This window comes from Xanthomonas chitinilytica, from assembly GCF_026107455.2.
GTDB lineage: Bacteria > Pseudomonadota > Gammaproteobacteria > Xanthomonadales > Xanthomonadaceae > Stenotrophomonas > Stenotrophomonas chitinilytica.
This window is the reverse complement of sequence record NZ_JAPCHY010000009.1, coordinates 1-57,671: the sequence shown is the minus strand read 5'-3', so window position 1 is coordinate 57,671 and position 57,671 is coordinate 1. Positions and strand designations below refer to the sequence as shown.

Annotated in this window: 39 protein-coding genes (1 of these 39 running past the window's edge); 20 read left to right on the top strand and 19 right to left on the bottom strand. The window is 70.3% G+C overall.

The genetic code is table 11. The features are described from left to right. Both OK345_RS11225 and OK345_RS11220 read right to left on the bottom strand, forming a co-directional pair. Positions 1-217, bottom strand: the 5' end (the start) of a protein-coding gene (locus tag OK345_RS11225) for a TetR/AcrR family transcriptional regulator (protein WP_265128066.1). The gene continues 485 nt to the left of window position 1, outside the view; the window shows 217 of its 702 coding nt (coding positions 1-217); its start codon is at positions 215-217; the stop codon falls past the left edge of the window. A gap of 170 nt (positions 218-387) precedes the next feature. After that, the gene (locus OK345_RS11220; protein WP_265155034.1) at positions 388-1,233 is read right to left on the bottom strand and encodes an acid phosphatase; all 846 of its coding nucleotides are present in this window, start codon (positions 1,231-1,233) and stop codon (positions 388-390) included. A gap of 312 nt (positions 1,234-1,545) precedes the next feature. On the opposite strand from OK345_RS11220, the gene OK345_RS11215 reads away from it, so the two are divergent. Continuing rightward, positions 1,546-2,427 (top strand): hypothetical protein, encoded by an 882-nt coding sequence (locus tag OK345_RS11215; RefSeq protein ID WP_265128065.1) that lies wholly within the window; start codon positions 1,546-1,548, stop codon positions 2,425-2,427. Positions 2,428-2,438: 11 nt separating this feature from the next. Then, positions 2,439-3,641, top strand: coding sequence for a DUF4785 domain-containing protein (locus OK345_RS11210; protein WP_265128064.1), 1,203 nt, complete (start codon positions 2,439-2,441; stop codon positions 3,639-3,641). 57 nt (positions 3,642-3,698) lie between these two features. Here OK345_RS11210 and OK345_RS11205 read toward each other — a convergent pair whose 3' ends face one another. Continuing rightward, the gene (locus OK345_RS11205; protein ID WP_265128063.1) at positions 3,699-4,535 is read right to left on the bottom strand and encodes an ABC transporter ATP-binding protein; all 837 of its coding nucleotides are present in this window, start codon (positions 4,533-4,535) and stop codon (positions 3,699-3,701) included. Positions 4,536-4,679: 144 nt separating this feature from the next. Between OK345_RS11205 and OK345_RS11200 the strand changes: the two genes are divergently transcribed. The 6 genes from OK345_RS11200 (at position 4,680) to OK345_RS11175 (ending at position 12,451) form a co-directional block, all read left to right on the top strand. Further along, positions 4,680-5,882 carry a DesA family fatty acid desaturase gene (locus tag OK345_RS11200; RefSeq protein ID WP_265128062.1) on the top strand — a complete coding sequence of 401 codons (1,203 nt, stop codon included), beginning with the start codon at positions 4,680-4,682 and terminating at the stop codon, positions 5,880-5,882. Next, complete coding sequence (locus tag OK345_RS17755; protein WP_265128061.1) at positions 5,879-6,256, top strand: EF-hand domain-containing protein; 378 nt, start codon at positions 5,879-5,881, stop codon at positions 6,254-6,256. The genes OK345_RS11200 and OK345_RS17755 overlap by 4 nt, the downstream gene beginning before the upstream one ends. Positions 6,257-6,480: 224 nt before the next feature. Then, positions 6,481-7,293: a bifunctional DNA-formamidopyrimidine glycosylase/DNA-(apurinic or apyrimidinic site) lyase gene (gene mutM, locus OK345_RS11190; RefSeq protein ID WP_265128060.1), complete on the top strand. Its 813-nt coding sequence runs from the start codon at positions 6,481-6,483 to the stop codon at positions 7,291-7,293. 69 nt (positions 7,294-7,362) lie between these two features. Then, positions 7,363-7,929, top strand: a complete 567-nt coding sequence (locus OK345_RS11185) for an ECF-type sigma factor (RefSeq protein WP_265128059.1) — start codon at positions 7,363-7,365, stop codon at positions 7,927-7,929. Between the two features lie 48 nt (positions 7,930-7,977). Next, the gene (locus OK345_RS11180; RefSeq protein WP_265128058.1) at positions 7,978-10,809 is read left to right on the top strand and encodes a serine/threonine-protein kinase; all 2,832 of its coding nucleotides are present in this window, start codon (positions 7,978-7,980) and stop codon (positions 10,807-10,809) included. A gap of 46 nt (positions 10,810-10,855) precedes the next feature. After that, positions 10,856-12,451 (top strand): OpgD/OpgG family glucan biosynthesis protein, encoded by a 1,596-nt coding sequence (locus OK345_RS11175; protein WP_265128057.1) that lies wholly within the window; start codon positions 10,856-10,858, stop codon positions 12,449-12,451. A 330-nt stretch (positions 12,452-12,781) separates the two neighbouring features. Here OK345_RS11175 and OK345_RS11170 read toward each other — a convergent pair whose 3' ends face one another. The 3 genes from OK345_RS11170 to OK345_RS11160 form a co-directional block, all read right to left on the bottom strand. After that, positions 12,782-14,221, bottom strand: coding sequence for a glycoside hydrolase family 30 protein (locus OK345_RS11170; protein ID WP_265155032.1), 1,440 nt, complete (start codon positions 14,219-14,221; stop codon positions 12,782-12,784). 133 nt (positions 14,222-14,354) lie between these two features. Next, a complete protein-coding gene (locus OK345_RS11165) occupies positions 14,355-17,048 on the bottom strand; it encodes a TonB-dependent receptor (protein ID WP_265128056.1) in 2,694 nt (897 codons plus the stop codon). Between the two features lie 374 nt (positions 17,049-17,422). Further along, positions 17,423-18,490: a LacI family DNA-binding transcriptional regulator gene (locus tag OK345_RS11160; protein WP_265128055.1), complete on the bottom strand. Its 1,068-nt coding sequence runs from the start codon at positions 18,488-18,490 to the stop codon at positions 17,423-17,425. Positions 18,491-18,685: 195 nt separating this feature from the next. Here OK345_RS11160 and OK345_RS11155 point away from each other — a divergent pair, with 195 nt between their 5' ends. Then, positions 18,686-21,256, top strand: coding sequence for a glycoside hydrolase family 3 protein (locus OK345_RS11155; RefSeq protein ID WP_265128054.1), 2,571 nt, complete (start codon positions 18,686-18,688; stop codon positions 21,254-21,256). 402 nt (positions 21,257-21,658) lie between these two features. Here the strand turns inward: OK345_RS11155 and OK345_RS11150 are convergent, their stop codons facing one another. Next, positions 21,659-22,279, bottom strand: a complete 621-nt coding sequence (locus OK345_RS11150; protein WP_265128053.1) for a thymidine kinase — start codon at positions 22,277-22,279, stop codon at positions 21,659-21,661. 217 nt (positions 22,280-22,496) lie between these two features. Between OK345_RS11150 and OK345_RS11145 the strand changes: the two genes are divergently transcribed. Then, the gene (locus OK345_RS11145) at positions 22,497-24,473 is read left to right on the top strand and encodes a UvrD-helicase domain-containing protein (RefSeq protein WP_265128187.1); all 1,977 of its coding nucleotides are present in this window, start codon (positions 22,497-22,499) and stop codon (positions 24,471-24,473) included. 364 nt (positions 24,474-24,837) lie between these two features. Beyond that, the gene (locus OK345_RS11140) at positions 24,838-25,353 is read left to right on the top strand and encodes a GNAT family N-acetyltransferase (RefSeq protein ID WP_265128052.1); all 516 of its coding nucleotides are present in this window, start codon (positions 24,838-24,840) and stop codon (positions 25,351-25,353) included. A gap of 88 nt (positions 25,354-25,441) precedes the next feature. Here the strand turns inward: OK345_RS11140 and OK345_RS11135 are convergent, their stop codons facing one another. Further along, the gene (locus OK345_RS11135) at positions 25,442-26,104 is read right to left on the bottom strand and encodes a YceH family protein (protein WP_265128051.1); all 663 of its coding nucleotides are present in this window, start codon (positions 26,102-26,104) and stop codon (positions 25,442-25,444) included. Positions 26,105-26,214: 110 nt separating this feature from the next. Here OK345_RS11135 and OK345_RS11130 point away from each other — a divergent pair, with 110 nt between their 5' ends. From OK345_RS11130 to plsB, 4 genes are all read left to right on the top strand, one after another. After that, positions 26,215-27,108, top strand: coding sequence for an HAD family acid phosphatase (locus OK345_RS11130; protein WP_265128050.1), 894 nt, complete (start codon positions 26,215-26,217; stop codon positions 27,106-27,108). After that, entirely contained in the window at positions 27,105-27,827 is a 723-nt protein-coding gene (pyrF, locus tag OK345_RS11125) for an orotidine-5'-phosphate decarboxylase (protein ID WP_265128049.1), read from the top strand. Before OK345_RS11130 ends, pyrF begins: the two co-directional genes overlap by 4 nt. 448 nt (positions 27,828-28,275) lie before the next feature. Next, complete coding sequence (locus OK345_RS11120; RefSeq protein WP_265128048.1) at positions 28,276-29,226, top strand: hypothetical protein; 951 nt, start codon at positions 28,276-28,278, stop codon at positions 29,224-29,226. Next, entirely contained in the window at positions 29,226-31,859 is a 2,634-nt protein-coding gene (gene plsB / locus OK345_RS11115; RefSeq protein ID WP_265128047.1) for a glycerol-3-phosphate 1-O-acyltransferase PlsB, read from the top strand. The genes OK345_RS11120 and plsB overlap by 1 nt, the downstream gene beginning before the upstream one ends. Positions 31,860-31,979: 120 nt before the next feature. Here plsB and OK345_RS11110 read toward each other — a convergent pair whose 3' ends face one another. The 5 genes from OK345_RS11110 to OK345_RS11090 form a co-directional block, all read right to left on the bottom strand. Then, a complete protein-coding gene (locus OK345_RS11110; protein ID WP_265155029.1) occupies positions 31,980-32,174 on the bottom strand; it encodes a YdcH family protein in 195 nt (64 codons plus the stop codon). Between the two features lie 244 nt (positions 32,175-32,418). After that, positions 32,419-33,252 carry an aldose 1-epimerase gene (locus tag OK345_RS11105; protein WP_265128045.1) on the bottom strand — a complete coding sequence of 278 codons (834 nt, stop codon included), beginning with the start codon at positions 33,250-33,252 and terminating at the stop codon, positions 32,419-32,421. Then, positions 33,242-34,258, bottom strand: a complete 1,017-nt coding sequence (locus tag OK345_RS11100; protein WP_265128044.1) for a glycoside hydrolase family 43 protein — start codon at positions 34,256-34,258, stop codon at positions 33,242-33,244. The genes OK345_RS11105 and OK345_RS11100 overlap by 11 nt, the downstream gene beginning before the upstream one ends. A gap of 29 nt (positions 34,259-34,287) precedes the next feature. Then, on the bottom strand, positions 34,288-35,772 hold the full coding sequence (locus OK345_RS11095) for an MFS transporter (protein WP_265128043.1): 1,485 nt from the start codon (positions 35,770-35,772) through the stop codon (positions 34,288-34,290). Between the two features lie 125 nt (positions 35,773-35,897). Beyond that, a complete protein-coding gene (locus OK345_RS11090; RefSeq protein WP_265128042.1) occupies positions 35,898-38,801 on the bottom strand; it encodes a TonB-dependent receptor in 2,904 nt (967 codons plus the stop codon). Positions 38,802-39,289: 488 nt separating this feature from the next. Here OK345_RS11090 and OK345_RS11085 point away from each other — a divergent pair, with 488 nt between their 5' ends. The 4 genes from OK345_RS11085 to OK345_RS11070 all read left to right on the top strand — a co-directional run bounded on the left by OK345_RS11085 (position 39,290) and on the right by OK345_RS11070 (position 44,961). After that, positions 39,290-40,591, top strand: coding sequence for an MFS transporter (locus OK345_RS11085; protein WP_265128041.1), 1,302 nt, complete (start codon positions 39,290-39,292; stop codon positions 40,589-40,591). Between the two features lie 157 nt (positions 40,592-40,748). Next, the gene (locus OK345_RS11080) at positions 40,749-41,741 is read left to right on the top strand and encodes an endo-1,4-beta-xylanase (RefSeq protein WP_265128040.1); all 993 of its coding nucleotides are present in this window, start codon (positions 40,749-40,751) and stop codon (positions 41,739-41,741) included. Between the two features lie 85 nt (positions 41,742-41,826). Continuing rightward, complete coding sequence (uxaC, locus tag OK345_RS11075) at positions 41,827-43,266, top strand: glucuronate isomerase (protein WP_265128039.1); 1,440 nt, start codon at positions 41,827-41,829, stop codon at positions 43,264-43,266. A 654-nt stretch (positions 43,267-43,920) separates the two neighbouring features. After that, the gene (locus OK345_RS11070; protein ID WP_265128038.1) at positions 43,921-44,961 is read left to right on the top strand and encodes an SMP-30/gluconolactonase/LRE family protein; all 1,041 of its coding nucleotides are present in this window, start codon (positions 43,921-43,923) and stop codon (positions 44,959-44,961) included. Positions 44,962-45,232: 271 nt separating this feature from the next. Here OK345_RS11070 and OK345_RS11065 read toward each other — a convergent pair whose 3' ends face one another. The 5 genes from OK345_RS11065 to OK345_RS11045 form a co-directional block, all read right to left on the bottom strand. Continuing rightward, positions 45,233-46,702 (bottom strand): mannitol dehydrogenase family protein, encoded by a 1,470-nt coding sequence (locus OK345_RS11065; RefSeq protein WP_265128037.1) that lies wholly within the window; start codon positions 46,700-46,702, stop codon positions 45,233-45,235. Between the two features lie 66 nt (positions 46,703-46,768). Next, entirely contained in the window at positions 46,769-49,552 is a 2,784-nt protein-coding gene (locus tag OK345_RS11060) for a glycoside hydrolase family 3 protein (RefSeq protein WP_265128036.1), read from the bottom strand. A 955-nt stretch (positions 49,553-50,507) separates the two neighbouring features. Continuing rightward, positions 50,508-51,767, bottom strand: coding sequence for a D-mannonate dehydratase ManD (gene manD, locus OK345_RS11055; protein WP_265128035.1), 1,260 nt, complete (start codon positions 51,765-51,767; stop codon positions 50,508-50,510). Between the two features lie 30 nt (positions 51,768-51,797). Beyond that, positions 51,798-53,735, bottom strand: coding sequence for a sialate O-acetylesterase (locus OK345_RS11050; protein ID WP_265128034.1), 1,938 nt, complete (start codon positions 53,733-53,735; stop codon positions 51,798-51,800). 172 nt (positions 53,736-53,907) lie between these two features. Then, positions 53,908-56,097, bottom strand: coding sequence for an alpha-glucuronidase family glycosyl hydrolase (locus tag OK345_RS11045; protein ID WP_265128033.1), 2,190 nt, complete (start codon positions 56,095-56,097; stop codon positions 53,908-53,910). A 212-nt stretch (positions 56,098-56,309) separates the two neighbouring features. Here OK345_RS11045 and OK345_RS11040 point away from each other — a divergent pair, with 212 nt between their 5' ends. Beyond that, complete coding sequence (locus OK345_RS11040) at positions 56,310-57,380, top strand: LacI family DNA-binding transcriptional regulator (protein WP_265128032.1); 1,071 nt, start codon at positions 56,310-56,312, stop codon at positions 57,378-57,380. Between the two features lie 12 nt (positions 57,381-57,392). Here the strand turns inward: OK345_RS11040 and OK345_RS11035 are convergent. After that, on the bottom strand, positions 57,393-57,671 hold a 279-nt coding region (locus OK345_RS11035; protein WP_265128031.1), incomplete at its 5' end, for an MFS transporter.

Here is a 57,671-nt window from a genome sequence, read left to right as displayed (position 1 = left end):
TCGCCTGGTCGAAGCAGGCCTTGAGCATGGCCTGCTTGTTGGGGAAGTAGTAGTACAGCGCCGGCTTGGTGACCTCCAGCCGCTGGGCGATGTCGTCCAACGAGGTGCCGTGGTAGCCATGCTTGTTGAACGAGGCCGAGGCCTCGCGCAGCACGGCGTTGCGCTTGGCGTCGCGGAGCTGGTCGCGGCTGGGGACGTTGTTCTTCCAATCCGCCAAGGAAAGCCGCTCCGCTGTGGTCCGCTGGCACGTTACCCGACAGGTCCGACCCGGGCAACCGGAGCCATGGCGCGTCGGGACAGGTCATCGTGGCCTGCCGAAGCGGCGCGTTGCAAGCCGCTCACCGACGCGACCGAAGCCGTCGCCGCAACCGCGAGGCCGCCGGTTGCCTACAGCGCGCTTTCCGGCCGCACCTTCAGCACCGCTTCCTCGGCCGCGCAGTCGCGGCTGGACTGCTCGCCACGCGCGCGTGCCGCCGCTATTTCCTCGCGCGCCGCGGCGAGGTCGCGGCGGAAACCGGGGTTGTCGTGCAGGCGCGCCACCGCGGCGGCGCCCATGAAGCGGCCGGCGAGGATGTCGCTCTGCCAGTGCACGTTGCACACCAGCCGGCTCTCGCCGTAGTTGCGGCCGCGCGCCTGGAGGGCGTCGGCGCGCTCGGGCGCGATCTCCGACAGGATCAGCGCCCAGGCCCAGCCGATCGCGGTATGTCCGGAGGGATAGGAGCCGTTTCCGCGCAGGCCGTCCTCGTCTTCCGGGGTGCAGGTCGGCTCGCCGTTGGCCATGAACGGCCGCGGTCGCTGGTAATGCTTCTTGGCGGCGCGGGTGGCGGCGCTGGCGTCGATGCGGCTGCGTTCGAGCAGGCGGTACAGCGCCGGGGTGCGCTGCGCGTCCACGGCCAGGCCGAGCGCGCAGGTGAACTGGTCGGCGCCTTCCGGGAATCCCAGCTCGGCGTCGCGGTGCGCCTGCTGGAAGCGCGCGCTGCCGCGCAGCGCACGGGCCTCGCGGCTGACCTGTTCGTCCAGCGCGAAGCCGGCCGAGCCGGCCGCCGGCGGTGCCGGCACCAGCGCCAGGCTGTCGGGAACCGCCGCTTCGTGCAGGTAACCGCTGGCACGGACGGCGACCGGCGCGTCGGCTGCGGCGGTCCTGGCACCGGGTGCGGCGCAGCCGGCCAGCAATGCCAGCAGCGGGCCGGCCAGCAGCATGCGGGTGGGGAAGGCAAAGGCGGGAGCGGGCATCGGTCGGCGGTCCTGGAACGCGGGAGCGCATGATGTCACCGTCGCCGGCCACGCGGCAGCCGTGGGGCCGATCCGGACACACGGCGCAAAGCGGACGCATTGCCGGCGCAGCGTACGGTGGAGTTGTGACCGGGCCGGCAATGTGACGGTCATGGCTGGGAGAGAATCCGCCCGTTGCGGGGCAGGCCGCTTGCGGCGCGCAGCGGGGGCGCATCTTCCAGGTACGTGCCGCCTCCCGGAGGAATCCCGGCCATCGCGCCCATGCGCAATCTCTTGAAATCAGGGGGAAACACTGAGCAAGGGAGATGTTTCATGGTGAAGAAAGGGAAGACGGCCTGGGCGGGACTCGGGCTGGCCACGCTGCTGGCGACCGGCCATGCCGGCGCGGCCGACGTGGTGGGAGTGGCGTTCGTCCATGGCACCGGCAAGCAGACCAATGCGCTGAACGACTACTGGCAGCCGGAGATCGTCAACAGCGTGCGCGCGGGCCTGCCCGACAGCGCCAACTACACAGTCGTCAACTGCGATTTCGAGCAATACATGTGGACCAGCGACGCGGCCGGTTGCCTGGCCACCCAGCTGACCGGCTTCATCAACAGCCGCGGCATCACCCGGCTGGTGGTCATCACCCATTCCAACGGCGGCAACGTGATGCGCTGGATCCTGTCCAACCCGACCTGGGACAGCCGCTATCCGAACATCATCTCCAGGGTGCACAAGGTCAACGCACTGGCGCCGTCCTCGGCGGGCACGCCGCTGGCCGACGCGGTGATGAACGGCAACGCGTTCGAGCAGTCGCTGGGCTGGCTGCTGGGCTACAAGAGCGATGCGGTGCGCATGCAGCAGGTCAGCTGGATGGCCACCTACAACGCCAACAACCTGTACGGCACCGCCGGACGCCCGGCGCTGCCCAGGCCGTTCCGCGCGGTGGTCGGCAGCGACGTGGAGTCCTCGCCGTTCGATTCGGACAGCTACTGCGGCGGCTATGCCCAGAACGTGGGGCTGGAGGCGACCCAGAACTGGCTGGCCAGCTGCTCGGACGGCTTCCTCAACTGCACCAGCCAGCAGGCCGCCGGCACCCTGTGGTTCCGCGACATCACCCGCACCCGCGACGCCGAACCGCTCAGCCATGCGCAGAGCCGGCGCAACTGTTTCAACCTGGACACGATCCTGCGTGCCGACGTGAACCTGTGAGGAGCCAAGCGATGAAGATGAAGAACCGTCTGATGATCGCCCTTGCCCTGGCAGGGACCTGCGCCGCCGCGCATGCCGCACCGGCCTCGCTGGCCGCGCCGGTGGAGACCAGCGACCGCATCGCCAGCGGCGTGGTGGACGCCGCGCTGCCGCCCGGCGACTTCGAGCGCGCCCCGGTGCAGTTCGCCTGGGCGCTGGACCCGGCCGAGACCGTCGCCGCGTTGCCGCCGGAAGCGATGGACAGCCGCAGCTTCTGGCGCACGGTGGAGGCCGCCGAACTGCAGCAGGGGCTGGCGTTGACCCTGTCCGCGCCCGGTGCGGTGATCCAGCTCAGCCCGGTCGAGGGCGCCCGTCCGCTCGCCGGCGACGCGCTGCAGGTGCGCGATCGCGGCCAGCCCGTGCCTGCGCGCGCGTTCGAGAGCGCCGCGTTGAAGGACGCCGGCATGGCGGTGGCGCCGGGCACGGCCATGATCAAGCTGCAGGATGGCGGCGTGGGCAGCTACCGCCTGCAGGTCGCCGGGGCCAGCGGCCGCTACGTGCTGCAGGTGCTCGAACCCGACAGCCCGGTGGTGCTGCGCGCGCGCACCGATCGCAGCGTCGCCCTGGCCGGCGACGCGGTGAACGCGCAGGTGCACATGGACGGCGTGCAGGCGGCGGCGACCGATCTTGCCGCCAGGTTGACGCGCGCGCCGCTGGTCGCCGAAGGCCTGCTGGTGGCGCCGGACGGACGCAGCTGGCCGGTGCCGCTGCGCGCCGACCGCAGCGGCGGCCTGGCCGCGCGCGTGGCGATCCCGGCCGAGGGCAGCGATGCACCGGGACTGTGGGAACTGCAGGTGTTCGCCGAGCAGGCCGGGATCGCCCGCGACACCCGGCTGGCGTTCGCGGTGGCGCGCCCGACCGCGCGTCTGGCCGCCCAGGTCGCCGGCGCCGACCCGGGCGACCTGCGCTTCCCGCTGCAGGTCGGCGCGCCGGGCCGCTACGAGGTCCGCGCGACCCTGTTCGCCACCGGCACCGACGGCCAGCTGCGGGCGGTGGCCCAGGGCCACAGCGCGGCCTGGTTCGCGCGCGCCGGCCGCGGCGAGCTGGCGCTGTCCTTCGCCGGCGTGGCGTTGCCGGCCGGCTATGGTGCGCCGTACGAACTGCGCGAGGTCGAGCTGCACGACCAGACCCGCCTGGCGCCGATCGAGCGGCGCGCCCGCGCGCTGCGCTTCTGAGTCGGCCCCCCGGGGCCAACGGCAGGGCCGGGTGTTCCCGGCCCTGCCGTTTCCGGCTCAGGCCGGCAGCACCCGCAGCTGCAGCCGCCCGTCCGTTTCTTCCACCTCGATGGCGCCGCCGAACACCTCCGACAGCGGCCCGGCACGCAGCAGCGCCGCGCGCGGGCCGTCGGCGTGGATGCGCCCGCCGCGCAGCAGCACCACCCGCTCGATCTCGGGAATCACTTCCTCGATGTGGTGGGTGACCAGCACCAGGGTGATGCCCTGGCGCGCCAGGTGGCGCAGGCTGTCGACCAGGTGCTGGCGGGCGATCAGGTCCAGCCCGGTGGAGGGTTCGTCCAGCAGCAGCGCCCGCGGCCGGTTCACCAGCGCCCGCGCGATCAGCACCCGTCGGGTCTCGCCGGCCGACAGTTCGGCGTAGCCGCGCCCCAGCAGCGGCAGCGCGCGCGCCAGCGCCAGCGCTTCGCGGGCACGTTCGCGCATGGCCTCGGTCACCTCGCGGTGGGCCGGCACCACATAGCTGGCGAAGAACCCGGACAGCACCGCCTGTTCCACCGTCAGCCCGGGCATGCCGGCCAGGTTGCCGCTGAGGTCGCCGGTGACGATGCCCAGCTGCGAGCGCAGCCGGTCCACCTGCCAGCGGGTCTGGCCCAGCACCTTCACCGGGAAGCGGCCGTCGCCCTGCGCCAGCGGGTACAGCTCGCGGGTGATCAGCTTGATGAAGGAGGACTTGCCGCAGCCGTTGGGGCCGAGGATGGCGGTGTGCTGGCCCTGGTCGATGCGCAGGCTCAGTTCGTGCAGCACCCGGACCTGGCCGCGGACCACGCAGGCCTGGTCCAGTTCGATCAATGGGGCTTCGGCGGGAACGAGGGCCGGAGAAGAGGCATGGGACATGAATGGGGTGTGCCAGGCGACGGAGAAGGCGCCGGCTGAACGACATACGCCGGCGATGGGTGAAGTTTGCCGGCTCAGGCCCCATGATGTCTCCATCCGCAACCCGTTTTCGACTGTAAGCCGCACGCCGGCCTGGAGCTTCCGATGTCTGACACCCTCCTCGACTTCCTCACCGGAGGACTGGCCGGCCTGGGCTGGTGGGGCATGCTGGCGGTGCTGCTGGTGTTCACCCAGCTCACCATCTTCGCCGTCACCCTGTACCTGCACCGCAGCCAGGCCCATCGCGGCGTCGATTTCCACCCGGTCATCGCCCACTTCTTCCGTTTCTGGACGTGGCTGACCACTTCGATGATCACCAAGGAATGGGTGGCCATCCACCGCAAGCACCACGCCAAGGTGGAAACCGACGAAGACCCGCACAGCCCGGTCACCAAGGGCATCGGCCGCGTGTTCTGGCGCGGCGTGGAGCTGTACCGCGAGGCCCGCGCGATGCGCGCGGACATCGAGCAGTACGGCCGCGGCGCGCCGGAGGACTGGATCGAGCGCCATCTCTACACCCCGCACGCCAACCTCGGCCCGGTCGCGCTGCTGGCCGTCAACGCGCTGCTGTTCGGCCTGCCCGGCGTGGCCCTGTGGGCGATCCAGATGGCATGGATCCCGTTCTGGGCCGCCGGCGTGGTCAATGGCTTGGGCCACTGGTGGGGCTACCGCAACTTCGAATCGGCCGACACCTCCACCAACCTGACCCCGTGGGCGTTCTGGATCGGCGGCGAAGAGCTGCACAACAACCACCACGCCTTCCCCAGCTCGGCCCGCTTCTCGATGCGGCGCTGGGAGTTCGACATCGGCTGGGTGGCGATCCGCGGCCTGCAGAAGCTGGGCCTGGCCAAGGTGCTGCGGGTGGCGCCGACCATGGACGTGCGTCCGAACATCGCCGTGCCCGACGCCGACACCCTCAAGGCGCTGCTCTCGCACCGCTTCCAGGCGATGACCGACTACCAGCGCAACGTGTTCACCCCGGCGCTGAAGGAAGAGGCCGCCGCCGCCGGCGCCAAGCTGCGCAAGCTGCTGCCGCGACGCATGCGCCGCGGCCTGGTCAACGACGGCCGCTGGCTCAAGCCCGACTGCCGCGTGCAGCTGCAGCAATGGGTGGAACAGCGCCCGCGCATCCGTACCCTGGTCGAGCACCGCGCGCGGCTGTCGGCCCTGCTGGAGGCACGCAGCCACGATGCCGCCGAGCGGCTGAAGCAGCTGCAGGCCTGGTGCCAGGAAGCCGAGGCCAGCGGCATCCGCGCGCTGCAGGACTATGCCGCGCGGCTCAAGGGTTATGCGCTGACCACCGCATGAGCGGGACCCACGGCCACCGGCAATGCCTGCAGGGACGCCGCTTCGCGCGGCGTTTCCTGTTTGCGGCGCTGGCCGTCGCCGGTGCCGCCGCGCAGGCCCAGGTGGAGGACACCACGCAATACCTGCAGCGCATGGACCTGGACGGCGACGGCCGCATCAGTGTCGACGAGTACGTGCAGTGGATGCTCTATGCGTTCGACCGCATGGACCGCGATGGCGACGGCGTGCTGAGCGCCGACGAACAGCCCGGCGGCCGCGGCAAGCCGATCACCCGCGAGCAGCAGCGGCAGATCCTGGTCGAACGCTTCCACAAGCAGGACGCCGACGGCGACGGTTTCCTCAGCGCGAAGGAACTGATGGCGCCGCCGCGCTAGGGCATTTCCGACTCAACTGTTTACAGACCTGATGGGGTCCGTCGTCCCCGCCTTCGCGGGGGCAGGCTCTGCGCGGGAGCGACGAGGAGATAATCACTCGAGGCAAAGTGCTCCAGCTACTGTTGTAGGAGCGAGGTGAGTCGCGACCTGAGCTTTCCCGGCAAAGCCCCATCGCGACTCACGTCGCTCCTACAGGAATGCAAGGTCGCGACTACAATCGCGCCATGCCCGAGCTGCCCGAAGTCGAAACCACCCGTCGCGGCCTGGCGCCGCATCTGCTGGAGCGCCGCATCCACGGCGTGATCCTGCGCCGCCCCGACCTGCGCTGGCCGATCCCGGCCGAGGTGGAGCGCGAGCTGCCGGGCCAGCGCATCGACGGCGTGCGCCGCCGCGCCAAGTACCTGCTGCTGGACACCGCCGCCGGCAGCGCGCTGCTGCACCTGGGCATGTCCGGCAGCCTGCGGGTGCTGCCCGGCGACACCCCGCTGCGCGCGCACGACCATGTCGACATCAGCCTGGACAACGGCCGCCTGCTGCGCTTCAACGACCCGCGCCGCTTCGGCTGCCTGCTGTGGCAGCCGGTCGGGGAAACCCATGAACTGCTGCGCGAACTCGGCCCCGAGCCGCTGGACGAGGCCTTCGACGGCGACTACCTGTTCGCCCGCAGCCGCGGCCGCAGCGCGCCGGTGAAGACCTTCCTGATGGACCAGCGCATCGTCGTCGGGGTGGGCAACATCTACGCCGCCGAGAGCCTGTTCATGGCCGGGATCAGCCCGCTGCGCGAGGCCGGCAAGGTCTCGCGCGAGCGCTACCGGCGCCTGGCCGGGGCGGTGAAGACGATCCTCGGCCAGGCCATCGCCCGCGGCGGCACCACCCTGCGCGACTTCATCAGCCCCGACGGCGCGCCCGGCTACTTCGAGCAGGAACTGTCGGTATACGGCCGCGAGGGCGGGCACTGCCCGCGCTGCGGGCGGCCGCTGCGCCACGCCAGCATCGGCCAGCGCGCCACGGTCTGGTGCGGCTACTGCCAGCGCTGATCCCCTTCACGATCGGGGCGTGCCGCGCGCTATAGTCCACCGCACCAACCGCGGGCGGTGGAGTGCGTGATGGACGATGCACCCGATATCACTCTGTGGCTCGATTCGGCGCGCAACGGCGACCGCCAGGCGCTGGACCGGGTCCTGAGCACGCTGTACCAGGAACTGCATGCGATGGCGCGCCGGCAACTGGCCGGGCAGCAGGGGCGCACCCTGGACGCCACCTCGCTGGTGCACGAGTCCTACCTCAAGCTGCTCGGCGCGCGCGGCGCGGCGCGCTTCGAGGACCGCGCGCATTTCTTCGCCTATGCCGCCTCGGCCATGCGCAGCGTGGTGGTGGACTACGCCCGCAACCGGCTGGCGCGCAAGCGCGGCGGCGACCTCAAGCGGGTGGTGGAGATTCCCGAGGACAGCAAGAGCGGAGTGCGCCTGGACGAGGATCTGCTGGCGCTGGACGTGGCGCTCAAGCGCCTGCACGCGGTGGACCCCCACCTGTCGCGGGTGGTGGAGCTGCGCTACTTCGCCGGGTTGTCGGAACTGGAGATCGCCGAGCTGTGCGGGCGCTCGGAACGCAGCATCCGCCGCGACTGGCAGAAGGCGCGGATGTTCCTGCTGGCGGCGGTGCGCGAGGACTGAACGGCGGCACCGCGCGGGCGCGGGGCGGAGGGCACGGGGAGTCGGCAGATGGACGTGGCACGCTGGAAAATCCTGTCGCCGCTGCTGGACCAGCTGCTGGAGATGGACGCATCGCAGCGCCGCCGCCGGCTCGACCACCTGCGCGACGGCGACCCGTCGCTGGCGGCGGACCTGGAGCGGCTGCTGGCGCAGGAGCGCGACAGCCACGATTTCATGGCCGAGCCGCTGTGGTCGCAGCCGGCCGAGGATTCGCGCACCGGCACCTTGGTCGGCCCGTACCGGCTGCTGCGGCTGCTGGGCGAGGGCGGCATGGGCCAGGTGTGGCTGGCCGAGCGCGCCGATGGCGTGTACCGGCGGCCGGTGGCGCTGAAGCTGCTGCGCGCCGGTTATGCCGACCCCAACCTGCGGCTGCGCTTCAGCCACGAGCGCGAGATCCTGGCGCGGCTGGAACACCCGCACCTGGCGCAGCTGCTCGATGCCGGCGTCGGCGAACAGGGCCAGCCGTACCTGGCGCTGGCCTACGTCGAGGGCGAGCCGATCACCGACTACTGCCAGCGCCTGCAGCTGCCGGTGGAGGCGCGGCTGCAGCTGGTCCTGCAGGTCTGCGACGCGGTCAGCCACGCCCACGCCAACCTGGTGGTGCACCGCGACCTCAAGCCCTCCAACATCATGGTCACCGCGCAGGGCCAGGTGCGGCTGCTGGATTTCGGCATCGCCAAGCTGCTCGACGGCGAAGCGCCGCCCGGCAGCCACCCGTCCACCGAGGCGCGCGCCTTCACCCTGCACTACGCCGCGCCGGAGCAGGTCCGCGGCGAGGCCATCACCACCCTGACCGACGTCTACTCGCTGGGGGTGGTGCTGTACGAGGTGCTCACCGACCAGAAGCCCTACCGCCTGCGCCGCCACAGCGATGCCGAGTGGGAGAACGCGATCCTCGGCGTGGAGCCGGTCAAGCCGTCGCTGGCGGTACTGCGCGCGGCCGAGCAGAGCCAGCGCGATGCCGCCGGCGCGCGGCGGCTGGCACGGCGGCTGCGCGGCGACCTCGACAACATCCTGCTCAAGGCGCTGCAGAAGCCGCTGGCGCAGCGCTACGCCTCGGCCGAGGCGCTGGCGCTGGACCTGCAGCGCCACCTGCAGGGGCGGCCGGTGCGGGCGCGCCCGCAGCATGTCGGCTACCGGCTGCAGAAATACGCCCAGCGCCATCGCTGGATGCTGGTCCTGGGCGGCGGCGCGGCGATCGCGCTGCTGGCGGTATCGGCCACCGCGCTGTGGCAGAAGCGCCAGGCGCAGCTGGAGATGGCCCGGGCGCAGGCGATGCAGGATTTCGTCATCGGCCTGTTCGACCAGGCCGGCAACGTGCGCCAGGGCACCTTCGACGTGCGCCAGCTGCTGGAGGCCGGCGAACGCCGCGGCGCACGCGAGCTGGCGCAGCAGCCGCTGGCCCAGGCCGAGCTGGAAGGGATGATCGCACGCCTGCGGCTGGGCCTGGGCGACTACCGGCAGGCGCTGCGGCTGCTGGAACAGCAACGGCGTTCGCTGGAGCGGCAGAAGGACGCGCCGGCGAGCCTGCGGTTGGAATCGGCGACCCAGCACGGCCGCGCGCTGCGCATGCTCGGCCAGCCCAGCCGCTGCATCGCGGTGATGCAGCCGATGACGGAGCTGATGGCCGAGCAGCAGTCGGCGTTGCCGCAGCAGGCCGCGGCGTTCTATTCGCAGCTGGGGCGCTGCCAGCGCATGGCCGGCAACCAGGTCGCGGCGCGGCAATGGTTCGGCAAAGCACTGGCGCTGCGCCGCGACGTGCTCAAGGACACCGTGGGCGTGGTCGAGAACACGACCGACATCGCCGCGATGGAAGCCGATGCCGGCAACACGCGGGGGGCGATCGACGGCTACCGGCAGGCGCAGGCGCTGCTGCTGCGGCATGGCGGCGACGACCATCCGTTGATGATCAACCTGCTGCGCAGCCTCGGCGCCGCCTATCGCGACATCGGCGACGTGGCGGCGGCCGAGCGCGAGCTGCGCACGGCGCGCGCCATGGCCGAATCGCTGCATGGCCACCAGCACCCGGAAACGCTGGCGGTGCGGCGCCTGCTGGCGGCGGTGCTGGTCGATCGCGGCCGCCTGTCGCAGGCCGGGGACGAATTGCAGCGCGCGCATGCGCTGACGCTGGCGGCGCTGGGGCCGGACCATGGCGAGACTGGATGGAGCTGGAACGCGTTGGGGCTGCTGGCGCTGGAACGCGGCGACGATGCGCAGGCGGTGCGCGACCTGTCCCGGGCCGTGCAGATATGGCGCATGCCCGACAGCCAGCGGATGCTGCCCCATGGGTTGTACGGCTACGGCAGGGCGTTGATGCATGCCGGCCGCCACGATGCGGCGCTGCAGGCACTGCGCGAGGCGCGCCAGTTGCGCGTGGCGCAGCTGGGGGAAAAGGACGCGGCGGTCGCCGATATCGACCGGGCGATCGCCGACGTGCTGGGAGAACAGGGGCAGGCGCAGGCCGCCGGCGAGCTGCTGGCGGCCGCGATGCTGCAGGCCCGGCGCGGCTACGGCCGCGACCATCCGCGGATGCGGGCGATGCAGCTGTCGTGGGGGCGCAACCTCGGGCGCCTGGGGCAGGACCACGAAGCGCTGCGCGAGCTGGAGGCGCTGGCCGCGAACGGCGACGATGGCCTGCTGGACGGCCGCAAGCTGCGCTGGCGCGCGCGCGGCTATGCCGCCGAAGTCCGCTGCCGCCAGGAACCGCTGCGCGCGCGCCGCGAACTGGCCGCGCTGCAGGAGGAGCTGCGGACGGCGCTGCCCGAGGGCGGTTCGCTGCCGCGCGAGGTCGACGCCCTGCTCGAAGCGTGCCGTGCCGGCACGCGACTGGCAGCGCGTTAACGATTCCCTGCCTATCATGCGCGGTCCTGCCTCAACGGGTTACCGCATGCAACGACGCGACTTCCTCCGCACTGCCTCGGCCGCGCTGGCCGCCTTCGGATTACCGGCCTTCGTCGCCGGCGCCGCCGACAGCCGCCAGGTCGGCCTGCGCCGGCTGGGTCGGCCGCAGCCGTTCGACTATGCCTGGCTCAAGGGACAGGCGCGCGCGCTGTCCGAAGCGGACTACCGCAGCCACAGGCAGACGCTGCCGGCGCCGGTGGAAGCCCTGGACTGGGACCAGTACCAGTCGATCCGCTACCGCCAGGACCACGCACTGTGGGCCGATGGCGCCGGCAAGTTCCAGGCCAAGTTCTTCCACCTGGGCCTGTATTTCCATTCGCCGGTACGCATGTACGACGTGGTCGACGGCCAGGCCCAGGAACTGGCCTACGACCCGGAAGCGTTCGACTACGGCAAGAGCGGGCTGAAGCGCGCGAAGCTGCCGGCCGACCTGGGCTTCGCCGGCTTCCGCCTGAACACCCGCAAGGACACCGAGCGCGATTTCGCCGCGTTCCTGGGCGCCAGCTATTTCCGCGCCGTGGGCGTGGAAGGCCAGTACGGCCAGTCCGCGCGCGGGCTGGCGATCGACACCGGGCTGGACCGGCCGGAGGAGTTCCCCGACTTCATCGCCTACTGGCTGGAGCGGCCGGCCGCCGACTCGGACACCATCGTGGTCTACGCGCTGCTGGACTCGCCCAGCGTGGCCGGCGCCTACCGCTTCGCCATCACCAACGGCGAGGTGCTGCTGATGGACATCGACTGCGCGCTGTATCCGCGCAAGCCGATCGAGCGCCTCGGCATCGCCCCGTGCACCAGCATGTACCAGGTGGGCGAGAACGACCGCCGCATGGCCTGGGACTGGCGCCCGGAGATCCACGACACCGACGGCCTGTCGATGTGGACCGGCGCCGGCGAATGGATCTGGCGGCCGCTGTGCAACCCGCCGCACCTGCGCTTCAACATGTTCGTGGACCACAACCCGCGCGGCTTCGGCCTGCTGCAGCGCGACCGCGACTTCGACCACTACCAGGACGACGGCGTGTTCTACGAGAAGCGCCCGTGCCTGTGGGTGGAGCCCAAGGGCGAGTGGGGCAAGGGGTCGGTGCAGCTGGTGGAGATCCCCACCGTGGACGAGACCTTCGACAACATCGTCGCGTTCTGGAACCCGGAAGCGAAGCCGGAGCCGGGCAAGGAACTGCTGCTCGGCTACCGCCTGTACTGGGGCGCGCAGCCGCCGGCGCGGCCGCCGCTGGCGCACTGCGTGGCCAGCCGCACCGGCCTGGGCGGGGTGGTCGGCCAGAAGCGCGAGTACTTCTCCTGGCGCTTCGCGGTCGACTTCGAGGGCGGCGAGCTGGCCGCGCTGATCGACAAGGCCGAGGTCGAGGCGGTGGTGGAGACCAGCCGCGGCCGCGTGGAGATCGTCTCGGCGCGGCCGCTGCGCGAGATCGACGGCTACCGCGCCATGTTCGACCTGGTGCCGCCGGACGAATCCACCGAGCAGATCGACCTGCGCCTGTACCTGCGCAGCGGCGGCAGGACCCTGACCGAGACCTGGCTGTACCAGTGGACGCCGCCGCCGGCGGAGCAGCGCACGCTCTACTGAGCCAGGTGGTTCGGGTTGCCGGCGCCAGGTACGGGAGGCCGTCCCGGAGTTCCGTCCACGCCCGCGCGGTCCCGTGCGGGTTTCAAGCGCGATGGCAATGCCCTGCAGGCCGCCACGCACGCCTTGTGCGCGGCCCATAGGAGCGTGCAATGCGATGCTGTGGCGCAGTGCAGCTTCCTTGAAGGAAACCGTGGCTTGCGCCCGTGGCGGGGAAAGCCGGTGCATCGGCAAGCAATCGGCAACAGCGTTGTCAGCTGGCATCGAAACGGCCGGGCCTGCCGGCGCAGGCCCGGACGGAAGCGCCACGCCGCCGGCGTGGCGCGGCAAGCCTCAATGCAGCAGCGTCTGGATGCCGTGCGCCGGAATGGTGATCCGGGTCGAGGCGGTTCCCACGTAGTAGTTGTACGTGATCGGCTGTTCCGTCGGGTTCATCACCACCGTCGCCAGGGTGCCGTCGGCATTGAGGAAGGCGGTCGTCAGCAGGTTGCTGCGGCTGCTGGCCGCGCTCACGCGCTGCGCGCCGGGGCGCAGGAACTTCGAGAAGTGGCCGATGTACCAGTAGCTCGGGGTGTAGATCAGCTCGCCGGTACGGGTATCGGCGTGGACCGGCGAGAAGCAGTAGTTGCCGACGTGGTTGGGGCCGCCGGTTTCGTCCAGCAGCATGTTCCAGTCGATCCAGCCCGAGGCGCCGTTGTCGAGGTCGTGGATGATGGACGTGCCGTAACGCTCGCCGTTCGACCAGCGCTGCAACTGCGACCCGTCGAATCCCTCCACCGTCGCTTCGGTCAGCAGCAGCACCTTGTCCGGCCAGGAGGCGTGCACGCGCGCCACGTTCTCGAACATCGGGTCGAAGCCGGCCCAGGTCTCGTACCAGTGGAAGCCCATGCCCCAGGCGTACTGCGCCGCCTCCGGGTCGCCGAAGATCACGTTGGCGCGGTGGACCATCATGTCGCGGTTGTGGTCCCACACCACGATTTTGGTATCGGCGTGCGTGCTGTTCTTGATGGTCGGGCCGAGGTGGTTCTTGAGGAAGTCGCGCTCCTCCTCGGCGGTGAACAGCATCGACTCCCACGTCTGTTTGGCCATCGGCTCGTTCTGCACGCTGATCGACCAGACCGGGATGCCCTCGGCCTGGTAGGCGTCGAGAAACCTGACGTAGTACCTGGCCCAGGCGTCGGCATACTCCGGCAGCAGCTTGCCGCCTTGCAGCATGTTGTTGCTGTCCTTCATGAACGCCGGTGCGCTCCACGGGCTGGCCATCAGCGGCAGCGTGCCGCCGGCCGCGGTGATCGCCCGCTTGATCATCGGGATGCGGTACCTGCGGTCATGCTCGACGGAAAAGCTGTCGAGCGATGCATCGCCTTCGGCGATGTAGGTGTAGCTGCCGCTGCTGAAGTCCGAGCTGTGGATGGTGGTGCGCGCCAGGGTATAGCCGATGCCGTGCTCGGGGTCGTAGTAGGCGCGCAGCAGCTCCTGCTGACGCGCCTCGTCCAGCTTGGCGAACGTTTCCGCGGTGGCGTCGGTGATGGCGCCGCCGATGCCGAGCAGGGTCTGGAAGCGACGCTCCGGCTCGACGAACACCGAGTTCTCCGCTTCGGTCAGCGGGTGCCCCACGGACAATGGCGCCGCCTGGCTGCGCACCATCTGCCGCGCGGCGTCGCGTGCGGTGGTGTAGACGGTCACTGCTCCGTCATTGCGTTCCAGGGGGCTGGCCGCCGCCTGCCCGGGCAGCGCCATCGCCAGCAAGCTCATCATCAGGATGGTTTTCATCGGATTCTCCTCGTGGGGGTCGATTGCGTCTGATCCCGAAAGCGGACCAGCCACCCGCTGCACCCGCGGACCCGGGCCGGATCCTGCGATCCGATCCGGATCCGCGCGAGGCGGGTGGCTGCGCGCGATCCCCTTACCGGCCGAAGTTGTAGTTGAGGCGCACGCCGTAGAACCGCGGCATCGATACCGGGCCCTTGACCAGACCGTCGCCGCCACCTGCCCAGTAGAACTCGGTGGTGTCGGTGGCGTTGTTCACGAACCCTTCCACGCTCCAGCGGGTATCCGGCGCCGTGTACTTGATGCCGAGCGAGACGTTGGTCGAAGACGGACGCTTGTCGCTGAAGGCGTCCGGCGTCGCGGTGGCGAACTTGTCCTCGTGCTTGTCCGTGTTGAAGATGGTGAAGTAGGACGAGGTGCGGTAGTTCACCGCGATCCAGGGCAGGATCGTGGCACCCGACTTCAGGTCGAACATGTAGCTGTAGTTGATGGCGGCCGTGAACTTCGGCGAAGACGGCAGCTCGTTGCCCTGGAGGTCGACGGTGAGCTGGGCGTTCTCCGGGTCGACGGACTCGTCGTAGCTGATCTCGTAGAGATCGGCGGGGGCAAAGCCCCATTGCTGGACGAACTGGCTGGTGATCTTGGTGTCCAGCCAGGCGACGTGACCGCTCAACCGGCCCTTCTGGCTGACCGCCCAGTCGTACTCCAGCTCCAGACCCTTGATCCTGGCCTTGCCGATGTTGGCGGTCTGGAACACGGTGAACTCGTTGGCCTCGACCACGTCGGTCGGCTGCCCGTTGTTGTCGCGTTCGAACGCATAGGTGACGAACAACGGCCTGGCGGTGGCGATCTGCATGTCGGAATAGTCGCTGTAGAACGCCGTCGCCATCAGCCGCAACCGGTTGTCGAACAGGGTCGTCTTGATGCCCATTTCCCAGGTGACGACCTCTTCCGGGTCGTAGGTGTTCTCGTGGCGCTTCTTGATGATGCGCTGGCCATCCGGGCCCAGCGGATACTCGGTGGTGACCGGGTCCTGCTCGTACTGCACCACCACGTCGCCGATGCCGCCGGCCTTGATGCCGTTGGCCACGTAGCCGAACAGCATGGTGCGGTCGCTGAGGTCGTAATCCAGGCCGACGCGCCACATGTTGTAGCTCCACTCGCCGCGGATGTCGTTGTTGGTCACCGGGGTGTAGATCGCGGGATTCCAGAAGTAGTCCCGGGGAAGCTGCAGGTAGGCTTCCCGGTCCCATGCGGGGAAACACCTGCCGCCGTTGAGCGTCGGATCGACAAGGTTCGGATTGCTGTCGTTGCAGTCCATGTTGTGGCCGCCGACGTCCTGCTTGGTGTCCTTGGTGCGCCGGTAGCCGAGGGTCAGGTGCAGGTCTTCCTTCAGCGAATACGTACCCTGGGCGAAGACCGCCTTCGACGAAAGCGTGCGGTCCGGCTGGTTCCAGTAGCTGGCGCTGGCCATGGAGTTCATCCAGCCGCCCTGCATGTTGTTGTCTTCCTTGAAATAGAACAGGCCGGTGATCCACTGGAACGGGCCGTCGTCGGTCGACTGCAACTGCAGTTCATGCGACTGCGAACGGTAGTCGGTCTTGCGGAAGAAGATCGACATGTCCCAGTCGGTCACGCCGCGGTCCTGGTCGGATATCTGCGTGCGGACCTGCTTCGCCCAGCCGGCGTTGTACACGATCGCCGCCGAATCGCTGATGTCCCAGCGCAGGTTGGAGCGGACGCTGTCGATGCTCAGGTCCAGTTGGCCTGGAACGCTGACCAGCGAGGTGTACGAGTTCGCGCCGGGGCCGTAGGTGTCCTCGCAGCCCTGCAGCGGCGCCAGCTCGCCGTCGCGCATGACCACGCGCTTGCTCGCCTTCTTGCAGTCGATCGTGTCGGTGTTGCCGGCGCTCTTGTCGCGGAACTTCTCGTAGGAGAGCAGCCAGGAGAAATCCGCCGACGGCTCCCACAGGCCGGCGATGCGGAAGGCGTACTGGTTGGCGTTGTTGTAGAAGTCGCTGGAATCGGCCTTGACGATGTCCTGCAGGCCGTCCTGGCCGCCGTCCCACCAGCGTGCCCGCTGCACCAGGTTGCGCTGCTCGGGCGTGCCGGAATACGCCGGGGCATTCTTCGCGTAGTCGGGGAGGTAGCGGGTATCCCACTGGTTCGGGTCGTAATAGCCCTTCAGGTAGGAATCGCGCTTCTCGGTGACGAAGGAGCCGCGCAGCGCGAAGGTGTCGGTGACCGGAATGTTCACCATGCCCTGCACCTTGCGCTGGTTCCAGCGGCCCACTTCCAGCCCGAGGTTGGCATCGAACGCGGACGCGTCGGGGCGGCGGGAAATGATGTTCACGTTGCCGACCGTGGAATTGCGCCCGAACAGCGTGCCCTGCGGACCGCGCTGGGCTTCCACGCGCTCCACGTCGAACATCAGCGCCATTGCGCCCTGCGGGCGCGGGGAATAGATGCCGTCCAGGTGCAGGCCGACGGCGGGGTCGCCCAGTTCGGTGATGTTGGTCGAGCGCACGCCGCGCATCGAGATCACCGGAGCCGTCTGCGACGAGTCGAAGTTCACGTCCATGTTGGGCACCAGCGGGAAGATGTCCTTCACGTTGCTGATGCCGCGTTGGTCAAGCTCCTCCTGCCCGACCACGGTGATGGCGATGGGCGTCTTCATCAGGTTGGTTTCGCGCTTGGTGGCCGTGACGATGACCTCCCTGAGCGTGGTGACGGCATCCCCCTTCGCCTGCGCACTGTCCGCTACCTGCGGTGCAGGCGTCGGATCGTCGGGATTCTCGGTGCCGGCCTGCGCGGCAAGCGGCGGTGCCAATGCGACAGCAACGCGGTCGTCAACAGACGCCGCTTCGGTGCGATACGAGACTGCCTCATGAACCTTCCCTCCCCAGGGATTCATATGGATTCAAGTGGTTCTGGATTGTGTGTGTGTGTGTTTCGGGTGACGTCCAGTCAGCGGGCTGGCGTCTGGATTGGATGGCAATCTGACAGCGTTGTCAAATATGTTGGTCGACGGCAGCCGTTTCAAACGCAACACGCCGGAAAAAAGGAAAATCGGGTTGTTGCCCTGCCGCAAAACCCATGCCGCCGAAGGCGGCAATGGCCTGGGCGGGAGACCAGGGCACGCTTCCGCAGGCGCCTGCCCTCGCCCTTGCCGAGGAGCGCGGGCCCGGCCGGCATCGTCGTGGTTCAGGCGATCGGCACCGGCCCGGTGGAACGCCGCACCTGCAACGTATAGGCCACGTCGACCACGCCGCCGCTGCCCATCTCGCGGACTTCCTTGAGCAGCTCGCTGGCGGCCAGCCGGCCCATCTCGCGGGTGGGCTGGCGCACCGTGGTCAGCGCCGGGTAGATCTGCCGCGCGATGGGCGTGTCGTCGAAGCCGCATACCGAAACGTCGCCCGGCACCGACAGGCCGCGCTCGCTGATGGCGCAGATCACGCCGGCGGCCATGTCGTCGTTGGCGGCGAAGATCGCGGTGGGGCGCTCGGGCAGGTCGAGCAGTACGTTGGCGCCGGCATAGCCGGATTCGTAGGAGAACTCGCCGTCCACCACCAGCGTGGCGTCGTAGCGCAGCCCGGCGCGGCGCAGGCCCTCGCGGTAGCCGGCCAGGCGCCAACGACTGGCGCCGTGCGCGGCATGGCCCTTGATGTGGCCGATGCGGGTGTGGCCCAGCGTGGCCAGGTGCGTCATCAGCGCGCACACCGCGCCGAACTCGTCCACCACCACGCCGACGTGGCGGTTCTGCTCCTTGGCCGAGATGCTCGAATAGGGAATGCCCAGGTCCACCAGCCGCTCCAGCAGCGCGGCATCGTCGGTGAGCGGCGGGGTCAGCACGATGCCGTCCAGCTGCGACTGCATGATCAGCGCCTCGACCTTGCCGACGATGTCGGCGGCGTCATAGACCAGCGGCGCCAGCATCAGGTTGTAGTGCTGCGTCTGGCAGGCATCGAGCACGCCCATCTCGATTTCCATCAGGTAGTTCGAGGAAGGGTTGTCGAACAGCATGGCGACCAGATAGGAGCGCCGCCCGGCCAGCACCCGTGCCGAGGGCAGCGGGCGGTAGCGCAGCTTCTCCACCGCCGCCTCCACCAGCTTGCGGGTGCGCTCGGACACGTTCGGCTCATGGTTGAGCACGCGCGAAACGGTCTTCATCGACACCCCGGCCGTCGCCGCCACGTCCTCGATGCGCACACGCCCCGGCTTGCCGCCAGGTGCGGGCCCGGCCGCCACCACCGCCTGTTTCTTGCCAGTCATAATGCTTCCCGGTTCCCCGCCCGCGCCGCCTGCCTGCGGACGCAGGCGCAGCTTTGATCCGCGACCGCATGCCGCTGTGCAGCAAGCCATCGCGATGCACTGTGGGTATTCTGCCCTTGGCCTGACAACGCTGTCATGGTGTCCTGCACAATCGTGTGCTCCTTCCAGCCACCCTGCCCAGGAAATCCGCCGATCATGAAGCCCCGTCCCCTGCATCCGTTTCCGCGTCGCCTGCCGCTGGCCCTGCTGTGCGCCACTCTGGCGCTGACCACGGCCTGCGCCCCTTCCAGCGATACCCCTCCGGCCGATGCCGATGCCGCCGTACGGATCGACCCGGCGCAGTGGCCGCAACCGGCGTGGCCGCTGGCCGAAGACCCGGCGCTGGAGCAGCGCATCAATGAGCTGCTGGCGACGATGACGCTGGAGGAAAAGGTCGGCCAGATCGTGCAGGGCGACATCGCCAGCATCACCCCGGACGACGTGCGCAAGTACCGGCTCGGCTCGATCCTTGCCGGCGGCGGTTCCGACCCGGGCGGCAAGTACAACGCCAGCCCGGCCGAATGGCTGGCGCTGGCCGATGCGTTCTGGGAAGCCTCGATGGATACCCGCGACGGCGGCAAGGCGATCCCGATCATCTGGGGCATCGACGCCATGCACGGCCAGAGCAACGTGGTCGGCGCCACCCTGTTCCCGCACAACGTCGGCCTGGGCGCGACGCGCAACCCGGAACTGCTGCGCGAGATCGCCCGCATCACCGCCGCCGAAACCCGCGCCACCGGCATGGAGTGGACCTTCGCGCCGACCGTGGCGGTGCCGCAGGACGACCGCTGGGGCCGCGCCTACGAGGGCTATTCGGAAGACCCGGCGCTGGTGGCCAGCTATGCCGGCGTGTTCGTCGAAGGCCTGCAGGGCAAGCCGGGCGACGCCGACTTCCTCGACGACACCCGGGTGATGACCACGGTCAAGCATTTCCTCGGCGACGGCGGCACCACCAACGGCAAGGACCAGGGCGATACCGTGGTCAGCGAAGCGCAACTGCGCGACATCCACGCCGCCGGCTACGTGCCGGCGATCGCCGCCGGCGCGCAATCGGTGATGGCCTCGTTCAACAGCTTCCACGGCGAGAAGATGCACGGCCACAAGCCGCTGATGACCGACGTGCTGAAGGGCCGCATGAACTTCGGCGGCTTCGTCGTCGGCGACTGGAACGGCCATGGCCAGGTCAAGGGGTGCAGCAACACCGATTGCGCGCAGACCTACATCGCCGGGCTGGACATGGCCATGGCCCCGGACACCTGGAAGGGCATGTACGAAAGCACGCTGGCCCATGCGAAGGACGGCACCCTGCCGCTGGCGCGGCTGGACGATGCGGTGCGGCGCATCCTGCGCGCCAAGTTCCGCATGGGCCTGTTCGAGAAGCCCAAGCCCTCGGCGCGCGCGCTGGGCGGCAAGTTCGAGCTGCTGGGCGCGTCCGAACACCGTGCCGTGGCGCGGCAGGCGGTGCGCGAATCGCTGGTGCTGCTGAAGAACCAGAACGGCATCCTGCCGCTGGCGCCGAAGCAGCGCGTGCTGGTGGCCGGCGACGGCGCCGACAACATGGCCAAGCAGGCCGGTGGCTGGACCCTGACGTGGCAGGGCGATGGCACCCAGCGCGCCGATTTCCCCAATGCCGACACCATCTGGCAGGGGCTGCAGGCGCAGGTCGAAGCGGCCGGCGGCAAGGCCGAGCTGGCGGTCGATGGCACCTACAAGGCCAAGCCCGACGTGGCGGTGGTGGTGTTCGGCGAGGAACCCTACGCCGAGTTCCAGGGCGACCTGCCCGACCTGATGTTCAAGGGCGGCAAGTCCGGCGACCTCGAACTGATCCGCAAGCTCAAGGCCGACGGCATCCCGGTGGTGGCGGTGTTCCTCAGCGGCCGCCCGCTGTGGATGAACCGCGAGATCAACGCCGCCGACGCCTTCGTCGCCGCGTGGCTGCCGGGCGGCGAGGGCGGCGGCGTCGCCGACGTGCTGCTGCGCAAGCCCGACGGCGGCGTGCAGCACGACTTCCACGGCAAGCTCAGCTTCTCCTGGCCGCGCCGCGCCGACCAGTACGCCAACAATGTCGGCCAGGAGGACTACGACCCGCAGTTCGCGTTCGGCTACGGCCTCACCTATGCCGACGACGGCAGCCTCGACCCGCTGCCGGAGGACCCGGGCATCGACCCGAACGCCTCGCGCACCAGCACCTGGTTCGAACGCGGCGTGGCCACCACCGGCCTGACCCTGCGCCTGGTCGGCGCCGATGGCGAGGCGATGGACATCGTGCATCCCAATGCCGCCACCCGCGACGGCTCGGTGACGATGACCGCGGTCAACACCGAGGTGCAGGAAGGTGCGCGCCAGTTCGTGTTCAGCGGCGACGGCACGCTGGAACTGCGCGCCAACATGCCGCTGGACCTGGTGCGCGAGACCAACGGCGACGTGCTGGTGATCGCCGATGTGCGGGTGGAAGCGCTGCCGGCCAACGCTGCGGTGAACTACATCGCCACCTGCGGCGAAGGCTGCCGCGGCGAAGTGGCCATCGGCGATGCGCTGGCGAAGCTGCCGCGCGGCGAGTGGGCGCGGTTGGGCGTGCCGCTCAAGTGCCTGCGCGGCGCCGGCATCGACACCGGCAAGCTGGACATGCCGTTCGCCCTGCACGGCGGCAATGGCCTGCGCCTGTCGCTGGCGAAAGTGAGCATCGGCACCGACTACGACCGGAAGGTCGAGTGTCCGGCGCCGTAAGCACGCTGCCGCTGCTGGCGGCGCTGTTGTCCGGTGGCGCCGCGCAGGCGTCGCCACCGGGCGGGGTGCCGGCCTGGCGGGACCAGTTCGACGGCAACGCCACCGACTTGTCGCAATGGGAGCTGGAAGGCGACCGCTGGGCGGCGGCAACCACGAACAGCAGTGCTGTACGTCGTGCCGCGAGCACGAGCCACCTCGTCGCCCGCCGCGAGGGCCGGACCGGGCCGGCGTTGCCGGATGGTCGCGGTGAGACCACCGCCACGCTGCCCTTGCGACACCCGCGACCCGGCGGCGAAGCGGGTCATCCGCGAAGTCCCCAAACCGTAGACGCGGGGCTTGCCCCGCAGGGCGCTTCATCGACAATCCCCGCACCGGGCAAGCCCATGCGGGGCGCACCCGCTCCTACAGCGGCAACGGCGCCTGCATCGGTTCGATGCGGCCCTGGCCGCGGGTGATCTTCTTGAACTCGGCGCGGCTGACCGACACGTAGCGCTCGTTGCCGCCGATCTCCACCTGCGGCCCGTCCTGCACCGCGTGGCCGTGCTCGTCCACGCGCACGGTCATGGTCGCCTTCTTGCCGCTGTGGCAGATGGTCTTGATCTCCTGCATCTCGTCGGCCCAGGCCAGCAGGTACTGGCTGCCCTCGAACAGCTCGCCGCGGAAATCGGTGCGCAGGCCGTAGCACAGCACCGGGATGCGCAGCTGGTCCACCACTTCGCTCAACTGCCACACCTGGCTGCGACTGAGGAACTGCGCCTCGTCCACCAGCACGCAGCCCAGCTTCCCGCGGTCGCCGATGTCGCGCTCGATCAGCCGTTCCAGGTCGGTGTCGCGGTCGAAGGCGACCGCCTCGGCCTGCAGCCCGATCCGCGAGGCGACCACGCCGGTGCCGGCGCGATGGTCCAGCCGCGGGGTGAGGATCGCCACCCGCATGCCGCGCTCGCGGTAGTTGTGCGCCGACTGCAGCAAGGTGGTGGTCTTTCCGGCGTTCATCGCCGAGTAGTAGAAATAGAGCTTGGCCATCGGTCGATTTTACCGGGCCAGCGGCGGGAAAATGCCGGGGCCGCGCATCCGGCGCGGCGGCCTCGCCATCCCGCAGGTCCGTTCCGGCCCCGCCGCCCGGTCGTCCGCGGTCCTTTTCGCCCATATGGCGGACGAGCAGATCGGCCCCGGGCCATGGTGGCCGGTCCCGGCCGGGGCTTGCCGCTAGACTATGCGCTCGCTACAGAACCCCGACATGCTGGACTCCCTCAATCCCCCCCAACGCGCCGCGGTGCTGCACTGCGAAGGCCCCCTGCTGGTGCTGGCCGGCGCCGGCAGCGGCAAGACCCGCGTGATCGTGGAGAAGATCGCGCACCTGATCGGCAGCGGCCGCTATCCGGCCAGGCGCATCGCCGCGATCACCTTCACCAACAAGTCGGCCAAGGAGATGCGCGAGCGCGTGGCCAAGCGCCTGCGCGGCGGCGATGCCGACGAGGTGACGATCTGCACCTTCCACGCGCTGGGGCTGAAGTTCCTGCAGATCGAGCATGCCGCGGTCGGGCTCAAGCGCGGCTTCTCGATCTTCGACGCCGACGATGCCGCCGCCCAGGTCAAGGACCTGATGTACGGCGCCAAGCCCGATGACGTGGAGGACGTGAAGAACCTGATCTCGCGGGCCAAGAACGCCGGCCTGTCGCCGGAGCAGGCCATGCGCGCGGCGCGCAGCAACCGCGAGAAGGAGGCCGCCAGCGTCTACGAGCGCTACCAGCTGCGCCTGACCACGTTCAACGCGGTCGATTTCGACGACCTGATCCGCCTGCCGGTGCAGGTGCTGGAGGAGAACCCGGAGATCGCCGCGGCCTGGCGCGAGCGCATCGGCTACCTGCTGGTGGATGAGTGCCAGGACACCAACGACGCCCAGTACCGGCTGCTCAAGCAGCTGGCCGGGCCGCGCGGCAACTTCACCTGCGTGGGCGACGACGACCAGAGCATCTACGCCTGGCGCGGCGCCAACCCGGAGAACCTGCAGGCGATGGGCCGCGACTACCCGGCGCTGCAGGTGATCAAGCTGGAGCAGAACTACCGCTGCTCCAACCGCGTGCTGCGCGCGGCCAACGCGCTGATCGCCAACAACCCGCACGAGCACTTGAAGAAGCTGTGGAGCGACCAGGCCGACGGCGAGCGCATCCGCGTGTGGGAATGCCGCAACAGCGAGCACGAGGCGGAGAAGGTGGCCGCCGAGATCTCCTACCTGGCCACCTCCAAGCAGGTGCCGTGGAGCGACTTCTGCATCCTGTTCCGCGGCAACTTCCAGTCGCGGCCGCTGGAAAAGGCGCTGCAGCTGGTGCGCGCGCCGTACCACATCACCGGCGGCACCGCGTTCCTGGAACGCCAGGAAGTGAAGGACACCCTGGCCTGGCTGCGGCTGCTGGTGAATCCGGACGACGACACCGCGTTCATGCGCGCGGTGCAGGCGCCCAAGCGCGAGGTCGGCGCCAGTACCCTGGCCAGGCTGGCCGAGCTGGCCTCGGAGAAGGGCATGCCGATGGCACAGGCGGCCGAGGCGATCGGCGCGCTGGCGCAGCTGCCGCCGCGCGCGGCCAACAACCTCAGCCGCTTCACCGACATCCTGCGCGACCTGCGCATGCAGATGCGCGAGCTGCCGGCCGGCGAGCTGGTGCGGCGCCTGAGCAAGGAATCGGGGCTGCTCGCCGAGCTGCGTTCGCAATGCAAGGACGAGGCGCTGTACCAGCGCCGCGCCGGCAACCTGGAGGAGCTGGCGCAATGGTTCGAGAGCGGGCCGCGCGGCGCCAGCGCCAGCGACCTGGCCGCGCAGCTGGCGCTGCTGTCGCGCAACGACAAGGACGACGGCGGCAACCAGGTGCGGATGATGACCCTGCACGCCTCCAAGGGGCTGGAGTTCCGCTATGTGTTCATCGTCGGCTGCGAGGACGGCGTGCTGCCGCACCAGGTCAGCCTGGACGAAGGCAACCTGCAGGAGGAGCGGCGGCTGCTGTACGTGGGCATCACCCGCGCCAAGGAGCAGCTGTGGATGAGCTACAGCAAGCTCACCCGCAAGTTCGGCGAGCACGTGCGGCTCAAGCCCAGCCGCTTCTTCAGCGAGATCCCGGCCGAGGAGATGCAGCGCGACGGCGCCGACCCGGTGGCCGACGCCGAGCGCAAGAAGGAGCGCGCCCAGGCCGGGCTGGCGGCGATCCAGGCGCTGTTCGACTAGCGCCTTTTCGGATCATGGGCGGGCCCGCTTCTGCCATCGTTCCGCGAGAGGCTTTTCAACGGCCGGTCGGCTGGTCGTCCGGCGACCCGCGCGGCGATCGAGCCGAGAGTCGCGGGACGGTCGGCCATCCGGCCAGCGCTTCCCGCCCGGCCAGCCATGACCCGCCGTGCGGCTGTTGAAAAGCCGCTCGGTTACTGAAAGCACCCCGGCTGTCGAGGTGCACTCCGGCCGTTGAGAGGGGTTTGGCGGGCACGACGATCGGGGTGGGGTCCGAAGAAGATGCTCCAGCCCTGCGATGCGGCGGCTTGCCTGCGGCCGGCGACGACGCCACGCTGTGGCGGTCTTCCCGTCCGTGGATCCATGCATGTCCACCGTCATCGAAACCGAGCGCCTGCGCCTGCGCCGCCTGCGCGCCGACGATCACGACGCCACGGCGATGCTGGAGCTGCTCAACGAGCCGGGCTTCCACCGCTTCATCGGCGACCGCGGCGTGCGCACGCTGGCGCAGGCGCGCGACTACCTGCGGAAGGGGCCGCTGGCCAGCTACGCGCAGCACGGGCATGGCATGTACGCGATCGAGCGCCGCAGCGACGGCGCCTGGCTGGGCAACGCCGGGCTGGTGCGCCGCGACGGCCTGCCGCATGCGGACATCGGCTATGCCCTGCTGCAGCGCCATACCGGGCAGGGCTATGCGCTGGAAGCCGCGCGCGCGGTGCTGGAGCATGCGCGCACCCGGCCGGGGCTGGAGCGGCTGTGCGCGATCGTGGCGCCGGGCAACGCCCGCTCGGTCGCGTTGCTGGAAGCGCTCGGCTTCCGCGCCGACGGCACGGTGCGCCTGCCGGGCAGGGACGAAACCCTGCTGCTGTTCGCCAGCCAATGAGGCCCCTGTAGGAGCGACGTCAGTCGCGATGGGGCTTTCCCGGTAAAGTCCGGTCGCGACTGACGTCGCTCCTACAGGTCGAGGCGGGTCAGGCGTCCAGCCGCGCCTGCAGCTGCGCCAGCTGTTCCTGCAACGCCGCCACGGTCGCTTCCAACTGCTGCACGCGTTCCTCCAGCCCGGTGTCGCCGGCCGCGGCAGCGGTGCCGGAAGCGCGGTGGCGGGCGGCCAGCGCCTCGGCATCCACCGGCCCGCCGAGCAGGTGCATGTAGCGATCCTCGCGCTGGCCGGAGGCGCGCGGCAGCAGCAGCGCCAGCCCGCGCTGGATCAGGCGCTCGAGGTGATGGCGCAGGTCCTCGGCATCGCCGAACTTCGCCAGCCGCTCGCTGCGGGCGAACAGCTCGCCTGCCGTCTGCGGGCCGCGCAGCAGCAACAGTCCCAGCAGCGCGACCTGCTGGCGGGTCAGGTCCAGCGCGCTGTCGAGCCGGTGTTCGTAGCGCTCGGCGCGCGAGGAGAACTGCTGCCGCGCCAGGCCCAGGGTCTCGAGCTGGCGCAGGGCGTGGTGCACGTCGCCGACCGACAGCGCCATCACCGGCTCGCGCGCGGTCTTCTGGTTGGCGGCGGCCTGGGCGGCGTTGACCGTCAGCGGGTAGGTGTCCGGCGTGGTGGCTTCCTTCTCGATCAGGCAGCCGAGCGCGCGCGCCTGGGCGGCGTCGAGCACGGGAAGGGTCGGGGATTCGGTGTCTGGGCTCATCCGGCGGTTCCGCAGCATCGGGGCGCGCAAGGATAGCCGACCGCCCACGCAGGGCCGGGGCCGGGCGCGAGCCGGTAAACTGGCGCGATCCTGAGTTTCCGGTAGTGCCCATGTCCCGACTCCCCTCCTTTTCCCTGCTCGCCGGCGCGGTGCTGGCGCTGGCCGCCTGCGCGTCGACCGCCCCGGCCGTGCGCGACCCGGCGCCGGTCGAGGCGCCCGCCGCCGTCGCGGCTGACGACAACCTCAACGCCGTGCTGTGGGTGCAGCGTTCGCAGGAATACCGCGCCAACGCATTGCAGACCTGGCGCGCGGCCGCCGCGCAGCTGGACCGCGCGCTGGCCGATCCGTCCTGGACCGCGCTGTTGCCGGAAGAGGGCGGCGCCGCGCAGTCGGCGGCGCTGAAGCCGGCGGTGGTGGTCGACGTGGACGAGACCGTGCTGGACAACTCGCCCTACCAGGCGCGGCTGGTGCGCGACGGCGCCAGCTACGACGAGGTCAGCTGGGATGCCTGGGTGGCCGAGCAGAAGGCCACCGCAGTACCCGGTGCGGTCGAGTTCGCGCGCCAGGCCACCGCCAAGGGCGTGACCATGATCTACGTCACCAACCGCGCCGAGCACATGAAGGAGGCCACCCTGGCCAACCTGCGCAAGGTCGGGCTGCCGGTGGCCGACGACAGCGTCTACCTGGGCCTGGGCATGCACGTGCCCGGCTGCGAGCAGCACGGCAGCGAGAAGGCCTGCCGCCGCCAGTGGGTGGCGCGCGAGTACCGCGTGCTGATGCAGGTCGGCGACCAGCTGAGCGACTTCACCCAGATCCTGGCCAACACCCAGGACGGGCGCGACCAGTTGCTGCAGCAGTACGGCGACTGGTTCGGCCAGCGCTGGTGGATGCTGGCCAACCCGACCTACGGCGGCTGGGAGCCGGCGCAGTTCAACAACGCCTGGTCGCTGCCGGCGGCCGAGCGCAACGCCGCCAAGCGCGCCGCGCTGGACGTGGCGCCATGAGCCGCGCGCCGCTGCCGCTGCGCGACGACGAACGGCTGATCTTCGCGCTGGACGTGCCCGGCCGCGCCGAGGCCATCGACTGGGTGGAGCGCCTGGGCGATGCGGTGTCGTTCTACAAGATCGGCATGGAGCTGCTGGCCTCGGGCGAGTACTTCGAGGTGCTCGACGAACTGGCCCGGCGCGACAAGCGCGTGTTCGTCGACCTGAAGTTCTTCGACATCCCGGCCACCGTGGCCGGGGTGATCCGGCGGCTGTCGCAGTGGCCGGTGAGCTACTGCACGATCCACGGCTGGCACCCGGCGATGATGGAAGCGGCCGCGGCCGCCAACACCTCGGACATGCGCCTGCTGGCGGTGACCGTGCTGACCTCGATGGGCCGTGCCGACCTGGCGCAGATGGGCATCGACCGCGAACCGGTGGAGGTGGTGGTCGAGCGCGCGCTGGCCGCGCAGGCGGCCGGCATCGACGGGGTGATCGCCTCCGGGCAGGAAGCGGCGCCGATCCGCGCCGCCACCGGCGCCGGGTTCTCGATCGTCTGCCCCGGCATCCGTCCCGGCGGCCCGGTTGGCGACGACCAGCAGCGTACCGTCGGCGTGGCGCAGGCATTCGCCGACGGCGCCGACGCCATCGTGGTCGGCCGCCCGATCCGGCTGGCGCCGGACCCGCGTGCCGCCGCCCACGCCATGCAGGCAGAGATCGCAGGCGTATTAGCCAAATAATTCAATAACTTGAGAGAAATAATTTCAAGTATTGCTTCAACTTGAATGGGCGGGTAGGATCGCTGCGTCCGGCTCATGGCCGGGCATGCGCCACCCAATGTCCACCGGCTCCGTGCCGGATTCGGGAGGTCCGCCACCGGCAACGTTGCGGCCTCTTTTTTTTTTGCGCTTCATCCGGGCCCGGGAAAGGGCGTCGGTGCCGCCTGTCGCGACTGACGTCGCTCCTACAACGCCTTCCTGCGCCTTGTAGGAGCGACGTCAGTCGCGAGCTTTTCGAACGGCAAGCAAAGCGGCCCCGGAACCTGCCCCCCTCGGCACGGCGAGGGGCAAAGGACTTTCTTGCACCGCGCCGGCGCCATGCCGCATGGCCGCAGCGTGACGGCCATGCTTGCTGCCGGTCGCGGGCAGGCCGCAAGATGCGGGCCGCTACCGGGGGAGCCTTCACGCCATGCGCATATCGTCATCCAAGTACCGTCCGTTCGCCTTCGGCCTGTGCGTGGCGGTGCTGCTGGCCGGCTGCAAGCGTGAACCGGCCGAGCTGCCGGGGGCGGCGACCGAACCGGCGGCGGCAGTGCGGCAGCTCGCCCAGTACCTGCATGACGACGATCTGGTCGGCTACGCCCGCGCGGCGGTGCCGCCGGCCGAGTACGCACGGCTGGAAACCGCCTGGCGCCAGGGCCACAGCCGCTGGCCGCTGACCGAACTGCCGCTGGACGAGAAACTGCCGGCATTGCTGGCGGCACTGTCCGCGTCCGATGCGGAGAAGACGCTGCAGCAGGCGTTCAAGGCGCAGATCGCCGGCCAGGCCGCCGGCGTGCGCCAGGCGGCGCACTCGCTGGGCCTGTTCGGGGTGCAATACCTGCGCAACCAGGGCGACTACAGCGACGAGCAGCGCGAGCACTACGTGCAGCTGGTCACCGCACTGAGCGACTGGGCGATGGCCGCGCCGTTGTCCGACCCGAAGCTGGCGCAGGAGACCATCGCCCGGCTGACCGCCGCCGCACGCGACACCGGCCTGAACAGCGACGAGGCACTGCAGCAGGCCGGCATGACCGCCAGCCTGGAGCGGCTGGGGCCGTTCCTGCGCGCGTTCAAGCAGGTGCTGGCCGGCTACGGACTGTCGCTGGACGATACCGCCGCCGGCCTGCGCGTCGGCCTGGTCGCGGAACAGGGCGAGCGCGCCACCGCACGGGTGCGGTACCCGTTGGCCGGCAAGGAGCTGGACATCAGCGTGGCGCTGGCCCGCCGCGACCGCCACTGGTACGTGGAGCGCACCCTGCAGCAGGTCGATGCGCTGCTGCAGGCGGCGGACGCGGCCGAGGCCGCGCGGGCCGAGGAAGCCGCCGAAACCGCCCCCGAACCGCAACAGGACGACCCCGGCACACCGGCTAAGCCATAATGGCGCCGATGCCGAAACAGAATCCCTTGCCATTCCCGGGCGACGAGCCCGCGCCCGCGCCGTCGCCGGATCCCGCATCCGCGCCGCCTGCCGAACCCGCTCCCGTGCCGCCGGTGGCCGCCGTGCCTGCGCGCGGCGGCAAGCGTCCGCTGTGGGCGCGCCTGCTCGGCCGCCTGGTCGAGCCCTGGCTGTCGCTGAAGATCGAGCCCGAACTGGCCGGGCAGTACAACGACGGCCGGCCGCTGGTCTACGTGCTGGAGGACTACGGCCTGTCCAACGCGCTGATCCTGGACAAGGCCTGCCGCGAGGCCGGCCTGCCGTCGCCGCTGGTGCCGCTGCCGGGCGACCCGACCGGGCGCCGGCGCGCCTACCTGGCGCTGTCGCGGCGTTCCAGCAGCAACTCGCTGATCCCCGAGCAGCGCGGCGCCAAGACCCACTCCGACTCGCTGGCCAAGCTGCTGCAGGCGCACCGCCGCGACGAGGTGCTCGACGTGCACCTGGTGCCGGTGTCGATCTTCGTCGGCCGCGCCCCGGACAAGCAGAGCGGCTGGTTCGCGGTGCTGTTCTCGGAAAACTGGGCGCTGGTCGGCCGCTTCCGCCGGCTGCTGGCGGTGCTGCTCAACGGCCGCAGCACCATCGTCCGCTTCGCGCCGCCGATCTCGCTGCGCGGCACCGTCGACGAGGGGCTGGACCCCGAGCGCACCGTGCGCAAGCTGCAGCGCGTGCTGCGCACCCATTTCCGCCGCATCCGCGAATCGGTGATCGGCCCGGACCTGTCCACCCGCCGCCTGCTGGTGGACAAGGTGCTGGCCGCCGACCCGGTGCGCGAAGCCATCGCCGCCCAGGCCAAGCGCGACAACAGCAAGCCGTCCGACGCCTGGAAGAAGGCGCACGCCTACGCCTGGGAGATCGCGGCCGACTATTCCAGCCCGGTGGTGCGTTCGGCCAGCTTCATGCTCACCCACGTCTGGAACCGGATCTACGCCGGCGTGCTGGTGCACCACCTGGACAAGTTCAAGGCCGCCGCGCCCGGGCACGAGATCATCTACGTGCCCAGCCACCGCAGCCACATGGACTACCTGCTGCTGTCCTACCTGCTGTACGACCGCGGCATCGTGCCGCCGCACATCGTGGCCGGCATCAACCTCAACCTGCCGGTGGTCGGCACCCTGCTGCGCAAGGGCGGCGCGTTCTTCATCCGCCGCTCGATCCGCGGCAACGCGCTGTACTCGGCGGTGCTGAGCGAATACGTGGCGCAGCTGGTGGCCGGCGGCTACTCGATCGAGTACTTCGTCGAGGGCGGGCGCTCGCGCACCGGCCGGCTGCTGCAGCCCAAGGGCGGCATGATCGTGATGACGCTGCGCGCGTTCCTGCGCCAGCCGCGCAAGCCGGTGCTGTTCCAGCCCGTCTACATCGGCTACGAGAAGCTGATGGAGGGCGGCAGCTACCTGGACGAACTGTCCGGGCGGCCCAAGGAGAAGGAATCGATCTGGTCGCTGCTGTGGAGCATCCCCAAGGTGCTCAAGCAGAACTACGGCCAGGTGGTGGTGAACTTCGGCGAGCCGATCGCGCTCAACGACGTGCTCGCCCGGCACGCCCCGGACTGGGACGGCAAGCCGGTGGGCGAGGACGAGAAGCCGGCATGGCTGGCCGGCGCGGTCGATTCGCTGGCCCAGCAGATCCAGGTGCGCATCAACGGCGCTGCCGACGTCAACCCGATCAACCTGCTGGCGCTGGCGCTGCTGTCCACGCCCAAGCACGCCATGGGCGAGGCCGACCTGATCGCGCAGATCGAACTGTGCAAGACCCTGCTGGAGGAAATGCCGTACTCGGACCGGGTCACGGTGACCCCGCATTCGCCCGAGCGCATCATCGCCCACGCCGAGGAGATCAACGTCCTCAACCGGGTCAAGCATCCGCTGGGCGACGTGCTCAGCGTCAGCGGCGACACCGCGGTGCTGCTGAGCTACTTCCGCAACAACGTGCTGCACCTGTTCACCGCCTCCTCGTGGGTGGCGTGCTGCTTCCAGAACAACCGCCGCATGAGCCGCGCCGGGCTGGTGCGGCTGGGCCGCACCGTGTATCCGTTCCTGCAGGCCGAGCTGTTCCTGCCGTGGAGCGAGGACGAGTTCGCCGCGCGCATCGAACGCACCATCGAGGTGTTCGTGCGCGAGGGCCTGCTGCAGCACGTGGGCGAGGACGACGGCGGCATGCTCGCGCGCAACACCGGGCAGACCGACGAGGTATTCCGCCTGCGCGCCATCGGCCATTCGCTGCAGCAGGCGTTCGAGCGCTACTACATCGCCATCTCGGTACTGGTGAAGAACGGCCCCGGCACGCTCGGCGCCGGCGAGCTGGAAAGCCTGTGCCAGCAGGCCGCGCAGCGCCTGAGCCTGCTCTACGCCCCGGCGGCGCCGGAGTTCTTCGACCGGACCCTGTTCCGCGGCTTCATCCAGAAGCTGCGCGAACTGAAGCTGGTGTGGCCGGACGAGAACAGCAAGCTGCTGTTCGACGAACGGCTGGATGCCTGGGCCAAGGACGCCAAGTTCATCCTCGGCCGCGAACTGCGCCACACCATCGAGCGGGTCAGCCCGGAGGCGGCGAAGACGGAAGAGGCGGCGGCGCAGGACTGAGGAACGTGGGGGCGGACATATCCCCGCTTTCACAGCCGGGCGATATGCATGGCGATTGCAATGTTGCGCGTGCCGATGTGTTCGTCATTGCGGCGCCCCGGTGCTGCCGGGGCATGATCGTCACGCCGGCTCGTCCGGGATCAGCAGGCTCTCCAGCCGGGCGATGCCGTCCTTGAGCTGCAGCTTGCGCCGCTTCAGCCGCTTGGCTTCCAGCTCGTCCTCCGGGTTGGCGGCCAGTTGCTGGATGCGCTCGTCGAGTGCGCGATGCTCGCGCCGCAGTTCGGCGATGCGCTGGTTGATCTGGGCGGGCGTCATGGCTTCCACGGACGTCGAGCATACACTTTGCCGGGTCCGGCGAGAGGGGATGCCGGGCCGGTGAGGTGCCAACGGTGGGCGCCGTCGCTTCTCTGCCGGAGCGCGTCCCGAGAGCGATCGCGTCGTCAGGCGGAGGCGGCTGGTGCTTGCGCCCGACCGGGTACTGGCCGATGTCGGCCGGCTCCGTGGGCTGCGTCGGCCCGAGGTGCGAACCGGTCCGTGTCGCATTGCCGGGCCTGCCCGCTCATTGCCATTGCAGCAGGAACCAGGCCGAAATCGCCGCTCCCGGCGCAAGCGAGCGGGCCGGGGCCAGATTGAAGGCATCGGGCGGGCCGCTCTGCGGTTCGACGCAGGTGGCGCGGGCGCCTTCGTCGAAAACCACCCAATGATCGCAGTCGGAGGTCAGCCGCAGCGCGCGCCGGCCGTGCCGCAGCACGACCGGCCGGCGGTTGACGAAGCAGTCGTCCCAGGGGCCGGGCGGCGCCGCTGCCAGCGGCAGCGTGGCGATGCCCTCGGCGTCGCGCGGGTAGTGGGCATCCGGCGCGAAGTCGAGGCTGTCGGGCTTGCGGAACCAGGGGTGCCAGCCGATCACCGGCATCGGCATCGCGTGCTCGCCGGCGCTCACCGACAGTTCCAGCCGCAGCGCGTCCGTCCCGACCTCGATGCGCTGGCGTGCGCTGCCGCCGAACGGCCAGCGTGCATCCTCGGGCAGCCGCAGCGACAGCTCGGCATGCGTCGGCGAATGCGTCTCGACCCGCCACGGCAGGACGAAGCCGAGGCCATGGATGGCGTGGTTGCCGAGGTTCGCCGGCAGTCGGTGTCGCTGTCCCTCGAAATCGAAGCGGCCACCACGGAGGCGCCCGGCCCACGGCAGCATCGGGTAACTGCCCCAGGCGATCGCCGCCGCATTGCCGTCGCCAGGGCCGATCAGCCATTCGACGCCATCGTGGGCGATCTGCGCGATGCGTCCGCCGGCCGCCGCCGCGATCTGGACTTCCAGCGGGCCGTTGCCGATGCGGAGCAGCGGACCCGGCGCCAGCGGCCGCAGCGCGCCGTCGGTTGCCGGGTCACTGGCCATACGGATGCAGGGTGAGGATCCTGCCGTGCGCGTCGTAGTGCAGCTCGACCACCTTGATGTTGCGCAGGTGGGTGATGCCGCCGGACAGGATGGCGTCGTGGTAGTACAGCCACCACCGGCCGCCGAACTCGACGATGGAGTGGTGCGTGGTCCAGCCCACCACCGGGGTCAGGATCCTGCCCTGGTAGGTGAACGGACCGTAGGGGCTGTCGCCGACGGCGTAGCACAGGCAGTGGGTGTTGCCGGTGGAATAGGACAGGTAGTACCTGCCCCGGTACCTGTGCAGCCACGGCCCCTCGAAATAGCGGCGTTCGTGGTCGCCGGCCAGCAGCGGCCGGCCGGCCTCGTCGAGGATGACGACCTCGCGCGGGGCCTCGGCGAACTGCTTCATGTCCTCGCTCAGGCGCGCCACGCGCGGGCCCAGCGCCGGCTCGTGGTCGGCAGGTTCCCGGTTGGCCTCGGCGTAGGCGTTGTCGCGGTACTTCTGCAGCTGCCCGCCCCAGAGGCCGCCGAAGTACATGTAGTACGCGCCGTCGTCGTCGGCCAGCACCGCCGGGTCGATCGAATAGCTGCCGGCGATCGCCTCCGGCTCCGGCGCGAACGGGCCCTCGGGGCGGTCGCTCACCGCCACGCCGATCTGGAAGATGCCGTCGCCGCGCTTGGCCGGGAAATACAGGTAGTACTTCCCGGCCCTGGTCGCCGCATCCGGCGCCCACATCTGCCGTTGCGCCCACGGCACGTCCCTGACGTGCAGGGCCACGCCGCAGTCCACCGCCTCGCCCTCGGGCGTGTCCTGGCGGAACACGTGGTAGTCCTCCATGCCGAAGTGGTCGCCGTTGTCGTTGAACGGAATGCCGGCGTCGATGTCGTGCGAGGGATAGATGTAGACCCTGCCCTCGAACACATGGGCGGACGGGTCGGCGGTGTAGATGTGCGTCACCAATGGCGGGGAGATGGCCTTGGCGGCCAGTGCCTGCAGCGCGTCGGCGTTCATTGCATCGGACATTGCGTGGGGTATCTGCCTGGGGGGAGGGTTCATGCGGCCTTGCCGGCCTGCGCGCGGCGCGCGCCCAGGTCGCGCTCGAGGCGCGTCTCCATGGGCTTGTCTATCTCGTAGAAGAACAACAGCAGGACGCCCAGCAGGAACGGCGCCGAGCAGTACACGCTGACGGCCATGCGGATGCCGTCGACGGCCAGGTGCGATTGCGTCGATGCGCCGGCCTGGTAGCCGTAGTAGGCCAGGATGGCGGCCACCAGCGCGCCGCCGACGCTCAGGCCGATCTTCAGTCCGCACAGCATCGCCGAGAAGATGATCGCGGTGGCGCGGCGGTCGTTCTTCCATTCCGAGTAGTCCGCCACGTCGGCGATCATGGCCCACAGCAGCGGTATGGTGATGCCGTAGAAGAAGCCATGCAGGATCTGCGATACGAACACCAGGCCGATCGCGTCGGGCGGATAGAAGAAGAAGGCCAGCAGGAACAGGGTGGAGACCAGCAGCGCGGCACCGAACACGTCGCGCTTGCCGAACCGGTCCGCCAGCGGCCTGGAAAAGCCGATGCCGACGATCATGAAGACGATGCCGCCGGCGTTGAACAGGCTGAAGGCGGAAGTGGCCGCGTCTTCCGGCCACTGGAACCGCGTCAGGCCGGCCCCGGTCAGCAGAGAGTTCAGCGCCGCGATGAGGCCGTTGAAGCCGACCCCGTCCAGGAACGCCGCCAGCCGTACCTCGTCGAGGTAGTACTGGAAGTAGTAGACGTACATGCCGCCCTTGAGCGCCAGCGTGATGAACACCAGCACGGTGAGCGCGAGCATGATCCGCCAGGGCTTGTTGCGCGCCAGGTCGGCCAGGTCCTGCAGCACGCCCGCGGACTGCTCCGGCGTGGGCACGATGCGCTCGCGGGTGGTGAAGAAGGTGATGAGGAAGAATGCCGTGCCCACCACCGCGAACACCGCCATGGTGTTGCGGAAGCCCTGCACCTTGTCGCCGCCGCCCAGGATCAGCACCAGCGGCAGCAACAGCACCTGGATGATGAACTGCGCCACCATCACCGCCACGAAGCGGTAGGCCGACAGGCTGTTGCGCTGGGCCATGTTGCCGGTCAGCACGCCGCTCAGGGCGGAGTAGGGCAGGTTGTTGGCCGCGTACACCAGCACCAGCAGGGTATAGGTGGCCAGGGCATAGACGACCTTGCCGTGCTCGCCCAGGTCCGGGGTGCTGAATGCCAGCAGCGAAAGCACGCCGAACGGGACCGCGGTCCACAGCACCCACGGCCGGAACTTGCCCCAGCGCGTCCGGGTGCGGTCGGCGAGGATGCCGATGATCGGCGTGAACACGAATGCGCCCAGCATGCCGACGGCGAAGATGATCGTCGCCGCGGTGGCGGCGGGTATCCGGTACACGTCCGTATAGAAGAACGCCAGGAAGGTCACCAGCGTCTGGAAGATCAGGTTGGCCGCCAGGTCGCCCAGGCTGTAGCCGACCTTTTCCCGTACCGGGAGTTTTTCCGAGGTGCTGTGCATGGTCGCCGGATTCCTGGGGAGCGGGAGGGAACGGGGGGCGGGGCGGTGGATGCGCTGCGGCCCGCCCGGTGCTGTACGCCAGGCGGGCCGCGGGTGGTCGCCCACTTACGGCAGGATGCCGCGCATCAGAACGAACCGCGGATGCCGAGCATGATGGTGCGGCCCGGGTCGTACAGGTCGTTGACGGCGTTGGAATGCCAGAAGTTGGAGCGGCGCTCCTTGCCGGTCAGGTTCAGTACGTTCAGGGTGATCTGCGGCGACGTCGGCAGGTGCGACAGCGTGTAGCTGGCCGACAGGTCGAGCTGGCCGCGGTCCTCGCCGAAGATCTGCGCCGGCGGTATGCCCTGCTGGTTCGGGCCGGTGCCGATGGCGCCCTCCGCCCAGCTGTAGGACAGGCGTATCGAGGCGCCGAAGTTCTCCCAGTAGAGCGTGGTGTTCCACAGCGACGGCGAGACGCCGTAGACGTTGCCGCTCAGCGCGCTGGCGTCGCGGCCTTCGGTGCTGATGTCCAGGTCGGTGTAGTTGGCCATGAAGCCCAGGCCCTGCAGCAGGAAGTCCAGCGGCTGCACCCAGATCGCTTCCCAGCCGCGGATGTTCAATGCAGCGTCGGCGTTGACCTGCTGCTGCACGTTGACCGTGGCCGTGTCCGGGCCGCCGCGCGAGTTGATCGCGGCCTGCTGGGTGTCGGTCAGGGTGTCGAACGGAATGCCCAGCTGCAGGAACGGCATCGTGGTCACGCCCTGGAAGGTGTAGCCCTCCACGCGCTTGTTGAACAGGGTCAGGCCGATGAAGCCCTCGTTCCCGGTGTACCACTCGCCGCCCAGGTCGAAGTTGGTCGAGGTATACGGCGCCAGGCCCGGGTTGCCCTGGTTGGCCACCTGCGCCGACTGGTCGGTGAAGGTGGTGGCCGGCAGCATCGAGCTGGGATTGGGGCGGGTCATCGTGCGCGAGCCGGAGAAGCGCAGCACCACGTTGTCGGCCACGTCCCAGGCCGCGCTGAACGACGGCAGCCATTCGCTGTAGTCGCCGCTCAGGTTCTGCCACTGGCGCACGCCGCCGATGGTCACCGGGCCGCTGATCTGCTGGTCGGTCTGCGCGTAGCGCACGCCGGCGTTGTAGCGCAGGGTGCGGCCGAGGATCTCGGAGCGGCCGTTGATCTCGATGTAGGCGGCCTTGGTCTTCTCCTCGAAGCCGCCGGTCGCGCCGCCGGTGTTGGGACCATCGGCTTCCGGCGCCGCATCGCGGTACTGGGCATAGTTGGTGTCGGTCATGAAGCGGGCGAAATCGACCGTGACGAAGCCGAGCGGGCCCGGCACGATGTAGCCCGGCAGCGCCGAATCCGGCACCAGGTCGAACGCGTACGGCTGCCACGCGGCGCCGGTGTCGCCGAAGCCCTGGATCCGGCGGAAGTTGCGATCGGTGGCCACGCCGAAGCGGATGTTGTTGCTGTCGTCGCCTAGCTGCAGGTCGGCGCGCAGGCCGTGGGTCTCGGTCACGCGCTTCTCGTTCTGCGCCCAGATCCGGCCGCCCTCCCAGGTCCAGCCGATGCCCGGGTCGTTCAGGTCGAGGTCGGTGGTCCAGCCCGGCAGGCCGCCGCCGTTGGTGTACTGCAGCGTGGTGAACGGCGAATTGAACAGGATGGTCGGCGAGTCGCGGAACATCCAGCTGCGGCTCAGGTTGCCCTGCACGTCGAGCTTGACGTTGCCCCCGTCGCCGAACCAGAAGGTGGCGCCCGGATTGACGTGCCAGTACTTGACGTCCTCGGTGTACGGGCGCGCCTCGAGGAAGAACTGGGCGTTGGTGAAGGTGGCGTTGGTGACGACGTTGTTGGCATCGACCTGCATGTCGATCGGGATCATGGCGCCGTTGCGGCCGATCAGGTTCATGTCGATGCGCTGGTTGGTACGGTGCGCCTTGGAGTACAGCGCGTCCAGGTAGAAGTGCATGCTGTCGCCGGGGCGCCATTCCAGCGAGGTCACGAAGGCGTCGCGGTCGCGGTCGCCGGACATGTGCACCGGGCGGCCCAGGCGCGGGATCAGCGCTTCGCCGATCTGCTCGATGCTCAGGCCGGGATTGAGCGCGAGCAGCATGTCGCGGTCGATGACGGCGCCCGGGGTCAGCCCGGCGGCGCGGACCGAGGCGTTGTCCGGCACCACGTCGGGGACGCGCCAGCCGTTGCCGCCGTTGAGGTTGCAGGGCGTGCCCTGGTCCGGGAAACCGGAGGCGCCGGTACCGCACTGGGCGTTGGTCAGGTTCGGGTTGGTCCAGCCGATGGTCTCGTAGCCTTCGACGCCGAGCTTGCCGCGCGAAGAGGTCACGCCGGCCAGGATGCCGAAGGTTTCGGCCGCATTGGTCCAGCTGCCGATCAGCGAGCCCTGCGGGGTGATCTTGTCGCTGATGTCGTTGTAGCTGCCCTGCAACTGGTAGGTCACGTGCGTGCCGGGACGGTCGAACGGGCGCGAGGTGCGCATGTCGACCACGCCGGACACGCCGCCTTCCGGCAGGCTCGCCTTCGGAGTCTTGTTGACCGTCAGCTGGGTGAAGAACTCGGTCGGGAACAGGTTCAGGTCGACTTCGCGGTTCTGGTTGGTGCTGTCCAGGCCGATCGAGGCGGTGGCCACCTGGACGCCGTTGATCACGGTCTTGGTGAAGCTGTTGGGCAGGCCGCGGATGGCGATGTTCAGGCCCTCGCCGTTGACGTCGCGCGCGAGCTGGATGCCCGGGATGCGGGTCAGCGACTCGGCGATGTTGGTATCGGGGAACTTGCCGATGTCCTCGGCGTACACCGAATCGACGAAGCCGGACGAATCGCGCTTGGCATCGGTCGAGAGCTGGATGCTGCGGCGATAGCCGGTCACCGTGATCGAGTCCAGGTTGGTGATCGGATCCTGCGACGAAGGCGTGGCTTGCTGCGCTGCGGTGGCGGCAGCCGGTTCGGCCTGCTGTGCCCATGCCGCGCCGCTTGCCATTCCCAGCAGGGCCAGTCCCAATGCAGTCGACAACGTGGTCTTTACGTATTTCCTGTTCACCCTGATCCCCTCCCGAATACTGTGGTGATGCGTGATGCCCTGTGCGGGTACGCGCAGGACGGCCTGCTCGGTGGACGCGGTACGTGCAATCCGGATGCTTCGGATCGGCCCGGATGGTAGCGCTACCATCATGCGTGCTCACGCTGCGCAGCAGCATGCGCCCGGACCCGGGTGCGCGGGCCCTGCGGGAGCGGGAAGCGAGCCGGAGCGGAACGCGGGGCGCGGATGGGCGCCGGTCGCTCGGGTGGTGGAACCCGGCGCCGCTATCGTGCTAATGGTAGCGCTATCATATCCTGGCGAAGCCGCGTAATCCGGGGAGTTCCAGCGATGCAGCGAGTGGAAAATGGCGCATTGGTCATGTTGCGCCGCAAGGTGGCGGGGGAGGGATCGGCTGTCCCGCCGGGGACGCAAGCGCCGCTGCCGGCGCGCCGCATCCGGCGAGCGCAGGCGGCGCGCGCGTGCTTCCGCTTCCCGTCGCCGGAGCGCGCATGAACGAGGCCGTTTCCACTGCCGCCGCGTCGGCCCCGCCGGCCAGGGCCGGGAGATACCGCTGGCGCGTCTGCGCGATGCTGCTGGCGGCGACCACGATCAACTACATCGACCGCCAGGTGCTGGGCGTGCTGGCGCCGTTCCTGCAGAGCGAGATCGGCTGGAACGAGATCGAGTACGGCTACATCGTCACCGCGTTCCAGGCCGCCTACGCGATCGGCCTGCTGTGCGCGGGGGTGATCGTCGACAAGCTCGGCACGCGCATCGGCTACGCCATCGCCATCGGCGTGTGGAGCCTGGCGGCGATGAGCCATGCGCTGGCCGCCAGCGTGATCGGCTTCGTGCTCGCGCGCTTCGCGCTGGGCCTGGGCGAGGCCGGCAACTTCCCGGCCGCGATCAAGACCGTGGCCGAGTGGTTCCCGCGGCGCGAGCGCGCGCTGGCGGTGGGCATCTTCAACTCCGGCTCCAACATCGGCGCCGTCGTCGCGCCGCTGCTGGTGCCGGTGGTCGCCGCGACCCTGGGCTGGCAGGCGGCGTTCCTGTTCACCGGCGTGCTCAGCCTGACCTGGCTGGTGGTCTGGCTGCTGTGGTACCGCGCGCCGGAGAACCAGCCGGCGCTGTCGGCCGCCGAGCTGGCGCATATCCGCAGCGACCCGCCGGAGCCGGCGGTGAAGGTGCCGTGGTCGCGGATCCTGCGCCATCGCCAGGCCTGGGCCTTCGTCGCCGCCAAGTTCATCACCGATCCGATCTGGTGGTTCTTCCTGTTCTGGCTGCCGAAGTTCCTGCATGCCGAATACGGCCTGTCGCTGCTGGGACTGGGACTGCCGTTGATCGCGATCTTCGTGCTCGCCGACGTCGGCAGCATCGCCGGCGGCTGGCTTGCCGGACGCTTCCTGCGCATGGGCTGGAGCGTAAACCGCGCGCGCAAGGGCGCGATGACGGTGTGCGCGCTGGCGGTGGTGCCGATCGTGTTCGCCGCGCAGGCCGACAACCTGTGGCTGGCAGTGGCGTTGATCGGGCTGGCGACCGCCGGGCACCAGGGCTGGTCGGCCAACGTGTTCACGCTGCCGTCGGACATGTTCCCGCGCCACGCGGTGGCCTCGGTGGTGGGCATCGGCGGCTTCGCCGGCGCGGTCGGCGGCATGATGATCTCGACCTTCACCGGCTTCCTGCTGCAGGCCACCGGCAGCTACGTGCCGGTGTTCCTGATGGCCGGGTCGGCCTACCTGCTGGCGCTGGCGGTGGTGCAGCTGCTGGTGCCGCGGCTGCAACCGGCGCGGCTGGGCGACGACGAGCGATGAGCGCCGTTGCCCTTGTAGGAGCGACGTCAGTCGCGACCGGGCTTCATGCAGATACCTCTGCAAAGCCCGCGCATCCATGTGCAGGGATCCGAATGAAAGTTCTGTCGCGACTGACGTCGCTCCTACACGGAAATAATGCGAGGCGGAGGGGCCTGCGATGAAGAAGATCCATGCAATCGTGTTCGCGGCGCTAGCCGCGTCCCTGCCCGCGCTGCAGGCGCAGGGCGCGCCGCTGGCGGCCGGGCAGCCGAAGTTCCTCGGCAGCGCATACAGCGCGGAGCAGGCGCCGGGCTTCGCCGACTACTGGAACAAGGTCACGCCCGAGAACGCCGGCAAATGGGGCGAGGTCGAGGCCGAGCGCGGCCGCAGGGACTGGCGCGGGCTCGACGAGGCCTACCGCTTCGCCAGGGAACATGGCTTCCCGTTGCAGATGCACGTGTTGGTCTGGGGCAACCAGCAGCCGGAGTGGATCAAGCCGCTGCCGCCGGCCGAGCAGCGCGCCGAGATCGAGCGCTGGTTCGCCGCGGTCGCCGAGCGCTACCCGGACCTGGACTTCGTCGAAGTGGTCAACGAGCCGCTGAACGATCCGCCGAACAAGGACGACGAAGGCGGCGGCAACTACATCGCCGCGCTCGGCGGCGACGGCGCCAGCGGCTGGGACTGGATCCTCGAATCCTTCCGCCTGGCGCGCACGCACTTCCCGCGCGCCAAACTGCTGATCAACGACTACAACATCACCAACAAGCCCGACAACGCCAGGCGCTACCGCGAGATCGTCGACCTGCTGAACCGGGAGAAGCTGGTGGACGGCATCGGCGTGCAGGCGCACGCCTTCGCGACCACCGCCGAATGGCCGATGGAGGTGCACAAGGCCAGCCTCGACCTGCTGGCCGGGACCGGCCTGCCGATCTACGTCACCGAGATGGACATCGACGGCGAGACCGACGAAGCGCAGCTGGCGGGCTACCAGCGCGTGTTCCCGGTGTTCTGGGAACACCCGGCGGTGGCGGGCATCACCCTGTGGGGCTTCCGTCCCGGCCTGTGGCGCGACAAGGAGGGCGCCTACCTGGTCCGCGCCGACGGCAGCGAGCGCCCGGCGCTGGCCTGGCTGCGCGACTACATCCGCGGCGCCGCCGGGCCGGGGCGATGACTGCGCCGCGCGCGGTCGTCGCCACGCTGTCCACCGACCTTCCTTCGCGCAGCGGAATGCCGCTGCCCATCGACATCCCGACGCCATGAACACTGCCGGCAAGCCCTCCGCCCCGAAACCCCTGGTCCTCGACGAGAACCGCCTGTTCGCCTCCGATCCCGTGCAGCGCGGCATCGCCCGCCGCCTGTACGCGCAGGTTGCCGGGTTGCCGATCGTCAGCCCGCACGGCCACACCGATCCGGCATGGTTCGCCGGCAACGCGGCCTTCGCCAATGCCACCGAACTGCTGCTGGTGCCCGACCACTACGTGTTCCGCATGCTCTACAGCCACGGCGTGCCGCTGGAGCAGCTGGGCATCCCGCGCGCGGACGGCACGCGCGCGCAGGTCGATCCGCGCGCGGCCTGGCGGGTATTCGCCGGGCACTTCCACCTGTTCCGCGGCACGCCGTCGTCGCTGTGGCTGAACCACGTCTTCCATGACGTGTTCGGCCTGCGCGTGCGGCTGGACGCGGACAGCGCCGACCATTACTACGACACCATCACCGAAGCGCTGCAGACACCGCAGTTCCGCCCGCGCGCGCTGTTCGAGCGCTTCGACATCGAGGTCATCGCCACCACCGAAGGCCCGCTGGATGCGCTCGAGCACCACCAGGCCATCCGCGACAGCGGCTGGAACGGACGCGTGCTGACCGCCTACCGCCCGGACGCGGTGGTGGACCCGGAGCACGAGCAGTTCGCCGACGCGCTGCAGCGGTTCGGCGAGATCACCGGCGAGGACGTGCATAGCTGGGAAGGCTACCTGCGCGCGCACCGCAACCGCCGCGATTTCTTCGCGAGGATGGGCGCGACCTCGACCGACCACGGCCACGAGAGCGCGCTGACCGCCGACCTCTCCGCCGCCGAGGCGCGCGCGCTGTTCGACAGGATCGTGCGCGGCCGTTTCAGCGCGCAGGAGGCGGACCTGTTCCGCGGCCAGGTGCTGACCGAGATGGCGGCGATGAGCCTGGACGACGGCCTGGTGATGCAGTTGCACCCGGGCTGTTACCGCAACCACAACCCGGCGCTGTTCCGGCGCTACGGCCGCAACGTCGGCGCGGACCTGCCGCTGGCCACCGACTACGTGCACGCGCTCAAGCCGCTGCTGGACCGCTTCGGCAACGAGCCGGATTTCAGGCTGATCCTGTTCACCCTGGACGAGAGCGCCTACTCGCGCGAACTCGGCCCGATGGCCGGCCACTACCCGTGCCTGTACCTGGGCCCGGCGTGGTGGTTCCACGACGCGCCGGAAGGCATGTGGCGTTTCCGCGAGCAGACCCTGAGCAGCGCCGGCTTCTACAACACCGTCGGTTTCAACGACGACACCCGCGCGTTCCTGTCGATCCCGGCGCGCCACGACGTCGCCCGGCGCGTGGACTGCGCGTTCCTGGCCAGGCTCGTCGCCGAACACCGCCTGGACGAGGACGAGGCCGCCGAGCTGGCGGTCGACCTGGCCTACCGCCTGCCCAAGCGGGCCTACAAGCTCTGAGTGCCGCCTGGTCTCGCTCGCAGAGCCGAGTCTGCTCGGCTCTGCACCGCAAGCGGAGCAGGCTCTGAAAGCGGAGCAGGCTCCGCTCTACCGGCGCGGGCGATCGCGACAACGAAGAGAAACGTGCATGAAGCTGTCCCATCGTTTCCGCTGGCTGTGCCTGTTGCTGCTGGCGGTACCGGCGACCGCGGCCCCGGCACGGGACAACCCGCGCGAGCGCCTGTCGCTCGACACCGGCTGGCGCTTCCACCCGGGCGATCCGGAAGGCATCGGCAACACGCTCGACCACGACGTGCGGCCGCCGCCCGGGCGCAGCGAGGACGGCAGGGACCTACGCGCGCCCGGCTGCCGCCGGGAAGCTGGCCACCTCCGCGGCGGTGCTCGAGCCCTGGATCCTGCCCACGGCCAAGGCGTTCATCCGCGACCCCGCCCGCGTCACACGCGTCCGGCCGGCAATCCCGGCGGCGACGTGGCCTTCGTGCGTGCGGACTTCGGAAGCCGTGCCGGAGGCGTGCGGCGAAAGCGACGGGCGGTAGCCGGATCGCCCGCCCTTTGCGCTGGGACAGGTATGCTCGCGCATCGGCGAGTTTCGTCGGCCGTCCTCCTTCGCGACGGCCACGCCACATCCCACGCCAGCCACGCAAGGAGATTCCGATGGGCCGCTTCGTCCGATCCGCCTTCGCCATTCCGCTGTGGGCGCTGCTGGCGGCCTGCGCGTCGAACGGCGGCGACGCGTCGCAGCGCTATTCCGCCGTCGGGCGGCTGAGCGTTTTCGACGCCTCGTTCGAGGCGATCGTCGCGCCCGATGCGCGCATCGAGAAGATCGCCGAGGGCTTCACCTGGTCCGAGGGGCCGGCCTGGCTGGACAAGGACAACGCCCTGCTGTTCACCGACGTTCCCGCGAACACGCTGTACCGCTGGTCCGAGCGCGACGGCCTGACGGTGTTGCTCAAGCCTTCCGGCTACGACGGTCCCGGCATGGACGCGCTGCGCGAGGCAGGCGCCAACGGACTCCATGCCGAGCCCGGCGGCACGGTGCTGCTGGCCGACTCCGGTAGCCGCTTCGTCGCCCGCCTCGACCCGTCGAGCAAGCGCAAGACGCCGATCGCGACGGCCTACGAGGGCAAGCGCTTCAACAGTCCCAACGATGTCGTGCGCCGCCGCGACGGCGTCGTGTTCTTCACTGATCCGCCCTACGGCCTGGAAGGCCTGGACGAGTCGCCGGTCAAGGAGCTGGCGTTCAGCGGCGTCTACCGCCTCGACCGCGACGGCCGCGTGCATCTGTTGGACGACACGCTGCGCTTCCCCAACGGCATCGCCCTGTCGCCGGACGAGCGCACGCTGTACGTGGCCAACTCCGATGCCGGACGGCCGATCTGGATGGCCTATTCGCTCGATGCCGATGGCGCGGTGACCGGCAAGCGCGTGTTCGCCGACGCCTCGGATCTCGCCGGCGAGGACGCCCCCGGGCTGCCGGACGGCATGGCGGTGGCGGCCGACGGCACGCTGTTCGCCACCGGCCCGGGCGGCGTCATCGTCTTCGCGCCCGACGGCAGACGGCTGGGCCGCATCGAGACCGGCACGGCGATCGCCAACTGCGCCTTCGGCGACGACGGCAGGACGCTGTACATGACCTCGCATTCGTTCCTGGCCCGTGTGCGGGTGAACGCGATCGGCCTGGGTTTTCCGCACTGAGGAATCCGGACAGGCCGGATTGCCGCGCGCGAACCCGATTCCTCGCCGGGAGCATCGATAACAGGACGGCAGGGTCGGCCGGTCCGACTTTGACCAGGCTGCCGGGCCCTGCCGGTGCAACCCGCTGGCGCCCATCGCACGGGCGCCGCTCGAGGGTTCCGGAGCGATGGCGTTCCGCGCGCGTGGGCAACGGGTACGGCATGGACATCGCGACCGGCCACCGCAGCCTGGACGCGAAGGCCGCCGGTATCGGCGGCCGCCTGCCGCGGTTCTACCCGGTCGCGGCAAGCGCCCGGGCGACCTCGGCGGCGTCCGCATCGCCGAGCGAGGCGTAGCCGCCGCGCAACGCATCGACGAACCGCGCGTCGCCGGACAATGGCGCGAACACGCTGTCGATCCGCAGGAACGCCGTGACGTCGGCCCGCGCATCGCCACTGGCCGCGCGGCCGATCGCCGTCAGCGCGTCGTTCAACGGGTCCACCAGCGCCACCCCGTCGCGTGCCTGCCGGCGCACGAAATGCATCCATGCCGCGACCGGCAGGCACAGGCGGTCGATGCGGCGGCCGCCGGCCAGGGCGTCGGCGATGCTGCCGAGCAGGCGCACCGGCAGCTTCTGCGAACCGTCCCAGGCGATCTGCGACAAGCGGTGGCGGATCGCCGGGTTGCGGAAGCGCGCGAGGATCGCACCGGCATAGGCGTCCGGATCGAAACCGCGCATCGCCGCCAGGCCCGGCGCGATGTCCTCGCGCATCAGCCGCTCGACGAAACCGGCGAGCGACGGATCGCGCATCGCCTCGGCGACGGTCCCGAGGTCCATCAGCGAGCCGAGGTAGGCCAGCGCCGAATGCGGGCCGTTGAGCAGGCGCAGCTTGGCGCGGTCGTAGCCGGCGATGTCGTCGCTCATCGTCACGCCGGCCCGCTCGAACGCGGGGCGGCCGTTGCGGAAATCGTCCTCCACCACCCATTGTGCGTACGCCTCGCGCTGGACCGGCCAGGCGTCGGCCAGGCCGGTCCGCGCGGACACGCGCGCGCGCAGTGCGTCGTCGCTGGCCGGGGTGATGCTGTCCACCATCGAGCGCGGGAACGAGGCTTCGCTCTCGATCCATGCCGCCAGCGCGGGATCGATCCGCTGCGCGAACTGCAGCACCGCGCGGCGCAGCCTGCCGCCGTTGTCGGCCAGGTTGTCGCAGCTGAGTACGGTGTACGGCTTCAGGCCCAGCCGCCGGCGCGCGCGCAGGCCGGCGACGAGGTAGCCGATGGCGCTGTCGGGCGTGTCCGGCGAGGCGAGGTCGTGGGCGATGTCCGGATGCGCGAAGTCGAGGCCGTCGCCGGCGAGGCAATAGCCCTTCTCGGTGATGGTCAGGGTGACGATGCGCACCGCCGGGTCGGCCAGCCGCGCGAGCACGGCGGGCTGTTCGTCGCGGGCGCACAGCAGTTCGCGGATCGCGCCGATCACGCGCAGGCCGGGGTGTTCGCCGAGCAGCGCCAGCGTGTACAGGCCGTCCTGCGCGCGCAGCGCGTCGCGCACGCCGCTGCTGTGCAGCGACACGCCGCAGATCGCCCAGTCCGGTTCGTCGCCGAGCAGGTCGTCGAGATACGCGGCCTGGTGCGCGCGATGGAACGCGCCGGGGCCGAAGTGGACGATGCCGATGCGGGTGGCGGCGCGGTCGTAGGCCGGGCGCGCGATGGCGGACGGCAGCGCGGACAGGGTGGCGTCGGAGAGGCGGGGGAGGTCGGTCATCGCGGTCGCAGGCGGGTCGGGGAAGAGGAAACGGCCATCTCCCGCGGGCGGGAGATGGGCGCGGTTTCAATCGTCGTTCGCGTCCAGCACCTCGAAGGCGGCGCGCGCGCGGATGTCCGCGCTGGACGCGCCGACCTGCACTTCGTAGCGGCCCGGATCGACCGCATAGGCCTTGCGCGCCTCGTCGTAGTGGCGCAGGTCGGTCTGCGGACGGAAGTCGAAACGCACCTCGCGCTCTTCGCCCGGTTGCAGCTGCACGCGCTGGAAACCGCGCAGTTCCTTCGATGCGCGCGGGCGCCCGGGATCGAGCGGGCGCAGGTACAGCTGCACCACCTCGTCGCCGGCGCGCGCGCCGGCGTTCCTCACCTTCAGCGCGACCTGCACCTGTCCGTCCGCGCCGGTCCGCGTGCGGTCCAGTTCCAGGCCGGAATAGTCGAAGCGCGTATAGGACAGGCCATGCCCGAACGGATACAGCGGCTGGCCATCGAAGTAGCGGTAGGTGCGGCCGGCCATCGCGTAGTCGTCGAATGCCGGCAGCTTCTCGTCGGCCTTGTAGAACGTCACCGGCAGGCGGCCGCCGGGGTTGGCGTCGCCGAACAGCACGTCGGCCACCGCGCTGCCGCCGCGCTGGCCGGGGTACCACGCCAGCAGGATCGCCGGCAGGTGCCGTTGTTCCCAGTCGATGGCCAGCGCCGAGCCGGTGGTCAGCACCGCCACCACCGGCTTGCCGGTGGCATGCAGCGCTTGGAGCAGCTCGCGCTGCGGCCTGGGCAGGCGCAGGTCGGTGCGGTCGCCGCCGGCGAAGCCGGGGTAGTTGACGTCCATCTCCTCGCCCTCGACGTCGCCGGTCAAGCCGCCGACGAACACCACCGCGTCGGCGCCACGCGCGGCATCCAGCGCTTCCTCCAGCGGCGGCCTGGCCCCGGGCAGGCGCCAGGCCAGGCGTACCGCGGCGTCGCGCTCGCCCTCGAAGTAGTCCAGGCGCAGGTCGTAGGCCCGGCCGGCCTGCAGGTCGAGGGCGACGCTGGCGCCGCGCAGGCGGTCGCTGGCGGCCCACTTGTCCAGCAGCAGCCTGCCGTCCAGGTACAGGCGGAAGCCGTCGTTGGCGGCCACGTCCAGCTCGTAGCGGCCGGACACCGGCGGCAGCAACTGGCCGCTCCAGCGCACGCTGAAGTCGTCGCCGGACAGGGCGCGCCCGGGCGCGATCTCGCCGCGCGCGACCAGGTCGTCGGTCGGCGCGCCGCGGTCCCAGCGGAAGCCGACCTGGGCGTCGATGCGGGTCAGCACCGGTTCGCCGGCCAGTTCGCGGCCGCGGAAGTATTCGCCCTTCAACCCGCGCTCGCCGGAGTCGGCGGCAGGACGCAGGTAGCGCGCCGCGATCGGCGGTGCCGCGTTCGGATCGTCGCGGCCCTCGACCAGGTCGGCGCCGCGCGCATGGACCACCTCGACGTCGGGCAGCGCCTCGCGGATGCCCTGCAGGATCGTCACCGGCGCGGCCGGGGTGCCGTAGTAGTTGCCCAGCAGCGCCATGGTGTCGTCGGCGGTGGGGCCGACCACGGCGATGCGCTTGAGCGCGTCGCGCGACAGCGGCAGCATGCCGTCGTTCTTCAGCAGTACCAGCGATTCGCGCGCGGCGCGCCGTGCCAGCGCGTCATGTTCGGGCGACTGGTTGACCGAATAGGGGATCCGCGCCCAACGCACCGCCTCGGGCGGGTCGAACATGCCCAGGCGCATGCGCGTGAACATCAGCGGCTTCAGCGCCGCGTCGATCCCGGCCTCGTCGATCAGGCCCTGGCGCACCGCCGCCGGCAGCGTGGCGTACTCCTCGCCGCATTCCAGCTCGGTGCCGTTGTTCACCGCGAGCGCGGCGGCCTGCTCGCGGCTGGCGACGATCCGGTGGTGCTTCCAGATGTCCACGATCGCCCAGCAGTCGGAGACGACGTAGCCGTCGAAGCCCCAGTCCCTGCGCAGCACGTCGCGCAGCAGGAACCTGCTGGCGCTGGCCGACTCGCCGAACACGCGGTTGTAGGCGCCCATCACCGAAGCGACGCGGGCCTCCTTCACCAGCGCCTCGAATGCCGGCAGGTAGGTCTCGTACAGGTCGCGCTGCGAGGGATGCGCGTCGAAGTGGTGGCGGTCGGCCTCCGGGCCGCTGTGCACGGCGAAGTGCTTGGCGGTGGCGTCGAGCTTCCGGTATTTCTCGCCGAGCGGATTCGTGGGCGCATCTGCGTCGTCGTCGTCGCCTTGCAGGCCTTCGACGAAGGTCACGCCCATGCGCGCGGTCAGGTACGGGTCCTCGCCGTAGGTTTCCTGGCCGCGGCCCCAGCGCGGGTCGCGGAAGATGTTGATGTTGGGCGACCAGAAGGTCAGGCCCTGGTAGCGGCCGTGCTGGCCGCGGCGCGCGAACTCGTGGTGCTTGGCGCGCGCCTCGTCGCTGATCGCGGTGGAGACCTCGCGCATCAGCGACGTATCGAACGTCGCCGCCAGGCCGATCGCCTGCGGGAACACGGTGGCGCCGCCGGCGCGGGCGACGCCGTGCAGCGCTTCGTTCCACCAGTCGTAGGCGGGCACGCCCAGGCGCGGGATCGCCGGGGCGGCGTTCTGCATCTGCGCGACCTTCTCTTCCAGCGTCATCCGCGCTACCAGGTCGGCGGCGCGCTCCTCGAAGCCGCGGGTGGTGTCGAGGTAGACGGGTCGGGGCGCATCGGCCGCCTGCGCGGCGGTGGTGGACGACAGCGCAGCGGCGAGGACGAGGAGGGGGACCCGCCATGCGCGGCTTCCCGTGGGAGGAACCCTGCGCGGTCCCGGGCCATAGGTCCCGGCGCGCTTTCCATTCGCCTCCCCGCGCATGGATGCGTGGGCCTCCGCGCAGGGATCTGCGCAACGCCCCATGGCGACCGACGCCGCGCCTGCAATGGTCTTCCCTTCACGGTTCTTGCCCTGCATGTCCTCTCCTCCCTCTCAGCGGGCCGCTTCGGCCCGTGCATACGGCCCCAGCATCGCGCCGACGAAACCGTCGGCGACGTTCGTGCTGAGGATGGTTCCGTCTTCGTCGCGGCGCAGCCATCGCCAGTCCCGGCCCTCGCGTAGAGCGGAGCTTGCTCCGCTGGGGTTTTCCCGATACGGCGCCAGCGGAGCAAGCTCCGCTCTACGCGAGGGCCGGGGCGGGGCGTCATCACCAGCCTCGCATCGCGCGGCTTTCCTGACGCGCCGTAGAGCCGAGCTCGCTCGGCTGGGGCTTTCCCGGTGTGGCGCCAGCGGAGCAAGCTCCGCTCTACGCGAGGGCCGGGGTTGGGCGTCATCACCAGCCCCACATCGCGCGGTCTTCCCGGTACGCCGTAGAGCCGAGCTTGCTCGGCTGGGGTTTTCCCAGTACGGCGCCAGCGGAGCAAGCTCCGCTCTACGCGAAGGTTGGGGCGGGGCGTCATCACCAGCCCCGCATTGCGCGGCTTTCCTGACGCGCCGTAGAGCCGAGCTTGCTCGGCTGGGGCTTTCCCGGTGTGGCGCCAGCGGAGCAAGCTCCGCTCTACGCGAGGGCTGGGGCGGGGGGTCATCACCAGTCTCGCATCGCGCGGCTTTCCTGACGCGCCGTAGAGCCGAGCTCGCTCGGCTGGGGTTTTCCCGGTGTGGCGCCAGCGGAGCAAGCTCCGCTCTACGCGAGGGTTGGGGCGGGGCGTCATCACCGGCCCGGCATCGCGCCGTCTTCCCGGCGTGCCGTAGAGCCGAGCTTGCTCGGCTGGGGCTTTCCCGGTGTGGCGCCAGCGGAGCAAGCTCCGCTCTACCGGGCGGCCGGGGCGGGGTGTCATCACCAGTCCCACATCGCGCCGTCTTCCAGGCGCGCGATCGGCAGCTGCTTGGGCGAGTACGGGTACTTCGCCGCCAGCGCCTCGTCGATGTCCACGCCGTGCCCGGGGCTGTCGCCCACGTGCAGGCGGCCGTCGCGGAACACGTAGTCGTGCGGGAACACGGCGTTGGTCTGCTCGGCATGGAACATGTATTCCTGGATGCCGAAGTTCGGCACCCAGGTGTCGAAGTGCAGCGCCGCGCCCATCGTCACCGGCGACAGGTCGGTGGCGCCGTGGAAGCCGGTGCGCACCTGGTGCAGCGCGGCGAAGTCGGCCAGGCGGCGCAGGTGGGTGATGCCGCCGCCGTGGACAATCGTGGTGCGGATGTAGTCGATCAGCTGGCGCTCGATCAGGTGCTTGCAGTCCCAGATCGAGTTGAACACCTCGCCCACCGCCAGCGCCGTCACCGAATGCCGGCGGATCAGCTCGAACGAGCTCTGGTTCTCGGCCGGGGTGGCGTCCTCCAGCCAGAACAGCCGATACGGTTCCAGGTCGCGCGCCAGCCGCGCCGCCTCGATCGGGGTGAGCCGGTGGTGCGCGTCGTGCAGCAGTTCGACCTCGTTGCCGTGGTCGCGGCGCAGCTGCTCGAACAGCCTGGGCACGGTCTCCAGGTAGCGCGGCGTGTTCCACACCGTCTCGGCCGGCAGCGCGCTTTCGGCCGGCTCGTAGGGCTTGCCGGCCGCGGCCACGCCGTAGGCCTTCTTCACCCCCGGCACGCCGCACTGCGCGCGCACCGCCAGGAAGCCCTGCGCGATGTACCTGCCGACCTCGTCGCTGGCCTCGGCGATGTCGCGGCCGTTGGCGTGCGCGTAGACCAGCGCGCCCTCGCGCGAGCGCCCGCCCAGCAGCTGGTACAGCGGCAGCCCGGCCATCTTGCCGAGGATGTCCCACAGCGCCACGTCGACCGCGGCGATCGCGCTCATCGTCACCGGGCCGCGCCGCCAGTACGCGCCGCGATAGAGGAACTGCCACAGGTCCTCGATGCGGCCGGCGTCGCGGCCGATCAGGTTCGGCACCACGTGCTCCTGCAGGTACGCGGCGACGGCCAGCTCGCGGCCGTTGAGGGTGGCGTCGCCCAGGCCGTGGACGCCGGAGCGGGTGACGATCTTCAGGGTGACGAAGTTGCGTCCGGGACAGGTGACGATGACCTTGGCGTCGACGATCTCGCGCTCGCGCGAGGCGCCGTGGGCGGTGGTTTCGGAAGCGGGGTGCGTGCTCATCTGGAATCGCTCGGCTCGGGTTCGTCCGGATCAGGGAATGGCCATCTCGAACGGCCCAGCCGGCAGGCCGGCGCCGTCGTACAGGGTCACGACCGGGCTGTCGGCCCAGCCGTAGCGCACGCGGGTGGCGGGGCCGGCGGTGTCCGCGCGCAGCAGCACCTCGTCGCCGCGGATCCGCGCGCTGGCGTAGCGGCACGAACCGGCCGCGTCGCCGCACAGCTCGAAGCCGACCGGGCCGTCCGCGCCGTAGGCGAACAGGCCGTCGCTGGCGTCGCCGAAGCGCACCGCGATGGCCTCGCCTTCGCGCCTCGCCGACAACGGCACCGGCCCGGACGCCGGCAGCGCCTCGCCGTAGACCACGTGCCGCGCCGCGAGCGCCAGGCGCCGGCCCAGTTCCTGTTTGTTGGCCGGGTGGATGTCGTAGCGGTCGCCGATGTCGATCGCCACCGCCAGCCCGCTGCGCGGGTCCTCGGCGGCGACCTGGCGCTGCGCCTCGCGCAGCTGCGCCCATTCGCTCTCGAGCGGACGGGTCGGGGCCGGGCCATGGTTGGCCAGCTGCACCACCAGCAGCGGCAGGCCGGCGCCGAACTGCGCGCGCAGGTCGTCGCGGTAGCGGCGCAGCAGGTCGCGGTAGCGTTCGGCCTCGAAGGTACTGGACTCGCCCTGGTACCACAGCGCGCCGCGCAGCCCGTAGCGGCCCAGCGGCGCGATCATGCCGTTGTGGAGGGTGGACAGGCCGGCGGCCGACTGCCACGGCGCGCGCGGCGGCGTGCCGTACGACCCGGGCACGATGCGGTACTTCCAGGCGCTGTCCAGCGCCACGCTGGAGCCATCGGCCAGGCGCAGTGCACGGCTGGCCGACGGGCCGACGATGCCGCCGTCGCGGTAGGTGTCGAGCACGGCGACCGCGACGGTGTTGTCGCCTTCGTGCAGCAGTCCGGCCGGCAGCGGGTACGCGCGCGGCGCGTCGGCGCCGTAGCTGCTGCCGACCGCGCGGCCGTTGACCCAGGTCTGGTCGATCTCGTCGACCGCGCCCAGCGCCAGCACCGCGTCCTGCGCCGCCTGCTGCGCGCTCAGGGTGAGGGTGGTGCGGTACCAGACCAGGCCGTTGAAGTCGGCCAGCTCGGGCACCCCCCAGTACTCCCATGCGCCGAGTTCGCGCGGGGCATCGCGCCACTGCGCATCGACGGCAAAGGCCGGGTCCCACGGCGCGTCGCCCGCGGCCAGGCCCGGGCGCGCGTTCCACCATGCCTGCCAGATCCCGCCCCAGCGGTCGTTCGCGGCCACCGGGTCGCTGGCGTACAGCGCCAGCACGTCGAGCTCGTCGTCGTACCGGCCGCTGGCGCGCAGCGCCCGGCCGCTGGTCCAGGCCTGGATGCGCGAGCCGCCCCAGGAGGCGTTGATCAGGCCCATCGGCACGTCCACGGTCTTCTGCAGTTCGCGCGCGAAGTAGAAGCAGGCGGCGGAGAAGTCGCGCGCCGTCTCCGGGGTGCTCTGCTGCCAGCGCGGTTGCTCGCCGAAGCTCCCCAGCGGCACCGGGCTGGCGGCCTGGGCGATCTTCAGCAGGCGGATGCGCGGGTTGCCGGCGGCGGCGATCTCGGCGCGCGCATCCAGCGTGCGGTGCAGCTGCAGCTCCATGTTGGACTGGCCGCTGCACAGCCAGACGTCGCCGACCAGCACGTCGTCGATGCGCTGCCGCGCGCCGCCGGCGCTGGCGCTCAGCGCGTACGGCCCGCCGGCCGGCAGCGCCGGCAACCGCGCCCGCCAGTGCCCGTCGGCGTCGGCGCGGCTGCGCACGCGCTTGCCGGCGAACTCGACCTGCACCGTCTGGTTCGGTGCGGCGCGGCCCCACACCGGGATCGGCCGGTCGCGCTGCAGCACCGCGTGGTCCTGGAACATGGCGTGCAGCAGCGGCGCGTCGGCGGCGCCGGCCAGGGCCGGGAGCACCCCTGCGAGCGCGATGCCCATGCGCAGCGCCATGCATCGGCCGACCCGGCCCCCGGACGGCGTCTCCCGCGCGGAACGGCCCCCGGCGGCCACGCCACCACGCGCGGCGGCGCGGCCCGCATCCGGGTGTCCCGGCTTTTCCGCGGCAACAGGGTGAAGCGGGAAGCGGCGATGGCCGGCAGGCATGTGCATTTCAGATTCCCGGGGCGAAGGGGAACGACAGCGAGCGGTAGTACTCCAGCGGATGCGCCGGCGGCGCGTAGCCGGGCGGCAGTGGCAGATGGTTCAGGCTCTGCCAGTAGGCGATGCTGGCATCGCGCCACCACTGCGCTTCCTTTTCCTGGATCGCGAGGAAATCGGCGACCTGGCGGTAGCGCGCGGCATCGACGTAGCCCGACAGCCCGGCCCAGGTCGCGCGCATCCGCTTCACCTCGTCCACGCCGTGCGTGTAGCGGTGCACCAGCTCGTCCCACAGCGTGCGTCCGGAGGGCATGGGCTGCTCCCACGGCACGCGGTGGAACCACAGCAGGAACCGCTCCGGCACGCGTCGCACGTCGCCGAACCCGGCCGCCAGCGGCGGCGCGTACTGGGCCACGGCGTCGCTGCCGGTGGCGCTGCGGTCGAAGCCGATGGCCTGCGCGTCGGCGCGGTGGTAGTACACCGGGTCCCAGTCCGGGCGCTCGCTGCCGGCGTCCCATGGCGCCGGGCCGTAGTGGTGGCTGCGGCCCATCAGGTGGTGCAGGCCGAGCGGGGTCATGTAGTCGACCGCGGCCTCGCGCGAATCCATCATCATCGCCACCACCGGCTGCACGAAGCGCGCGTCGTTGCAGAAGGTCATGCGCACCCATTCCCCGGCGATCGCGCGCGAGGACAGCGACGGGTTCCATGCCAGCCGGCCGAAGGCGTACCAGTTGGCCTGGTCGAAGACCGAGCCGCTCCAGTCGCGGTCGCTGCCGATGTTGGCGACGCCGGCCATGCCGGTGAGCTTGTAATCGTGCAGCGAGCCGTCGATCACCCTGGCCACGGTGGAGCCCTCGCCGTGCACGAAGGTGTCGGCCTGCAGCGTCTCTTCGTACAGCGTGCCCTGGTACACCAGGTGGGTGGCGAAGCCCAGGTACTCCTTGGTGATCTGGAATTCCATCATCAGCGGCGTGTTCGGCATCGCCCCGAACAGCGGGTGGAACGGCTCGCGCGGCTGGAAGTCGATCGCGCCGTTCTTGACCTGCACGATCACGTTGTCGCGGAAGGCGCCGTCCAGCGGCACGAACTCGCTGTAGGCCTGCTTGGCGCGATCGTCGGGCTGCTCGTGCGAATAGACGAAGGCGCGCCACATCACGATGCCGCCGTGCGGCGCCAGCGCGTCGGCCATCATGTTGGCGCCGTCGGCGTGGCTGCGGCCGTAGTCCTGCGGGCCGGGCTGGCCTTCCGAGTTGGCCTTGACCAGGAAGCCGCCGAAGTCGGGGATGACACGGTAGATCTCCTCGGCCTTGTCGCGCCACCAGCGCCGCACCTGCGGGTCGAGCGGATCGGCGCTGTTCAGCCCGCCGATCTCGATCGGCGCGGAAAAGCGCGCGCTCAGGTACACGCGGATGCCCCACGGGCGGAACACGTCGGCCAGTGCCGCCGCCTTCTCCAGGTAAGGCGCGGTCAGGCTCAGCGCGTTGCTGTTGACGTTGTTGAGTACCGTGCCGTTGATGCCCAGCGAGGCGTTGGCGCGGGCGTAGTCGGTGTAGCGCGGGTCCAGCCAGTCCGGCAGCCGGTGCCAGTCCCAGATCGACTGGCCGGCGTAGCCGCGTTCGACGCTGCGGTCGAGGTTGTCCCAGTGGTTGAGCACGCGCCGCTGCACCCGCGGCGCGTCGTGCAGGTCCAGCGCCGCCAGCGGTTGCCCGGTCTGCACCAGGCGCAGGAGGGCGAACGCGCCGTACAGCGCGCCGACGTCGCTGTCGGCGGCGACCACGGTGGCCTGGTGGCCGCCGATCCGCACGCTGCGGATCAGGTAGCCCTCGCGGCCGAGCGCGGCGGTGTCGAGCCCGAGCGCGGCGACCAGCGGCGAGGAGGCGGGCGTGCCGACGACGATGGCGCCATCGCGCGTGACCTGCTGCGCCAGCGCCGGCGCAGCGCCGAGCAGGCCGCCGAGGCCGCGCAGCAGCTCGGCGCGGGTGGCGGCCTGGGTCGGGGTGGCGTCGCCGGCGATCAGCTCGGCGGCGGCGGTGCGGGCGGCCCGCGCGTCGTCGGCCGGCAGCGGCCGGTAGCGCAGCCACAGGTCGTAGCCGTCCTCGGCCAGTGCCTGCACCGGCAGCAGCAGCGCCAGCAGCAGCGCGCCGGCCGCGGCGAAGCCGCGCGCGCGGCCGGCCGCCGGCCGTATCCCGAACAGTCTCTTCATCGGTCCCTCCGCTTCCGTCGATATCGTGATTGCATGGGGGCCGGCCCGGCCGGGAAGTTGCGGTCGCCGGCCGCCCGGCTTGCCGCTAACATGGGACGCACCGTGATGTCGTCCACGTCGGATCCGCGTTTCCATGGCGATTGACCTGGGACCTGTGCGGGGGAACCGCGCATTGCCGTCTCGTGTCCGCAAGCCAGCTGAAGAGGAAAACCTTGGAGAAGGCCAGGAAATCGATCCGCCGCAAGGGCCATGCCACCACCATCGGGGAAGTCGCCGCGCTCGCCAAGGTCTCGCCGATGACCGTCTCGCGCGTGGTCAACGGCAACGGCAACGTCCGCGATGCGACCCGCGAACGGGTGCTGCGCGCGGTCGAGAAGCTGGGCTACACCCCGAACCTGGCGGCCAGCGCGCTCGCCGCCGCGCAGAACACCCGCATCGCGCTGATCTACACCAATCCCAGCGGCGCCTACCTGAGCGACCTGCTGGTGGGCGTGCTGCACGGCGCCGCGCGCGCGGCGGTGCAGCTGGTCATCGATTCCTGGGACGAGCTCGACGCCGAAGGCGAGCGCCGCGCCGCGCGCACGCTGGCGCGCAGCGTGGCCGGGGTGATCCTGCCGCCGCCGCTGTGCGAGTCCCGGGAGGTGGTGTACGAACTGGTGCGCGCCGGCATCCCGGTGGTGGCGATCGCCGGCGAGCGCTTCCACGAGGCCATCTCCTGCGTGCATATCGACGACTTCCGCGCCGCCCGCGAGATGACCGAATACCTGATCGGGCTGGGTCACACCCGCATCGGCTACATCAAGGGCGATCCCAACCAGATCGCCAGCCAGCGCCGCTTCGAGGGCTTCCAGGCGGCGCTGGCCGGGGCCGGGATCGCGCTGGACCGGCACCTGGTGCAGCAGGGCTACTACACCTATCGCTCGGCGCTGGAACCGGCCGAGAAGCTGCTGGCCAGGCGGCGCCCGCCCACCGCGATCTTCGCCAGCAACGACGACATGGCCGCCGCCGCCGTCTCGGTGGCGCACCGCCGCGGCCTGGACGTGCCCGGCGACCTGTCGGTGGTCGGCTTCGACGACACCTCGGCGGCGACCCGGGTATGGCCGGAGCTGACCACGATCCGCCAGCCGCTCGGCGCCATGGCCGACTCGGCCCTGGACCACCTGCTGCGCAGCATCCGCAGCAAGGCGCGCGACGCCGTGCCGGTCGACCAGGTGGTCCAGCACACGCTGGTCATGCGCGACTCGGTGGCCGCGCCGGCGGCCGCGAAAGCGGCCAGACGCTGATCCGGACACGCGCTAGCCCTCCATCTGCTCCAGCTCCCTGCCCTTGGTTTCGTGCACGCAGCGCAGCACGAAGAACACCGACAGGATCGCGGCGACCATGTAGATGCCATAGGCGCCGGCCAGGCCGATGCTGCCCAGCAGCACCGGGAAGGTCACGGTGATGGCGAAGTTGGAGGTCCACTGCGCGGCGCCGGCCACCGCCAGGCCCGAACCGCGGATCTGGTTGGGGAACATCTCGCCCAGCATCACCCACATCACCGGGCCCCAGGACATGTTGAAGAAGATCACGTA

Excerpts from the sequence above, each read along its gene's own strand:
- OK345_RS11155 (WP_265128054.1), top strand. The coding sequence starts at position 18,686 with ATGAAGCCCCGTCCCCTGCATCCGTTTCCGCGTCGCCTGCCGCTGGCC.
- OK345_RS11175 (WP_265128057.1), top strand. The coding sequence starts at position 10,856 with ATGCAACGACGCGACTTCCTCCGCACTGCCTCGGCCGCGCTGGCCGCC.
- OK345_RS11140 (WP_265128052.1), top strand. The coding sequence starts at position 24,838 with ATGTCCACCGTCATCGAAACCGAGCGCCTGCGCCTGCGCCGCCTGCGC.
- OK345_RS11120 (WP_265128048.1), top strand. The coding sequence starts at position 28,276 with ATGCGCATATCGTCATCCAAGTACCGTCCGTTCGCCTTCGGCCTGTGC.
- OK345_RS11170 (WP_265155032.1), bottom strand. The coding sequence starts at position 14,221 with ATGAAAACCATCCTGATGATGAGCTTGCTGGCGATGGCGCTGCCCGGG.
- OK345_RS11150 (WP_265128053.1), bottom strand. The coding sequence starts at position 22,279 with ATGGCCAAGCTCTATTTCTACTACTCGGCGATGAACGCCGGAAAGACC.
- OK345_RS11095 (WP_265128043.1), bottom strand. The coding sequence starts at position 35,772 with ATGCACAGCACCTCGGAAAAACTCCCGGTACGGGAAAAGGTCGGCTAC.
- plsB (WP_265128047.1), top strand. The coding sequence starts at position 29,226 with ATGGCGCCGATGCCGAAACAGAATCCCTTGCCATTCCCGGGCGACGAG.
- pyrF (WP_265128049.1), top strand. The coding sequence starts at position 27,105 with ATGAGCCGCGCGCCGCTGCCGCTGCGCGACGACGAACGGCTGATCTTC.
- OK345_RS11100 (WP_265128044.1), bottom strand. The coding sequence starts at position 34,258 with ATGTCCGATGCAATGAACGCCGACGCGCTGCAGGCACTGGCCGCCAAG.
- OK345_RS11210 (WP_265128064.1), top strand. The coding sequence starts at position 2,439 with ATGAAGATGAAGAACCGTCTGATGATCGCCCTTGCCCTGGCAGGGACC.
- OK345_RS11185 (WP_265128059.1), top strand. The coding sequence starts at position 7,363 with ATGGACGATGCACCCGATATCACTCTGTGGCTCGATTCGGCGCGCAAC.
- OK345_RS11060 (WP_265128036.1), bottom strand. The coding sequence starts at position 49,552 with ATGCGCGGGGAGGCGAATGGAAAGCGCGCCGGGACCTATGGCCCGGGA.
- manD (WP_265128035.1), bottom strand. The coding sequence starts at position 51,767 with ATGAGCACGCACCCCGCTTCCGAAACCACCGCCCACGGCGCCTCGCGC.
- OK345_RS11180 (WP_265128058.1), top strand. The coding sequence starts at position 7,978 with ATGGACGTGGCACGCTGGAAAATCCTGTCGCCGCTGCTGGACCAGCTG.
- OK345_RS11160 (WP_265128055.1), bottom strand. The coding sequence starts at position 18,490 with ATGACTGGCAAGAAACAGGCGGTGGTGGCGGCCGGGCCCGCACCTGGC.
- OK345_RS17755 (WP_265128061.1), top strand. The coding sequence starts at position 5,879 with ATGAGCGGGACCCACGGCCACCGGCAATGCCTGCAGGGACGCCGCTTC.
- OK345_RS11220 (WP_265155034.1), bottom strand. The coding sequence starts at position 1,233 with ATGCCCGCTCCCGCCTTTGCCTTCCCCACCCGCATGCTGCTGGCCGGC.
- OK345_RS11205 (WP_265128063.1), bottom strand. The coding sequence starts at position 4,535 with ATGTCCCATGCCTCTTCTCCGGCCCTCGTTCCCGCCGAAGCCCCATTG.
- OK345_RS11045 (WP_265128033.1), bottom strand. The coding sequence starts at position 56,097 with ATGAAGAGACTGTTCGGGATACGGCCGGCGGCCGGCCGCGCGCGCGGC.
- OK345_RS11135 (WP_265128051.1), bottom strand. The coding sequence starts at position 26,104 with ATGAGCCCAGACACCGAATCCCCGACCCTTCCCGTGCTCGACGCCGCC.
- OK345_RS11065 (WP_265128037.1), bottom strand. The coding sequence starts at position 46,702 with ATGACCGACCTCCCCCGCCTCTCCGACGCCACCCTGTCCGCGCTGCCG.
- OK345_RS11200 (WP_265128062.1), top strand. The coding sequence starts at position 4,680 with ATGTCTGACACCCTCCTCGACTTCCTCACCGGAGGACTGGCCGGCCTG.
- OK345_RS11110 (WP_265155029.1), bottom strand. The coding sequence starts at position 32,174 with ATGACGCCCGCCCAGATCAACCAGCGCATCGCCGAACTGCGGCGCGAG.
- OK345_RS11080 (WP_265128040.1), top strand. The coding sequence starts at position 40,749 with ATGAAGAAGATCCATGCAATCGTGTTCGCGGCGCTAGCCGCGTCCCTG.
- OK345_RS11130 (WP_265128050.1), top strand. The coding sequence starts at position 26,215 with ATGTCCCGACTCCCCTCCTTTTCCCTGCTCGCCGGCGCGGTGCTGGCG.
- mutM (WP_265128060.1), top strand. The coding sequence starts at position 6,481 with ATGCCCGAGCTGCCCGAAGTCGAAACCACCCGTCGCGGCCTGGCGCCG.
- OK345_RS11070 (WP_265128038.1), top strand. The coding sequence starts at position 43,921 with ATGGGCCGCTTCGTCCGATCCGCCTTCGCCATTCCGCTGTGGGCGCTG.
- OK345_RS11215 (WP_265128065.1), top strand. The coding sequence starts at position 1,546 with ATGGTGAAGAAAGGGAAGACGGCCTGGGCGGGACTCGGGCTGGCCACG.
- OK345_RS11105 (WP_265128045.1), bottom strand. The coding sequence starts at position 33,252 with ATGGCCAGTGACCCGGCAACCGACGGCGCGCTGCGGCCGCTGGCGCCG.
- OK345_RS11050 (WP_265128034.1), bottom strand. The coding sequence starts at position 53,735 with ATGGGCATCGCGCTCGCAGGGGTGCTCCCGGCCCTGGCCGGCGCCGCC.
- uxaC (WP_265128039.1), top strand. The coding sequence starts at position 41,827 with ATGAACACTGCCGGCAAGCCCTCCGCCCCGAAACCCCTGGTCCTCGAC.
- OK345_RS11085 (WP_265128041.1), top strand. The coding sequence starts at position 39,290 with ATGAACGAGGCCGTTTCCACTGCCGCCGCGTCGGCCCCGCCGGCCAGG.